The following is a 57,671-nucleotide window of genomic DNA, read 5'->3' on the forward strand; positions in this document are numbered from 1 at the left end:
CGCCCCGCCACTTTTTGCGGCCTGGGCAAGACGCCGCAGGCTCGGCAGAAAACGATCGTCCCAGGCAGCGAACTCGGCATCGAAACCGATGCCTTCAGGGCTGACATGGGAGCAGCCGGTGATGACCAGTCCGATGCCTTTCACACGGCGACGGTAGTACGCAAGCTCCTGCTCGGAAATGCTGGCGTCGGGATTGGCAGACCAGGTGGTCATCGGTGCCATGGCCAGTCGGTTGTCGATCGTCAGGCCGTTGGCGAAACGCAGAGGACGAAAAATTTCGGGGTAATTCGGTTTCATGATGCTTTCCAGACAAAGCCGACCCATGTGGTCAGCCCATGGCAATGTGTGTGATTCAGTTCAGACGCAAGCGGCGGATGTCACGTTGAGGTGGCTGACCAAACAGGCGGGCGTATTCACGGCTGAACTGCGAGGCGCTTTCATAGCCGACCCGAGACGCCGTCACGCTTGCATCCAGGTTCCGCGTCAGCATCAACTGACGGGCCTCCTGCAGACGCAGTTGCTTTTGGTACTGCAGGGGGCTCAAGCCGGTGATCGAGCGAAAGTGCTGGCGGAACGTGGAAGGACTCATATGAAAGCCGGCAGCCAGCTGTTCAATTTTCAGCGGCTCGGCGAAATGGCGCTTGAGCCAGTTGATGGCGCCGGCGATCTGTTGGCTGGGTGCTCCCTGATTGATCAGATGGCACAACTGTGCACCGTGGGGGCCGGCGAGTAACCGGTAAGCGATCTCACGCTTCAGCAGCGGCGCAAGACAAGGCAACAGCACCGGATCGGCCAGCAACTGCACGAGACGCAGCACGGCATCCAGCAACCCCTCGGTCAAAGACTCAACGGCGATCGAGCAGAAATCACAATCGCGGGCAGGCACCGGCAGGCGCATTTCAGTGGCCAGTTGCAAGATGTCCTGAGGTGCCAGCTGCAACATCAGGCCCAGGAACGGCTCGGTGTGACTTCCCTCCATCACTGTGGAGACCACGGGCAGATCGACAGCGGTCAGCAACGACTGACCCGGACCGAAATTCAGGATCTGATCGCCCAGCACGACCTGCTTCCGGCCCTGGGCTGTGATCCCCAGTCCCAGACCGTAGATGCAGTGCATCGGCTGGGTCAGCGCCCGACGACGATGCAGAGTCAGACCGGGAATGGCCGTCTCGTAGTCACCGTCCGACGGAGCTATGCGGGCAATGGCAATGGCCAGGTCGCGGCTGTCGTTGGAGGACAGCCGCGACGATTCGGAATCAGGCTTCACTGCAGATGCTTGCGCAGGAACGGCACAGCTTGGGCCATGGCCAGTGCGACAGGCTCGGGCTTGTCGTACAGGTCGTAATGCGACCAGCCTTCTGCCACGTAAATCTGTTTGTCGGCCGACGCGGCCCGACCGTAGATTTCCCAGCCATCGCGGTACGCTCCGAAACCTCCGGGCTTGTCACCGATAACCACCAACAGGGGCTGGGTCAACAGCACTTCGGCGTGCAGAAACGCATCCCAGCCAAAGGCTGCGCTGTTGAACGAAAACAGGCCGCTGGTGGCGCCGTTGGGCTGCTGTCCGCGCGACGTCTTGTAGTACTCGGTCGCTTCGAGCACGTCGATATCGGTGATGCCTGCGCTGCGTCCCTCTTCCACCGATGCCGGCAGATAGTTGATGACATGCCGAGCACCGCCCTGGGCTTCTGCGGTGCGCTGGGCAGCCATGGCTTGCAGCGCCGTGACCGGATCGAAGTTGCTGAAGCCTTCACGGATCAGTCGCCCGAAATTGACCCCGGTGATCGAGACCAGCGCTTTGATCCTGTGGTCGGTACTGGCAGCGTGTACGGTGTATGCGCCCCCGCCACAGATACCGATGGCACCGATACGCGCCGCATCGACGTAGGGCAGCGTGAGCAGGTAATCGATGGCGAAGCGGATGTCCGAGACGCGGATCGACGGGTCTTCGATGAAGCGTGGCTCACCACCGCTCTCGCCCTGGAAACTGGCATCGAAGGCAATCACCACAAAACCCTCTTTGGCCAGACCTGCGCCGTAGACGTTGCCTGAGGTCTGTTCCTTGCAACTGCCGATCGGGTGGGTGCTGACAATCGCCGGGTATTTTCTGGAGGCATCGAAATTGGGTGGTAGATATAAATCCGCTGCGGTTTCCCAGCCCAGATTCTGATAGCGAACGTGCTTGATAGTGACAGTGCTCATGTGATTCTCCAGGAGTAAATCGGAAACGATAGAGAGCGGCGCTAGAACGGCGCCGCCCGCCGTACTCAGAGGCTGGTGCGGAAGAACGGCGCCAGGTGTTCCATGGCCGTGTTGACCCCGGGACCGTCGTACAGATCCATGTGAGCCAGACCGTCGAGCACCACCAGTTCCTTTTGCCCCAGCGCCTTGGCATGCAGCTCCTGGCTGTGCCACAGCGAACCGGCTTCGCTGCCGGCGATGATCAGTGCCGGCTGGGTCAGCAACTGGTCGATCAGGTCGAACGCATCAAACGCGACCCAGGCGCCGAGACAATTCATCAGCATCTTGTTCTGTGCGTTCGGGTGCTGGGCACGAGGCGTGAGGTAGTAGTCGGCCGCCTCCTGAAGATCACGGGGCGCACTGGTATCACCCAGTTGCGGTACGTAAGGGGCATACACGGGCTCGGCGCCCGCCGCTTCTGCTGAGCGCTGTCCAGCCAGGGCATCCAGAACCGGCAACAGATCGTTGATGGAACCCTTGCCTTCCCAGCCTTTACGAGTGGCAGTCCCTACGTTGACCGCACTGGCGGTGGCCAGGGCCTTGATCCGGCGGTCGACCGACGCCGCCTTGGCCGCGAAGCCGCCACCGGCGCAGATGCCCAGCACGCCGATGCGCTGAGCATCGACAAAACCGAGGGTGGTCAGGTAGTCGACTGCGCTGTACACGTCGGCCACGCGATTCATGGGTTCATCGAGAAAATGCGGCTCGCCGCCACTGGCACCTTGATAGGACGCATCGAACGCCAGGGTGACGAAACCCTGCTCGGCCAACAGTCGGGCGTAGGTGCCGGCCGTCTGCTCTTTCACGCCGCCCCCTGGATGAACGGTAATGATCGCCGGATATTGTTGGCCTTCAACGAATGTAGCGGGCAAGTAGAGGTGGCCAGCCATCTCGATGTTGCGGTTCTTGAACTGGACGTTTTGCATGGTGTTGCCTCCGATAGAGCAGCGCGCAGCGCCAGTTGGCGCGATTGCCGGGTTGCGGAGGGCAAGGTGTTTTCGCTTCGACTGAGTCGTGCAGGTTGCCTGCCCTTCGTTGGAGTCCAGTATAGGAAGGGCTCTGCGGGTGTTTTTGCCTATTCCGATTCCTTAATTGCACGTTTCAAGGAGAATGCGGATTCATCACGCTCTCCCGAAAACTCGCGAGAACCTTGTTTTTACGGGCGCGCAAGGCCACACGTCTGCTGCGGGCAGGGAAATCTGTGCCTTGCCCGATTGCCTGTTACGCAGACAGGTCAGCCTGGCTGGCGCATACGCCGGATGTCCCGTTGCGGCGGCGCGCCGAAGGCCCGGCTGTACTCGCGGCTGAACTGCGAGGCGCTTTCGTACCCCACCCTCCCCGCTGCCTGCCCCGCGTCCAGGTGCTGGTTGATCATCAACTGCCTGGCCTCCTGCAACCGCAATTGTTTGTGGAACTGCAGCGGGCTCACACCCGTCAGCGTGCGAAAGTGCTGACGAAAAGTGGAAGGACTCATGTGCACCCGTTCGGCCAGATGTTCGATGCGCATAGGCTCGGCCAGGTTCTGCTTCAGCCATGCGACTACACTGGCGATCTGTTGCATCGGCGAACCCGTGGCAATCAGGTGACGCAACGCCATGCCATGTTGACCCACCAACAACCGGACGATGATCTCTTGCTGGACAAGAGGCGCCAGATGATCGAAGAGTTCCGGTTCCTCCAGCAGACCCAGCAGACGCTCGAGGGCCCGGACCAGTCCGGGGTCCAGCTCGGCAATGACGATGGCCTGGTGGGTGCCGGCCTTCGGCGGAGGCGGCAGTTGCAGTTCGGAGGCGATGCGCATGATCTGGCTGACATCCAGCGTCAGCATCATCCCGAGAAAAGGCTTTGCCACCGACGCCTGGGCAACATGGGACACCACCGGTTGGTCGATGCTGGTCAGCATCCCCTGCCCCGCACGGAAATGCAGCACGGCTTCCTGCTGCAATACCTGTTTGCTGCCCTGGGCCACCACGCCAAGGCCCAGGCCGTAGATGCACGGCATGGGATCTGTCGGGGACGTGCGGCGGTGCAGACTCAACGCCGGTAACCGGGTGGGAAAATCCCCGGCATGGGTGGCCTGTCGCGCAATCAAGGATGCCAGGCCGGTCAAGTCCGCCTCGATCAGATCGTCGGGTTGAAGGTGAGTCATCGGTGGTTCCTTACGCGATTGCCGCCATACATAGGGACAAATCATAACGCTGAACCTGACCTTGTCGTCGGGCAGGACTGATCAGAAGCTGTGATTCAACTGCAGCCCAAGGCCATTGACTGTGTTCTGGTAGGTGGCGCTATAACCCGGACGCAGCCCACCCTGGAACGTGTCCTGTGAAACCTTCACCGGATCTTCGTGGATGTAGCCGTATCCCAGATCCAGAGAGGTCTGATCGGTCATCTGCCAGTTCAGGCCAACCGTGAAAATCTTCCGGTCTCCCGTTGGTGCACGGGTGGACGTGTACTGATTGGGCATCGGCGTCGGCTCATAGGCGATCCCGCCACGAACCTTCCATTGCTTGTTCAGGCGATAGGACATGCCGGTGGAGAACGACCAGGTATCACGCCACTTCAGGGTTTCGAGGATCGTATCGAAAGGGCCATAGGCCTGTGGCACACCGGAGTTCAGCACCCTCAATTCCTGCACGCGACTCCAGCGACTCCACAACGCACCGGCGGAGACATCCAGTCGATCATTGATGCGCCAGGTCGCCGAGGCATCGACCGTTTCCGGTGAAGTGAAATCCAGGCTCGCGTCATATTTGCCGTTGAGCCCCGGCAGCCCCAGCCCCGGGATCGGTGCCAGCAATCCATTGGCACCTGAGACCTTGGTCTTTCCGCTCAGCTTGTAATCGACTCTGGAGTGATAGGTTAGCCCCAGGGTCAGGTCGTCGAGCGGGTCGAACAGGATGCCCAGACTGAAGCCCATGGCCGTGTCATCGCCGGTGACTTTGACAGTCCCGTCGCCCTGCCCGCCCACCGCGCTGTTGGCGATCTTGCTTTCGAGCAGCCCGTCGATACGGTTGATCGTCGGCCCAAACCCCACAGACAGTCGATCATTGATCCGGTAACTGACCGTCGGCTGCAAGGTGACGACCTTCACCTGAGTCTGCGAGCTGCGGTAGCGTCCCTGGAAGTTGCTTTCGTAGTCCGTGCTCCCGCCAAAAGGGGCGTAAACCCCGAAACCCACGTGCCAGTCATCGTTGAGTTGCAGCGTGTAGAAGCCCGATGGCACGACGATCGGATCAGGCACCATATCGCCGTGTGAAGTGCCCGACACCGTGGCATTGACGTTGCTGATGCGCGAACTGACATCAATGAAGCTGAGACCGCCACTGACGTGTTCACCCGCCAGGCGGGACATGCCGGCGGGGTTGCCGTAAACGATCGAGGCGTCCTGCACATCAGAAGCCCGACCGGAATAAGCCTTGCCTCCCGAGCTGATGCTCTGTTCGTTGATTTGCAGGCCGTTGGCCAGGAGTTGAGTGGAGGTGAGGCAAAGCCCCAGCACACAAAGCTGATTTCTTATTGTCATGATTTGGCTCTTGTTATTTTTTTGGTGGGTGCGAACACCCAAGGCACGCGGATGGATCGTTGGATTCAATGATGAAATAGGTCGCCGGCCATCCATGGCGACGGGTGGGTTCAGCGTTTGCGCATCCGCTCGGCCAGCGCACCGATCGGTCGGGTCATGCTGCGTCGCAAGCGTTGAGAGAAGGATTCGCCCTCAAAGATCGGCGCCGGGGTAACCACTTCATTGGGCTGGCTGTACTGCGGAAACAGACTGAGTGCATGGGCACGGTTGATGCCATGCATGATCGCCGGCGACCACATCTCCAGGCTTTCCAGCGTCCGGCACTGCAACGCCGTGGCGGGAGCCGGGGCAAAGGGATAGTCACTGCCGAAAAGAATGTGTGACGGTTCCACCAGTTCCTTGAGCGCCGCCATGGAATAAGGTGATGGCGACAACGCCGTGTCGAAGTAAAAGCGACGGATGTAGGTCATGACGCCTTGCGGCGCGTGTTGCTGAAATTCCGGCAACATGTTGGCCAGCGAAACACGCCAGGCCACAAACGGCAGGAAGCCGCCGGAGTGGGACAGGATCCAGCGAATGCCGGGATAGCGCTCCATGGACCCGCTGAGGATCAGATTGACCGCCGCGCGCGTGGTATCGCAGAGAAACTCAATGAGAAATCCCGGGGTCTGTAGACCGATGCTTTCGCTGGTCTGGTGCATGTTGGGATGGATGAATACCACGGCTTTTCGGCGGTCGAGTTCGGCCATCAGTTCGTCGAAGCGCGGATCGCCCAGAAACACTCCGTCGGTGCTGCCCAGCAAGACAATGCCCTCGGCCTTGAGTACGTCCAGCGCATAGACGGCTTCACGGCAGGCGGCCTCGGTGAACGGCATCGGCAGCACCGCGAAGTTGCCGAAGCGGCTCGGGTAGCGTGTACGCATCTGTGCGGCGAACTCGTTGCAGCGTCGCGCCAGCTCGCTGGCTTGTTGGACCCCGTCACCGAAGTGGACGCCGGGCGCAGACAGCGAGGTGATTGCCCGTTCGATGCCGTTCGCATCCATCACCTCGATGGATTTTTCCGGGGTCCAGTCTGGCAGCGGCGCTCCCGCAACGGAGTGCAGCCCTCTGGCATTCATCGCTTCGACGAATGCGGGTGGAATGATGTGATGGTGGACATCGATACGGCCTTGCTTGATTGACATGCTGACTCTCTTGTTTGGGCTTCGACCGAGCGCCTGCGGCCACTGGGTAAAGAACCGTGCTCGGTGGGAGTACAACTTTAGAGATCAATATTGAACATTTGTGTTCAATTATGTCAATGATAGGCAAACGCTGATTTGCTTTATTTTGAACGCGCTTGTTCAATGTCAGGAATCTCTCCGTTGGAGCTCATTGCTTTGAAACTCAGTCCCGTGCAGAAGCGCATCCATGAAGCTGCGATCCGGCTGTTTGTCGAGAAACGTGTCGAAGAGGTCAATGTCAGCGAGCTGGCACAGATCGCCGGGGTAGCGCGCGGCACGATCTACAACAACCTCAACTCGGTTGAGACGCTGTTCGAAGATGTCGCCAGCCAGCTCAGTGCCGAAATGAACGACAGGGCCGCACGCAGTACAGATCCCCATGCGTCCCCTGCCGTCCGCCTGGCCACCGGTATCCGTCTGTATATCCGCCGCGCCCATGAAGAGCCGCACTGGGGGGCGTTCATCGTGCGCTACGGGGCCAGCAATGAGACGCTGCAACAGATGTGGAGCGGTCCGCCCATGCACGATGTGCTCAGCGGCCTGAGCAGCGAGCAATACAGCTTTCGACAGGAGCAGCTGCCTTCGGTGATGGCGATGATCGGTGGCGGCGTACTGGGGGCCACGATGCTGGTACTTCAGGGGCACAAGACCTGGCGCGACGCGGGTTCCGATATGGCCGAATTCGTTCTCAGGGCGCTCGGCGTACCAGCCGAGGAAGCGCGCAGCATCGCTACACAGGATCTGCCCCGTCTCGCAGCCTGATGTCCTCCGCTGATTTTCTTGAGCCAGATCCCTTGGGGAATCTGGCTTTTTTATTGCCCGCAAAAAGACAATTGAACACTGGTGTTCAATTCTAATCTTGAGTGTTAGAGTCTGTGGCAAGCACTGACCCACCGCCCGGGTCGGAGTGCCTTACGCCAGGAACTGACAATGAACAATAAAGAACCTCTTCCTGCCCTGACCTCACGAACGGTACAAGTGGGTCGGCGGCAGATTTTCATCAGCGAAACGGGCGTCGGCCATCCCCTGCTGATGCTTCACGGTGGCGGAGCGGGAGCCTCGGGGCTCTCCAACTACTCGCGCAATATCGAATCCCTTGCCCGGCAGTTCCGCGTCATTGTGGTCGACATGCCCGGTTACGGCCGATCCACCAAAGGTGTGGATCGCAAGGACCCTTTCGGCGATCTGGCGGGGGCGATGCTCGGCCTGCTCGACACCCTGAACATCAGCAGCGCCCACCTGGTGGGCAACTCGTTGGGTGGTGCCTGTGCCTTGCGCATGGCGCTGGATGCACCCGGCCGGGTGTCGGCTCTGGTGCTGATGGGCCCCGGTGGCGTCAATACCACTCGCAGTCTGCCGACACCGGGTCTCAAGCTGTTGCTCGACTACTACAACGGTGAAGGCCCGACGCTGGCCAAGATCACGCGTTTTATCCGCGACTACCTGGTGTATGACGGCAGCCAGGTCAGTGACGAGATGATCCGCGAGCGTTTTGAGGCGAGTATCGACCCGCAGGTCGTTGCAGCCCCTCCCCTGCGCCGGCCAACGGGCATTCTCCGGTTCTCGCGCTGGGACTTCACCCGCGATTCACGCCTCAAGCATTGCCAGGTTCCGACCCTCGTGCTCTGGGGCGCGGACGACAAGGTCAATCGTCCCAGCGGCGGCGAGGCGCTGCGTAGTCGCATGCCGGATTGCAACCTCTACCTGTTCAGCCGGACCGGTCATTGGGTGCAGTGGGAGCGTGCGGACGAATTCAACTCCGTGACCCTGGCGTTCCTCGCCAGTCGCACAAAGCGCTGAGTTGACGTCATGAACAATCAAGCAACGATCAGTCGAACAACGCCGGACATCTTCGGCGCCAGCAGCATGGGCTATGCGTTGATCGAGTCCCGCCACCTGGCGCGTTGGCGTGAGCTGCTCCAGCACGGCATCGGCCTGCACCTGGCCAGCTCGGACGAACAAACCCTGGCTTTTCGTATGGATCAGCACCAGCGGCGGATCATTATCCAGCGCGGTCCGCAGGAAGATTTTCTTGCCGTCGGCTGGCAATTACGCGACCAGGCCACCCTCGACGAAGTGCTCAAGCGCCTGCAACGCCTCGGTATCCAAGCGCAGCCCAGCCAACCGGAAGAAGCCGCACAACGCGGCGTGAAAAGGTTCTGGCGGGTGCTCGGTCCCAAACGCATGGCCGTCGAGCTGTTCTGGGAGCCGCTGCTGAGCGACAAGCCACTGAACATGCTTAGTGCAGGTTTCATCACCGGTCCCGCCGGGATGGGCCACCTGGCGATCACCTCGCGCAAACCCCAGCAGATGCAGCGTTTCTGGCAGGAAATATTTGATGCAAGAGCCAGCGACCACATCGTCGAGCGGATTGCCGGAGTGACCCTGGACATTGATTTCTTCCGGGTCAACGAACGTCACCACTCGATTGCCATCGCCCGATTGCGTGGCCTGCCGATGGATCCGATTCGTACCCGTGTGCAACACATGAACATGCTGACCACCTCGGTCAGCGAACTGACCAACGCCTATTTGCGTTGCCGGACCCTCGGTTTCGAAATGGCCCACGAAATCGGTGAGCACCCCAACGACCGTGAGCAATCGTTCTACGTGATGAGCCCCAGCGGTTTCGAGCTGGAACTGGGTTGCAACGCCAGGGTGGTCGATGAGGCTCTTTGGCGCACAACCTCCTATCAAGGCATCAGCCTTTGGGGGCATCGCCCGGAGAAAAGCGGTGCCTGGCACACGTTGACCACCAACCTGGGCAACTTCGCCCGCGGCACACGTTCGTTGCTCAAGCCCGAATATTCACCGCTGTAAGAGAGATATCGTCATGAATAACAAAAACGAGTCTGTAACGAGCGTCGACGTGATTATTTCCGGGCTTGGCCCGACGGGCGCCACGCTCGCGCATCTGCTCGGCAAGCGTGGTCTGTCGGTGCTGGTACTGGAACGCGAGCCACTGTTTTATGGCAACGCCCGGGCGGTCTATACGGACGACGAATGCATGCGCGTCATGCAGGCGGCCGGTGTTGCCGCCGAGCTTTCAGCCAACATGCAAGTCGATACCCCCGCTCAGTGGGTGCTGGCCAACGGCAAGATCCTCGGCCAGTACTGGCGCCTCGATCGCCCCTACGGCTGGCCGATCATCAACTTCCTTTACCAGCCCTGGCTGGAAACCACGCTGAGCGATCTGCTCGAGCGCTATCCCAATGTGCGGGTTGCCCGTGGTCGTGAACTCACGCAGTTCACACAGGATGAACATGGGGTGACCGTGACCCATCAGGCCACCAGCACCTTCCGCTTCAGTGATGCGACGGATGCCCGTCAGGCCTGCGAAATCGATCCGGACCCGCAAACCATTCGCGGGCGCTATCTGGTGGGGGCTGACGGCGGCCGCAGTACGGTCCGAGAGGCCTTGGGCATCGGTATGAGCGGCAAGAACTTTCCCGAACCCTGGCTGGTGGTCGATCTGGAGATGAAAGAAGGCGAGGATGCCTTGCGTCATCTGCCCTACTTCAGCTTCATCTGCGACCCTGAATGCCCGACGGTCTGCTGTCCTCAGCCCGGCCGGTTCCATCGTTTCGAATTCATGCTGATGCCCGGCCAGACTCGCGAACAGATGGAAGACCCGACAGTGGTGCGCAACCTGATCAGCCGTTACGTCGACCCGGACAAGTTCGAGGTCAAACGCAAGCTGGTCTATACCTTCAACGCCCTGGTGGCGAAGGATTGGCGCAAGGGTCGGGTATTGATTGCCGGCGATGCTGCCCACATGACGCCGCAGTTCATGGGCCAAGGCATGAGCTCCGGCGTGCGTGACGCCTACAACCTCGCCTGGAAAATCGACGCCGTGATCAAGGGGCAAGCCGGTGAGCGGCTGCTCGACACCTATGGCAGCGAACGCTTCCACCATGCCAAGGCGATGATTGATATTTCGGTGCAGATGAAGGACTTCGTCTCGATGTCCAGTCCGGTTTCCAGTCTGATGCGCAACCTGCTGGTCAAGACTGTCCTGGCGACGCCATTTCTCGGCCGCTATGTTCGCGAAGGCCGTTTCAAACCGGCCCCGACCTATGCCCCTGACAGCTATCTGGGCATGCCACGCCGTCATCGGCGCTCCCCGGAAGGCCGGATGATTCCGCAACCCGAAGTCCGCACCTTCAAGGGCCAGCGTGTATTGCTCGATGATCTGCTGGGCGACGGTTTTGCCTTGATAGGACTTGAGGTCGATCCACGGGCCCACCTGAGTCAGGCCTCCCGGAAACTGCTGGATATCCAGAACACGCGTTTCGCCACCCTCTTCCCGTTCGGCACGCGTCCACAGGGCGCCAATACCGATCGTTCCAATACCCAAGAGTTGGTCGAACTGGAAGATGTGCAGGGCGAGATGGTCGCCTGGTTCAAGCGCTCGGGGTTCTCCAGCGGAGCCGTCGCCGTGGTGCGCCCGGACAAATTCACCTTCGCCATGGTCGAGGCCGCGGATCTGGATCGGGCCATCAACGAACTCAAGTTCCAGCTGCAATGGAGCCCCGGTGCTGAAGTCGTCGCAGACGAGCCTCGACTGCTGAGGAAAATCGCATGAGCCAGTTCCCTCTGAAGCCTCTGCAAGACGCCGCCGCTGCCCTGGCCAGAGCACGGGAACAACGCGAACCCTGTGCGCGGATCTCGTCCACTTTCGGTATCGATTCGTTGACCGGCGCCTATGCCGTACAGGAGATCAACACCCAACGGGCCCTGGCCCAGGGACGGCGCTTGGTCGGCCGTAAAATCGGACTGACCTCGGCTGCCGTGCAACAGCAACTGGGCGTCGATCAACCGGATTTCGGCATGCTGTTCGCCGATATGGAAATCGCCGATGGCGGTGAGATCCAGATCAGTCAGTTGATCCAGCCCAAGGCCGAAGGCGAGATTGCGTTCGTGCTGGGCCGCGATCTTCCATATGAAGATACGACCCTCGCGGAACTGCTGCGGGCGGTGGAGTACGTGGTGCCTGCGCTGGAAATCGTCGACTCGGCCATCGAGAACTGGAACATATCGCTGGTGGACACGGTGGCGGACAACGCTTCATCCGGGCTGTATGTGCTGGGTAAACAGCCGACTCCACTCGCCTCGCTGGACCTTCGGCTGGAAGGCATGCTGCTGGAAAAAAATGCTGGCACGGCTTCGATCGGTGTCGGTGCCGCATGCCTTGGCAATCCGGTGGACGCCTGCCTGTGGCTGGCTCGCACCATGGCCCGGATGGGCCGGCCCTTGCAGGCCGGCGACGTGCTGCTCTCCGGTGCTCTGGGGCCGATGACGCCTGTCGTGGCCGGGGACAGTCTGCACTTGCACCTGACCCGACTTGGCCAGATCCGTTGCCGCTTCATCTGACCTGCCCGTCCTTCTGCGCCAGGCTGTCGTGGCTTGGCCAATTTGAGAGATTGCTCCCATGAGTCAAACCAAACTCAAGGTCGCCATCATCGGCTCCGGCAACATCGGCACCGACCTGATGATCAAGATTCTGCGCAACGCCAGACACCTGGAAATGGCGGTAATGGTCGGGATCGACCCTGCATCCGACGGTCTCGCCCGCGCCGAACGCATGGGCGTCGCGACCACCCACGAGGGGGTTGAAGGCCTGATCCGCATGGACGCGTTCAAGGACATCGATTTCGTCTTCGATGCCACCTCGGCTAGTGCCCATATCGAGAACGAAAAACGCCTGCGCTCGATCAAGCCGGGTATCCGCCTGATCGACCTCACTCCGGCGGCTATCGGCCCTTACTGCATTCCAGTGGTCAACCTGGAGCAAAATCTGGATCGACTCAACGTCAACATGGTCACCTGTGGTGGTCAGGCAACCATTCCAGTGGTCGCCGCCGTATCCCGTGTTGCCCGGGTTCACTACGCCGAAATCGTCGCCTCGATCGCCAGCAAATCAGCCGGCCCCGGAACCCGCGCCAACATCGACGAATTCACGGAAACCACCTCCAGGGCTATCGAAATGGTGGGTGGGGCCTCCAAAGGCAAGGCGATCATCATCATGAACCCCGCCGAACCGCCACTGATGATGCGTGACACAGTGTTCGTACTGTCCGAAACCGCCGATCAGGCGCAGATCGAGGCTTCCGTCGAGGAGATGGTCGCGGCAGTCCAGGCCTATGTGCCGGGCTATCGCCTGAAACAGAAGGTTCAGTTTGACGTCATTGCCGAATCGGCACCCTTGAACATTCCGGGGCTGGGACGCTTCAGCGGCCTGAAAACCTCGGTATTCCTTGAGGTCGAAGGCGCCGCCCATTACCTGCCAGCCTACGCCGGCAATCTCGATATCATGACCTCCGCTGCCTTGGCCACCGCCGAGCGCATGGCGCAGTCGATGCTCAACGCCTGAAGGGCCCGACATGACATTCAATCCCGGCAAGAAAATCTACATCTCCGACGTGACCCTGCGCGACGGCAGCCATGCCATCCGCCATCAGTACTCACTGCAGAATGTGCAGGACATTGCGCGCGCACTGGACAAGGCCAGGGTCGATTCGATCGAAATCGCCCACGGCGACGGCCTGCAGGGTTCGAGTTTCAACTATGGTTTCGCCGCCCATACCGACCTGGAATGGATCGAAGCGGCTGCCGATGTCATCGAGCACGCCAAAATCACCACCCTGCTGCTGCCGGGTATCGGCACAGTGCACGACCTCAAGGCCGCCTATGACGCCGGCGCACGTGTGGTGCGCATCGCCACCCATTGCACCGAGGCGGATGTCTCGAAACAGCACATCGAATACGCTCGCGAACTGGGTATGGACACCGTCGGCTTCCTGATGATGAGCCACATGATCGCCCCAGAGCACCTGGCGGCTCAGGCCCGGCTGATGGAAAGCTACGGCGCGACTTGCGTGTACATGGCCGACTCCGGTGGCGCGATGAACATGCAGGATGTTCGCGAGCGCTTCCGGGCTTTCAAAGCCGTGCTGAAACCGGAAACCGAAACCGGCATGCACGCCCACCACAACCTGTCGCTGGGCGTCGCCAACTCGATAACCGCCGTCGAGGAAGGCTGCGACCGGATCGATGCAAGTCTGGCCGGGATGGGGGCTGGTGCGGGCAATGCGCCGCTGGAAGTGTTCATCGCCGCCGCCGAACGTCTCGGCTGGAACCACGGCACCGACCTCTACACACTGCTCGACGCCGCCGACGACATCGTACGCCCGCTGCAGGATCGGCCAGTGCGGGTCGACCGTGAAACCCTGGCACTGGGTTATGCCGGCGTCTATTCAAGCTTCCTGCGCCACGCCGAAATTGCCGCCGCCAGGTACGGCCTCAAGACCCTGGACATACTGGTCGAACTGGGCAGGCGTCGCATGGTTGGCGGTCAGGAAGACATGATCGTCGACGTCGCGCTGGATCTGCTCAAGCGCTGAACCGAGCAACACTTCCGAAAGGAATGGCGCCTCTACTCGAGTATGGTCCGAGGCGCCGTCATGGGGAGCCTTTCAACTCGCCCAATTGAACTATTGAAAAGCCGTCTCGCCTCGACCAAATCCCGGGGCTGGTTGGCCAGGACGAAGCCATCTCGGTCCTGACTCGTCCGTCAGCGTTACACCTGATCAACGTTGCGCGCAGCGACGGCAACGGTGGTCGGTGAATCGGAAAGTTTGATGAAGCGGCGAGTGGCGCCATCCAGCGCATCGATGCAGCCTGCTTCGATGTCGTAGACCCAGCCATGCAGGTTCAAACGTCCCTGCTCGAGCGCCAGTGCCACCGATGGATGAGTGCGCAGATTCGCCAGCTGTGCGATCACGTTTTCACGCACGAGGCCGTCGAGCTTGTCACGCGGCGTATCGAATTCATGCGCGGCGTTGATCGCTTTCGCGGCGTCCGAATGGCGAAGCCAGTTGGCAACGGCCGGAAGATGATCCAGGCACGTGCAGCGTGAAATCGCGCCCATCGCCCCGCAATCCGAGTGGCCGCAGATCACGATGTCCTTTACGCCGAGCACGGCAACCGCGTATTCGACGGTGGCCGAAACACCACCCGGTTCAGGCCCGTACGACGGCACGATGTTGCCGGCGTTGCGAATCACGAACAGCTCGCCCGGTTCGCGCTGTGTGAGAAGTTCAGGTACTACACGACTGTCTGAACAGGTGACGAACAACGCCTTGGGGTTCTGTTCTGTCGCGAGCTGCTTGAAAAGCTCGACACGCTGCGGATAGACCTCGCGCTGGAAACGCAGAAAGCCATCAATGATGTCACGCATGGAATCCTCCAAATCAAAATGCCGGATACCGACACGAGCACTCGACATGCCCTCGCGCCGCAATGGTGGTCATTATTGCAGACCTCGCGCGCATTGGATGTATTCAATCGGTGGATTGAGTGCGGGCGTCGAGCATGAGTTCAAGTCACTAAGCCTTTGGCCACTGCTGCATGGAGTGCAAGTATGAACTGCAACCATCCCCACTAGTGCTTCCTATGCACGCCCTTAAACTCTCCCCACAATCAACTGAAGGGAGCGTTCAACATGATCACCACCGCTGTCATCAACCAAACCGGTGAACCTCAAGTCATTCAGTTTGAGCAAACCGGGTTGCAGGCGCCCGGCCCCGACGAGGTCTGGCTGGAGCAGTTCGCCATTGGCGTCAACCCGCTCGACTTGAGCCAGCGCTCCGGCGCCGTGCCGTTAGCGCTGCCTTCGGGTCTGGGGCTAGAAGGTGCCGGGCGGGTCGTGGAAACAGGGGCGGATGTGACGAATGTGCTGGTCGGCGACCGGGTCGCCTATGCCACTGGCCCCATCGGGGCTTATGCCAGCGCCCGCCTCTATCCGGCCAATCGGCTGGTGAAGATCCCCGACAGCCTGAGCTTCGAGGACGCTGCTGCCTCGTTGTTCAAGGGCATCACCGCCCAGTATTTGCTCAAGTCCACTTACCCCGTCGGGCCGGGTTCGACGGTGCTGATTTACGGCGCAGCCGGTGCATTGGGTCAGATCATGGTGCCGTGGGCCAGGCATTTGGGGGCATTTGTGATCGGTGTGGTGTCCAGCGCCGATAGTGTCGAGCGGGCCAGATTGGCGGGGTGTGACGAGGTACTGGTATTCGATGCCGCGACGCTGGCCCAGTCGGTGATCGACATCACGAGAGGCGGGAAAGTGGATGTGGTGTACGACCCGATTGGCCGGGTGTCTTTCGAGGCATCGTTGAACTGCCTGCGCCCGCGCGGGTTGCTGGTGTCGTTCGGCATGTCGTCGGGCGCGCCGATGCCGGTGGAGATCAGTACTCTGAATGCCAAGGGTTCGCTGTTCCTGACCCGACCCTCCCTCGCCGCCCACACCGCTACGCCGGAGGAATACCAGCAGCGCGCAAAAGACGTGTTGCAAGCCATTGACGCCGGTATTATCCGGCCCAACGTCGGGCGTCGTTATCCGCTGTCGGAGGCCGCCCAGGCCCACGCCGACTTGCACCGGGGCGGTCTATCGGGTGCAGTTGTGCTAGTGCCTTGAGTTTTTTACCGCGTCATTCACGAGGGTTGCCGCTGCATGGATCTGTTCGATAGCCGTCAGGCTGATGAGGTCGCCACCCTGCTGGCCCTGTCCGAGCACGGCTCGTTTGCAGCAGCGGGTCGAATGTTGCAGCGCCATCCCTCGGTGCTTTCGAAACGCCTTGGCGCTCTGGAGTCACGACTGGGGGTACGGCTGGTCGAGCGTACTACCCGGCAATTGCGCTTCACTGATGAAGGGCAACGTCTGGTGGCCCGGTTCGGGCATGCGGTCAGTCTGATCGCCGAAGCGGAGCAGGATGCCCGCGAGGGCGCCGCCGAAATTCGCGGGCGTTTGCGCATTGCCTTGCCGGCCGCCATGGGACGGCTGTGGTTGGGCGACATCGTTTCAGCCTTCGCCCTGGCACATTCAAATGTGGCGCTTGAAGTTGAATACGCCGAGCGCTTCGTCGATATCGTCGCTGAGGGCTTCGACGCAGCGATCCGTATCGGCGAGCTGGCAGACAATCGACTGGTGGCGAAAAAACTTTGCGATCACCGCCGAATCCTGTGTGCCGCGCCCTCCTACCTTCAACAGCACGGCGAACCGAAAACTCCGGCAGATCTCGCTGCCCATCATTGTCTGGGATTCACCGGTTTGCATTCGTACCCCGAGTGGAAACTGACACGTGCCGGGGAGAAAATCGCCATTCGGGTGCCGAGCCGTCTGGTGAGCAACGACAATGAAGCACAGCTGTGTGCCGCTCGCATGGGGGTGGGGATTCTGGCCGGTGGTGACTGGTTGATGACCAAAGACCTGCGCGAGGGACGTCTGGTGCGGGTGCTACCCGAATGGCAGTTGGATACCGACGCGGGGGTATATCTGGTGCGGCCGTCGGCGCGGTTCAACACGGCGACAACTACGGCGTTCAAGGACTGGATCGAGAGAGCATTTGCCGAAGGTGCACCCTGGCGGACATGACAAAGCCTGCGCCGAAATAGCGAGAACTCTACGAAAACTCAGGCAGGCCGCGGTTCCGGGGGAATTTCAACTGGTCGGGTACGGGGCTTTTCCTGCACAATCCCTCGCATTGAAATTCGCTCCGAGACCCACTGATGTCCCTGACTCCCCAAGACGAACGACTCATCAAGGCACTGGCCCTGGCCATCGTTGATCGTCCACGCGCGACGCTCAAGGAACTGGCTGAAGCCGCCGGCGTCAGCAAGGCGACGCTGCACCGTTTCTGCGGCACCCGTGACAATCTGGTGCAGATCATGGAAAGCCACGGTGAGACCGTTCTGAACCAGATCACCACTTCGACCGACCTGTTGAATGGTGATCCGGTGCAAGCCCTGCGCGGTCTGGTGAATGAGCATCTGGCACATCGTGAAATGCTGGTTTTCCTGCTCTTTCAGTATCGCCCCGACACATTCACCGACACCGATGAGGGCAAACGCTGGCAGTTTTACCTCGATGCCCTCGATGCCTTCTTTCTGCGCGGCCAGCAGTTGGGCGCTTTCCGTATCGATATCACGGCAGCAGTCTTCACCGAGCTGTTCCTGACCATGATTTTCGCCATGGTCGATGCCGAACGCCGTGGGCGTGCCGCCAGTGCCAACTCGGCCAACGTCGTGGAACAGATGTTCCTGCATGGCGCTGCCAATCCCGCCCGTCCTCAATAACGTTCCGCCAGGCAAAAAAAGCCCCGCGACCTCTCGGTTCAGGGGCTGAATGGCTGGACGTGCCAACCCAAAGGAGCTGTTGTCAGGACTTGTCCGGCGACCAGCCTCCGCCCAGCGAGCGGAACAGATCGACCAGGGCTATCTGCCGCTGGGTGCTGACCTCGATAAATGCCGTTTCGTTGACGAAACTGGTGCGCTGGGCATCGAGATAGCGCAGGTGACTGTCGATGCCGCCTTCATAGCGGGCCTTGGCCAGTTTCAGGGTTTCGCTGCTGGTGTTGGCCAACGCGCGTCGGGCCGCCTCTTCACGGCGCAAGGTGTCGGTGGCGGACAACGCATCGGCGACCTCGCGAAACGCCGTCTGAATCGTTCCCTCATAAGCCGCCACTGCCGAGTCCTTGCGCGCTTCCGCCAGGCTCAGGCCGGCACTGTTGCGCCCGGCGTCGAACAACGGCAGCGACAGGTTCGGCACAAAACTCCAGGACCGCGAGCCTCCGTCGAACAAACCGGACATTTGCGCGCTGGACGTGCCGAAGCTGCCGGTCAGGCTGATACGCGGAAAGAACGCCGCCCGAGCAGCGCCGATGTCGGCATTACGCGCCTGCAATCGATGCTCGGCGGCGAGTATGTCCGGGCGGCGCTCGATCAAGGTGGAGGTGGTGTCAGGCGCAATGTCCTGAACCAGCATCGGCTCCGTCGACAGCCGCTCAGGAATCGACTTCGCCGCATCCTTGGTGCCGAGCAACAACACCAGCGCGTTGAAGGCTTGCTGTTTCTGCCGCAGATTGCTTTCCTGTTCGGCGCGCGATTGCTCCACCAGCCCCAACGCTTCCTGATAATCCAGCGCGGTGGCCGTACCGTTCGAGCGGCGCTGGCTGATCAGCGCGAAGGAATACTCGCGGCTGATCAGGGTTTGTTGGGTCAGATCCAGACGACGCTGGGCGCCATCGTGAATCAGATAAGCCTGGCTGACTTCGGCGATCAGGGCGATCTGCGCGGCGCGGGCCGCCTCTTCGGTCGCCAGATACTCCTGCAATGCAGAGTCAGTGAGACTCTTCACCCGGCCAAACAGATCCAGCTCGTATTCAGGCAGCGACACGCCGACCTGATAACTGCTGGCAACTCCCGCCTGGCCATTGCTGGCCAGATCCGCCGGCAGGCGCTGACGATTGCCGGATGCGCCGGCATTCAAGCCCGGCACCCGGTCGGCCCGCTGAATGCGGTACTGCGCCCGGGCCTGCTCGATGTCCAGAAGCGTCTGGCGCAGCGAGCGGTTGTTGTCCAGGGCGATCACCACAAGACGACGCAGCTCGGGATCGACAATAAACGTCTGCCACGCCAGTTGATTGATCGGACTGCCCTGCTTCGGCGTCTCTGCCGCCCAGTGTTCCGCAACCGGCGCGACTGGACGCTCATAAGTCGGTGCCAGCGAGCAACCGCCCAGCAGCATGGCGATCACCAGCGTAGAGAATGTTGAAATACGCATGGAATCACTCCTGAGCCAAAGCGGGTTGTTCGACAGGCGCGGGTTTGCTGCGCAACCGCGACAGCACCCAGACAAAACAGATCGGTACGAACAGCACACCCAGCAGCGTCGCGCTGAGCATCCCGCCGATCACGCCGGTACCGATTGCACGCTGACTCGCCGCCCCTGCCCCGGTGGCCAATGCCAGTGGCACCACACCGAGGATGAAGGCCATGGAGGTCATGACAATCGGCCGGAAGCGCAGCCGTGCGGCCTCGATAGCGGCGTCACGCAGGCTGTAGCCCTTCTCCCACAGTTCCTTGGCGAACTCGACGATAAGGATCGCGTTCTTCGCCGCCAAACCGATGATGGTGATCAGACCGACCTTGAAGTACACGTCGTTAGGCATGCCGGCGACCATCACTGCAAGTACCGCACCGATGGCACCAATCGGCACGATCAGCATCACCGTCAACGGAATCGCCCAGCTCTCGTAGAGCGCCACCAGCAACAGGAACACCACCAGGATCGCCAGCGCGAACAGTTGGGTCGCCTGACCGCTGGAGACCTTTTCCTGATACGACAGCCCCGTCCATTCGTAGCTGAAACCTGCCGGCAACTGCGCGGCGATTCGCTCCATTTCCGCCATGGCTTCACCGGTGCTGTAGCCCGGCCCGGCGTCACCGACAATGCGGATCGACGGATAACCGTTGTAGCGCACCAGTTGTACCGGGCCTTCTTCCCAGTGGGTGGTGACGAAGGCGCTCAGCGGCACCAGATTGCCGGCGCTGTTGTGTACGTACAGTTTGAGCACGCTTTCCGGGGTCATCCGGTCGCCCTGCTCGGCCTGCACCACTACACGCTGCTGACGACCAGAGTTGGTGAAGTCGTTGATCACTTCGGAACCGAACGCGGCGGACAACGCACTGCTGATCGACTCGAAACTCACGCCCAGGGTGCGGGCCTTGTCACGGTCGATCACCACGCGCAATTGCGGCGATTCGGCCAGGCCTTCCATCATGGCGTAGAGGATTTTCGGGTTGCCGTTGGCCTGACCGAGCACCTGGTCACGGGCGGCGAGCAAGGCTTCGCGGCCCAGGCCGCCGCGATCCTGCAGGCGCAGCGCAAAACCGCCGGAGTTGCCCAGGCCATCAATCGGTGGCGGCGGCACCGCCATCACGGCGCCGTCGTTGGTCACGGCAAACTGCTCGTTCAGCGCCATGACCTCGGCCATCGCCGATTGATCTTCGCCACGCAGCGACCAGTCCTTGAACACCGGGAATGCCAGCGCCGCGTTGTCGCCCATCCCGGAGAAGCTGAAACCCGAGACCAGGAACATCGACTGCACCGCATCACGGGAGGCGAGATAGCGCTCAAGCTGTTCGCCGGTCGCTTCGGTACGGGTACGGGTCGCGCCCGGTGGCAACTGGACGTCAACGATCATGTAGCCCTGGTCTTCCACCGGCACAAACGACTCCGGCAAGCGCAGGTAGAAGTAACCGAGCATCGCGATAATGCCCACGTACACCAGCATCATCCGGCCGGCACGTGCGACCAGTCCGTTGTTGAGGATCGAGTAACGCTCGGTGAGCCGCGCAAAACCACGGTTGAAGGCGCCGAAGAAACCACGTTTTTCATGGTGCCCTTGAGGAATCGGCTTGAGCAGCGTGGCACACAAGGCCGGCGTGAACGTCAGCGCGAGGAAGCCCGAGAACAGGATCGACACCGCCAGCGACACCGAGAACTGCTGGTAGATCACCCCCACCGAACCGGACATGAACGCCAGCGGCATGAACACCGCCGACAGCACCAGGGTGATACCGATGATCGCACCGGATACCTGCCCCATGGCCTTGATCGTGGCATCGACCGGTGATAGCCCTTCCTCGGCCATGATCCGTTCGACGTTCTCCACCACCACGATGGCGTCGTCCACCAGAATGCCGATGGCGAGGACCATGCCGAACATGGTCATCATGTTCACCGAGAAGCCCAGCAGGTACATCATCACCAGCGTGCCGAGCAGGCACACCGGCACCACAATCGACGGAATCAGCGTGTAGCGGATGTTCTGCAGGAACAGGAACATCACCAGGAACACCAGCACCATTGCCTCGATCAGGGTGTGGATCACCTTCTCGATGGCGACGTCGACGAAACGCGAAGTGTCGTAGGGAACGGAGTATTCCACGTCGTCCGGGAAGTACGCCGACAGTTCGGCCAGGCGTTCCTTGACGGCGGTTGCGGTCTGGATCGCGTTGGCACCGGGGGACAACTGGATCGCTGCAGCCACGGCCGGTTTGCCGTTCAGGCGCGAGTTGAAGTTGTAGCTTTCCTGGCCGATTTCCACGCGGGCCACGTCGCCCAGTTTGACCGTCGAGCCGTCCTCGTTGGCGCGCAGGACGATGCGGGCAAATTCTTGCGGATTATCCAGCGTGCCTTTCACCGCAAGGGTCGCGGTCAGTTCCTGCTGGCTGCTGCTCGGCGTGCTGCCGAAGCTGCCGGCCGGCACCTGCACGTTTTGCCCGCGAATCGCGGTGCTCACGTCGTCGATGGACAGCCCGTAACCCACCAGTTTCTGCGGGTCGAGCCAGATGCGCATCGCAGCTTCGGATGAGAAAAATTGCAGCTTGCCGACGCCCGGCACCCGGCGCAGTTCGTTGTTGATGTTGCGCGCGGCGTAGTCGCCCAGCGCGGTCGTGTCGGTGTGCTGGGAGCCGTCTTTATAGTTGAGCGCATAGATCAGCAGGAAACCGGCGCTGGCCTGTTCCACCTCCAGACCTTGGGTCAACACGGCTTGCGGCATGCGCGATTCAGCCTTTTTCAGGCGGTTTTGCACGTCGACCTGAGCGAGCTGCGGATCAGTGCCTGGCTGGAACGTCACCGCAATCTCGGCGATGCCGTTGGAATTGTTGGTCGACTCGAAATACAGCAGGTTCTTGGCGCCGTTGAGCGACTCTTCGATCACGCTGGTGACCGAGTCCACCAGCACTTTCGCCGAGGCACCGGGATAGGTGGCCGTGACTTTGATCTGCGGCGGCGCAACGTCGGGATACTGCGCCACCGGCAGCATCGGGATGACCAGCAGGCCGGCCAGAGAGATGAACAACGCCACCACCCAGGCGAAGTTCGGGCGTTTGATGAAAAACTTGGACATCGGGAAATCCTCGCGGCGACGGCGCCCTTATTGTTTCGACTCGGACGACTGAGCCACGGCCTGAGACTGACCCGGTACGACCTTGGCCCCCGGTTGCAGTCCGGCAAGACCACCGACGATCACTTGATCGCCCGCCGTCAAGCCTTCACTGATCTGCCAGCGCGAACCCTGCATGGCGCCGATGACCACACTGCGCGCTTCGACCCGCTCGTCTGCGCCGATCACCATCACCTGGGCAGAACCATCGCTGCCCCGCTGCACCGAGCGTTGCGGCACGAGAATGGCCTGGCTGTCGGTGCCCTGTGGCGTACGCACGCGGACATACATGCCCGGCAACAGCACGCCGTCGGTATTGGCGAACTTGCCGCGCAACGACACCTGCCCGGTGCCGCGATCCACGGCGACATCGGTAAACATCAGCGCGCCCTGACGCTCGTAGTTGGTGCCGTCGACGCGAATCGACAGTGCCTTGTTGTCGTCGGCGGAGAGCTTTCCGTCCTTGAGCGATTCGCGCAGGCGCAGCGCGTCGGCAGCCGATTGAGTGAAGTCGACGTAGACCGGATCCAGTTGCTGAATCCGTGCCATCAATGTCGCGTCCCCCTGCCCGACCAAGGCGCCTTCGGTGACCAGCGCACGTCCGACGCGGCCGGAAATCGGTGCCGTCACCGAGGCGTAACCGAGGTTCAGCCGGGCGCTTTGCAGATCGGCCTGGGCCGAACGGGTGGCTGCCTGAGCGCTGCGCAGATCTGCCATGGCGCTGTCGAAATCCTGCTGGCTGACCGCTTCGATCTTCACCAACGGTTCATAGCGCTTCACTCGGGCCTGAGCCTCAAGCGCAACGGACTGGGCGCGGGCCAGTTCACCTTCGGCCCGTGACAACGCGGCTTTGAGCGGTGCCGGATCGATCTGGAACAACAGATCCCCGGCTTTCACATCCGCGCCTTCTTCAAAACGCTTCTGCATCACGATGCCCGGTACCCGTGCACGCACTTCCGCAACGCGCATCGGCTCCACCCTGCCCGGCAGCTCTGATGTCAGCGCCAAAGGCTCGGTCTTCACCGCCACCACTTCTACCGGGCGCGCCACTTCCGCCACCGCCGCCTGTTCACTTGCCGGCCCACACCCGGCCAACGCAATGGCGACTGCCAGCGAACCCGCCATTCCTACCGCACGCAAATTGCCCATAACTCACCCAAGGCTTGATCGAATTTGGCGCGAATGCTACGTATCAAATCCTAATGAGTCAATAATGTCTCATGTGAGTATTTTGTGAATCTTATATGAACACCGCTCAAGGCCTCTGATGAACTCGATTTCCCATGATGAACAGCTGCTCAAGTCGCTGACCCTGGCCGTGGCCAACCGGCCGAGGGCGACGATGAAGGAACTGGCACAACAGGCAGGCGTGAGCAAGGCCACCCTGCACCGCTACTGCGGAACACGGGAAAACCTGACGACCAAACTGGAGGAGTACGCCGAAGGCACGCTGAAGCTGATCATCGACAACGCCGGCCTGCAGCATCTGGAACCGCTGGAGGCGCTGCGCCGATTGATCCGGGAACACCTCGCCCACCGCGAGCTGCTGGCCTTTCTGATGGCGCAATACCGCCCCGACTTTCTCGATCTGGAACAGGGTGGCAGGCGCTGGCTGTTTTACCTGGAGGCGCTGGACGGGTTCTTTTTGCGAGGCCAGCAGGCAGGGTTGTTTCGCATCGACATCACCGCGGCGATCTTCACCGAGCTGTTCATATCGCTGGTCTACGGGCTGGTGGATGCCGAACTGCGGGGGCGTGCGGCCCATGCGGATTCGGCGCGGACGCTTGAGCAAATGTTTTTGAATGGGGTGCTGGCTGCTCGGCGTCTTTCTTGATCAGCCAAACAATTTACGGATCTCGGAAACTACCTGCATCGTTGCGTCTTCGATCGTGCCTTCATTTCGGCACAAAACCCAGCCGTGATCGGTAGCCGCTTGCTCGAACATGTCCGTACACGCGACATGTTCAGCGTGCTTCTGAATCACTGTACCGCCCAGTCCCCTGGACCGTGCCTTTGCCCTGGCCCATGAAATATCCGGCGCGGTGACGACGCCGACATGCAGGTCTGGCACCCGCACGTTTCGCTCAATGTTCAACTGGAGAATCTCTGTAAACGGGACGGTCTGGCGAAACGCGGCGTCCGACGGATACCAGCGATCGATCAGGATAATGCTGCCCGGCGGTTGTTCAGTCAGCACGTGCCGGGAGATCCAGCGACGGCTATCAGCAAAGCGCTGACACACAGCCCACTCCAGATCCCGGGAGTGATTTCTGGCGAGTTCGTTGACGAGGGCCATGGTGGCACCCCGGTGCGGATCGCTTTTACGCTCGCAAAGCCGGATGACTTTCTTGTTGTCGGCCCTCAGTACTGCCGTCACCGCTTCCAGTAATGTGGTTTTGCCGGTTCCTTTTGGCCCATCCAGAGAAACAAACAGCGGACGATTCATTTTTCACACAACGATTGAGGCATTGATGACCACTCTATCCTCATTTCTGCAATTCAATCAGCTCATCCCAGCCCTTTGCCTAAACTTGCTTCCCGATGATGTTCGCCAGACCTTTTGACTGCCAGGGAATCACATAAGGAGTCACCCCATGTCAAAGCTATACCCGAGTATCGATCCTGAGGGGTTGGTCGAGTACTCCGTGGTCTATACCGACCGCTCGCTCAACCACATGTCGCAGTCATTTCAAGCGGTGATGAAGAATATTTCCAGGACCCTGAAACAGGTCTACAACGCCGAGGCGGTGGCAGTGGTTCCGGGCAGCGGCACCTTCGGCATGGAAGCGGTGGCGCGACAGTTCGCCACCGGCCAGCAAAGTCTGGTGATACGCAACGGCTGGTTCAGTTATCGCTGGAGCCAGATTCTTGAGACGGGCAACATCCCGGCGGCCACTACGGTACTGAAAGCCCGACCGGTCGAAACGGGTCGCCAGGCGGCTTATGCCCCGCCGCCTCTGGACGAAGTCCTGGCAGCCATTTACAGGCACAAGCCGCAGATTGTCTTTGCGCCCCACGTTGAAACCTCATCAGGGATTATCCTGCCCGACGAGTACCTGCGGGCCGTCGGCGATGCCGTGCATGCGGTGGGTGGCCTGTTTGTGCTGGACTGCATCGCTTCCGGCACACTTTGGGTTGATATGCACAAATGTGCCGTCGACCTGCTGATCAGCGCACCGCAAAAAGGCTGGAGCGCCTCGCCTTGCTGCGCCCTGGTGATGTTCAGTGCCTTGGCCCTCGAGCGCATCGAGCACACGCAAAGCAGCAGCTTCGCCTGCGACTTGAAGAAGTGGCTGCAGATCATGCAGGCCTACGAACAGGGCGGACATGCCTACCATGCGACCATGCCCAGTGATTCTCTCGCACGGTTCAACGACGTAATGAACGAGACCCAAGCCTACGGTTTCGAAAAGGTCCGCGGCGAACAACAGGCTCTGGGTGACCGGGTGCGCGCATTGTTGACCGGCAAGGGCTTCAAAAGCGTGGCCGCCGTCGGCTTTCAGGCTCCAGGCGTCGTGGTGAGTTACACCGATGATGCCGATATCAAAAACGGCAAGAAGTTTGCCAGCCACGGCCTGCAGATCGCCGCCGGGGTGCCGCTGCAATGCGACGAACCGGCTGACTTTCAGACCTTCCGTATCGGTCTGTTCGGACTGGAAAAGCTGCATAACATCGAACGCACGGTCGGTACGCTTGAGCAGGCACTGGATGAGGTGATGGCTCACTAAGTCCACTCCTCGCCCATAGCCAATAGTGTTCCCGCCGATCCTGTTCGGCGGGAACAATCAAGCCGCGAACAACCTGTCATAAATTCCATATCTGCTGGCACATAAAAGACTTTCCCACCATTCCAATAGTCCCTGACGACCCGCGAGGACAAGGCCAGCGTCGATTCGTCGCACCATTGAGCGCAAAAAAACCTTTCATTCTGAATTAGTGATTTAACTAGGTAGTTACCTAACGATATACTGCCCGCCTCATTTCAACGGGACATTCAACGTGAAGCAGAGTCAACGCCTCTCGGGCATATCAACATTCATTCTGGTCGGGCTTGGGGTGATCATCGCCCTGCTCGGTCTGGCACTGGCGGCTGGCGGTGTGAAATTGGTCAGCCTGGGAGGCTCCTGGTACTTCCTGGTGGGTGGTCTGGTCATGGCCCTGTCCGGTCTGCTGATCGCTCGCCGCAAGCCTGCCGGCGCCTGGCTGTTCGCGGCGTTTCTGGTCGGGACTGCGATCTGGGCAGTGAGCGACGCGGGCCTGGTGTTCTGGCCGGTGTTCTCGCGTCTGTTCATGTTCAGCGCGGTGGGCTTGGTCGTTGCGCTGGTCTACCCGATGCTCAAACGCGCCAATGGCGGCGTTGCGGGTCGCGGTGCTTACGGCGTTGCCGCTGTTCTGGCAGTTGGCCTGGCCGTGGCTGCCGGCAATATGTTCGTGGCGCACCCGACCGTCGCCCCTACCGGCACCGGCCCGGGCCTGACGCCGGTCGAGCCGGAAAAGGCGCAGAAAGACTGGGCGCACTACGGCAATACCGAAGGTGGCAGCCGCTTCGCTGCGCTGGACCAGATCAACCGCACCAATGTCGACAAGTTGAAAGTCGCGTGGACCTACCACACCGGCGACGTCGCAGAGAGCGATGGCAATGGCGCCGAAGACCAGCTGACCCCGCTGCAGATCGGTAACAAGGTGTTCATCTGCACCCCGCACAACAATCTGATCGCGCTGGATGCCGACACCGGCAAGGAACTCTGGAAAAACGCGATCAACGCCAAGTCCAAAGTCTGGCAGCGTTGCCGTGGCATGGCCTATTTCGATGCCAGCGCAGCCGTCGCCAAACCGGCCAGCTCGCCAGTTACCGAAACCCCGGCCGCCCCTGCCGCCAACTGCACCCGCCGTCTGCTGACCAACACCATCGACGCCCGCCTTATCGCAGTCGATGCCGACACCGGCGAGTTCTGCCAGGGTTTCGGCAACAACGGCCAGGTTGATCTGAAGGCCGGTCTGGGTGATGTCCCGGACAGCTACTATCAACTGTCCTCCGCGCCGCTGATGGCCGGCACCACCGTGGTCGTTGGCGGTCGCGTGGCGGACAACGTACAGACCGACATGCCGGGCGGCGTGATCCGTGGTTTCGACGTGATGACAGGTGCAATGCGCTGGGCCTTCGACCCGGGCAACCCGCAGGATAAAAAAGCCCCGGCCGATGGCAAGACCTATGTCCGCAGCACGCCGAACAGCTGGGCGCCGATGTCTTACGACCCGGCAACCAACACGGTCTTCCTGCCGATGGGCAGTTCTTCCACTGACATCTACGGTGTAGAGCGCAACAAACTCGACCACACCTACGGCGCTTCGATCCTGGCGCTGGACGCCAACAGCGGCGAAGAAAAGTGGGTCTACCAGACCGTGCACAACGACCTCTGGGACTTCGACCTGCCGATGCAGCCGAGCCTGATCGACTTCACCAAGGACGGCAAAACCGTACCGGCGCTGGTGATCGGCACCAAGGCCGGGCAGATCTACGTGCTGGATCGTGCCACCGGCAAGCCACTGACTGAAGTCAAGGAAGTACCGGTCAAGGCTTCGAACATTCCGAACGAACCGTACTCGCCAACCCAGCCGAAATCCGTGGGCATGCCGCAGATCGGTGCCCAGCACCTGACCGAATCGGACATGTGGGGTGCCACGCCTTACGACCAGTTGCTGTGCCGGATCGATTTCAAGTCGATGCGCTACGACGGTCTGTACACCGCGCCGGGTACTGACAAATCCCTGAGTTTCCCGGGTTCGTTGGGCGGCATGAACTGGGGCAGCATCTCCACTGACCCGGTGCACGGTTTCATCTTCGTCAACGACATGCGTCTGGGTCTGTGGATTCAGATGATCCCGTCGCAGAACAAAGGCCAGGCAACTTCCGGTGGCGAAGCGTTGAACACCGGCATGGGCGCCGTTCCGCTGAAAGGCACGCCATACGCGGTGAACAAGAACCGCTTCCTGTCGGTGGCCGGCATTCCGTGCCAGGCACCGCCGTTCGGCACCCTGACCGCCATCGACATGAAGACCCAGAAAGTCGCCTGGCAGGTTCCGGTCGGCACCGTTGAAGACACCGGTCCACTGGGCATCCGCATGCACCTGCCGATCAAGATCGGCCTGCCGACCCTCGGCGGCACCCTGTCGACCCAGGGCGGCCTGATCTTCATCGCCGGCACCCAGGACTTCTACCTGCGCGCCTTCAACAGCGGCAACGGTGAAGAAATCTGGAAAGCCCGTTTGCCGGTCGGCAGCCAGGGCGGCCCGATGACGTACGTGTCGCCGAAAACCGGCAAGCAGTACGTGGTCATCACCGCCGGTGGCGCCCGTCAGTCGACCGATCGTGGCGACTACGTCATGGCGTACGCCCTGCCGTAAACCGCTGCGCCCTCCTTCATTTCACTGCGCGCGGCACCTTCGGGTGTCGCGCCGTTTCATGTCTTTGGCTCTGGATTTCAGCAATGTCATTCGTTGTTCGTTTTTCCCAAACGGGTGTTCTGCTCGCTCTCGCCTGCAGCACCGCCCTGCCCGCTTTCGCTGACACCGATTCGAATGTGTTCACCCGCGACACCCTGACCGGCGACTGGGGTGGCCTGCGCCACCAGCTCGACGAAGACGGCGTCAAGTTCACCGGCGACTACACCGGTGAAACCGCCTACAACGCCGAAGGCGGCCTGCACCGCTCGGCCCGTTACTCACAGAACATCAAGCTCGGCGCGCAATTTGATCTGAGCAAAATCTATGGCGTCGACAACGCCGGCAAGGTCCAGCTGACCATCAACGACCGGCGCGGCAACAGCGCCTCGGAAGATCTGGTCGGCAACCGTCTGCCGATCCAGGAAAACTACGGCGGGCTCTACACCCGTCTCACCGAACTGAGTTACGAGCGCACCCTGTTCACGCCGGCACTGAACGTCAAACTCGGCTACATGGCCATGGGCAACGACCTGGGCGGCCTCGACAGCGGCATTCTCTGCAACTTCATGAACGCCGGTTTCTGCGGTCACCCCTTGAACATGTCCGGCGGCAGCGGCTGGACCAACTACCCCAACGCGCACCTGGGCGTGCGGGTGAAATACGACCTTTCGCCGCAATGGCAACTGCGCGTGGCCGCGTTCAACGTCGACCCCGAAAGCAACGGCAACTCCAGCCGCGCCTGGCACCTGGGGCCGAAACACACCACCGGCACCGTGGTGCCTGTCGAACTGGTCTACAAACATGCGGGCACCCTGCCTGGCGAATACAAGCTCGGTTATTACTACGACAGCTCCGACGTGAAACGCATCGGCAGCGACAAGGAAGTGTCCGGTCGCGGCGGCCATTACCTGCTGATCGATCAGGCGGTGTGGAGCTCGCCAACGTCCGAAGGCCGCAGCCTGCACGCCTTCGGTCAATACTCGGCGGCCAGCGAAGCGGCTTCGCCGTTCAGCAAGTGGTATGGCGCCGGCGTGGTCCTGTACAAACCGTTCGAAGGCCGCCCGCGTGACACCGTCGCCCTGGGTTACGGCCGCGCCGTGCAGAACCCGCGCAGCCGCGACGTGCAGCAAGACGCCGCACTGGCCAACGGCACACCGCTTTCCAACCTCGATGGCGCCGAGCAACTGATCGAACTCGGTTACGGCTATCAGGCCACCCCATGGCTGACCTTGCGTCCGAATCTGCAGTACATCGTCGAGCCGGGCGCGTTTTCCGGTCAGGACATCGACAATGCACTGGTGGTGGGTCTGCAGGTAAAAGCCGCGCTGTAAGCGGACTTTTACGGGAGGGCGACGAGGGACTGCGCAGAAGATCTGAACGTCTTGCGCTCGCCGGTGTTCTAGAATGAATAGACACCGGATCAGGGACGAGCAAATGGACATTTCCAGCGATGCGACGCCTCTCGCCACCCTTCAGGGCGCAATCACCCGACGTCTGGCCCTGGCGGTCGGAGCCCTGTTCATTGCCGGTGTCGCCGCCGCCACGGCGGCACTGTTCAGTATCGCCACGCACCTGGATGAAGATGACGTCAATGACGTCCGCTTTTATTCGGCCCGTGCGCTGGAAAACCGCATCACGGCGTCGAAAAACTACATCACCAGCTACGCCTACTGGACCTCGGCCTATGAGCATTTAAACGACCGGGTCGACACGAACTGGGCGTATGTCGAGCAGAACATGGGCAAAACCCTGTTCACCAGCGATGGTTATGACGGTGTATTCGTGCTGGACCGTGAGCGAACCAAATACGCGGTTGTGCGCGGACAGTTGCTCGACGCACAGATCACCGGTTTTCTTCAGGTGCCGGCAAAAAACCTGATCGATCAGGTACAGAATCAGCCGGACCTGACCAAACCCGTCAGCACCTACTCATTGTTCGAAGACTGGCCCGCGCTGGTCACCGCTGCCGCGATCATTCCCAACGACGAACGTCCCATCGGCGACCCGCAAAAGACTTCGGTGCTGGTGTTCGTCGACAAGCTCACGCCCACCAAACTGCGCAAGATCGGCAGTGGCTACGGCCTCAACAACCTGACCCTGGCCCCCGACGAAACCATTGATCCGGCGCAGCCCCGGGTTTCGCTGGACAGCACCGGTTACAGCCTGATCGCCGACCTTGACCGACCGGGCCAGCATCTTCTGTGGTCGTTGCTGCCGACGCTTGGCCCCGCCTTGCTGGTACTGATGGCGCTGACGGCCTGGTTTTTTCGCCACGCCATGCGCTCTTCCCAACACGTCGACAAGAGTGTCGCAGCAATGCTGGCTTCAAAGCGGGCACTGGAGGCCAGCGAAGAACGGTTCCGGGCGGTGGCCGAGGCGGCTTCCGACTGGATCTGGGAGGTCGACCGGAATCTGTCCATCACTTATCTCTCGAACCGTTTCAGCGAAGTGACGGGTCATTCTCAGGCGCAGTGGATAGGACAAGACATCGGCCATTTGCTGGTCTGCGATACCACGCCGCTGGCACTGTGGCTGAGAAAACTCGACGAGGGCGGCAACGCCAGCGACCTGCGCTGTACCTATCGTGATCACGCCGGGCAGTTGCGCCACTGTCGCCTTTCAGCCAGACCGTACCTGGAAAACGGCAGCGTCATCGGCTATCGGGGTACGGCCAGTGACATTACCGATGAAGTGGCGGCCCATGCGCAGATCCAGCATTTGTCCTTGCACGACGCGCTGACCGGTCTGCCCAACCGCAACAAACTGGCCCGCTACCTGGACGACGCCTTGTTGCTCAAGGAACACGCTGCGCCGCTGTCGCTGTTGATGATCGACCTGGACAACTTCAAGCCGATCAACGACTCGCTGGGACATCCCGCCGGGGACGCCGTGTTACAGGAAGTCGCGAGCCGTCTGCGCGAATGCACCCGCGATCAGGATATCGTCGCGCGGCTGGGCGGCGACGAGTTCGTGGTGGTCCTCAACGGTATGGACACCCGTCAGGAAATCGACAAGTTCTGCACTCGCCTGATCGGCAGCCTGCATCAACCGATCATCTTCGAACAGCATCCCTTGCACATCGGTGCCAGCATCGGGATTGCCCTGAGCCGGCGCCATGGCTTCGTGGCCAGCGAGCTGATCCGTTGCGCGGATATCGCCTTGTATCGGGCCAAATCCGATGGCAAGAACACCTGGTGCTATTTCGAAGCGCATATGAGCGATCAGATCCAGACACGGCGGCAGATGGAGGATGACCTGCGACGCGCGCTGAGCAACCAGGAGCTGGTGCTGCATTACCAGCCGCGCTATACGGTCGATGGCAAGGACATCGTTTCGGTCGAAGCGCTGGTACGCTGGAATCACCCGACCCGTGGATTGCTCGGGCCGGATGTGTTCATTCCGTTGGCAGAACAGACCGATCTGATTGTGCCGCTCGGCCGCTGGGTCCTGCGCGAGGCCTGCGAAACCGCGCTGACCTGGCCTGCCGATATTCTCCTGTCAGTCAATCTGTCCCCTGCCCAGTTCGCGATCAGCGATGTGGTCGAGGATGTCCGCGAAGTACTGGTCGGTACCCGTTTCCCGGCCAGTCGCCTGGAACTGGAAATCACCGAGAACGTCATGCTCAACGATACCGACGGCGCCCTGACCACCATGAACGCGCTCAAGGAACTGGGCGTGAGGCTGAACATGGATGACTTCGGCACCGGCTATTCGTCGCTCGGCTATCTGCGGGCCTACCCCTTCGACGGCATCAAGATCGATAAACGCTTCATCGCTTCCATCAGCAGTGGCGCCAATGACCGGGCGGTGGTGCAAGCGATCATCGGGCTGGGCAAGGCCATGGGCCTGACCGTCACCGCCGAGGGCGTCGAAACCGAGGAACAACTGGACATTCTCGGAAAAGACCAATGCAATGAGGTGCAGGGTTATTACATGAGCCGGCCCATAGACAAGGAGGCCTTCGCCCGCCTGTTGCAGACATCCAGAGACGCCCACGTCGGACGTCAGGCGTCTCGCAAGAAGCGTGTCACCTGAGCTTTCGCGCAGTGACGCAGGTCTGGCTCAGATCGCTGGCCCAACCGTCGAGCACGCCTTTGACGTTCTCGGCGGTCATCACCTGTTTGTCGTTTTCCAATGGCACGCCCGTGCCCTTGCGCACGACTTTCGCCACCACCTCGCCGGTCGATCCGTCCTCGATCGACACTTCCGTGGCGATCTCACTGTCCTGATCACGAATGCCGGCAGCGGTGCTCACGCCAGCCGCGACAAGTGTGATCGGCAGCCATTCGTAGTACCGCAGGCCCTGGGTGCTGGTGGCGACTTGCGTAATGGCAGGTCGCACAACCAGCGTGTTCGGGCCGGGCCCGGAGGCCAGCGGCAGCGTTTTACCCAGTGCCTGCCGGAGGGCTGCGTCGTAGTAGCGGGTCACACCGGACAACGTGCTCTGCGGAATCCGCCCCGTGGGCTGAACCTGCGGATAAAACTGGCTCGGCGCCAGATACACCCGGGTGTAACGCCCAGTCGCCAACGCCGGGCTGACCCAGCTCAGAACCGTCTGCCCCGACGGCGTCTGCTGCTCTTTCAACATGCTGTAGTCGTTGAGAAACCCGGAATACATGTCCGGTTCGACTTTCTTGCTGCTGCAGGCCGACAGGCTCAAAGTCGCTGCCAACAACAGCACCAGCGAATGACGGTTTCTCATCAATGCGCTTCCCCTGCGGTCTGAATCTGGCCGAACGGGGTGTTTTCAGAACACTCGATGCGCAACTGGCCGTGGGTCATGATCCAGTGGATGAATTCCGCCGTGGGAATCGAGTGGATGTATTCCACCCAGTGGCTATCGGCCGGGCTGAAACGCTCGAAGTACCGACGCATGACGAGTTGGCTCTGATCCTGAGCAATCCCCAGACAGGTCTCCTGGAAAAGGATCGGTGCGTTGAGAACGCCGGTCGTGGTGCGCTGGGTCAGGATCAATGGGCGCACGGCGCCATGTCCCTGAGTGGAATAAGCGCTTTTCATATCCTTCATATGAACCCCCTTGGATGGAATGCCGGCAGAGTGCCCGAGGTTTTTTGCCCGAGGATGTCCGGCTGATGTCCGTCCGGAAGGAATGTTGCTGGATTGAAATAAATGACCCCGCGATCGAAATGGTTTTAGATGCCCTCTTTTGATTCATGGATCCTGCAAACGTGAGCAGACTGCTGATCGTCGATGACGACGTGGAAATTCTGTCCCTGCTGAAGAAGTTCTTCGTTCAGCACGCCTATGAAGTCGAAGTGGTAACGGATGGCCAGGCCATGTGGGCGGCCATTGACCGGGCGCGACCGGACACGATCATTCTCGACCTGATGCTGCCGGGTGAAGGCGGTTTGAGCCTGTGCCAGAAAATCCGCGCGCAGATGGGGATCCCGATCATCATGCTGACCGCCATGGCCGAACTGAGTGACCGGATTGTCGGTCTGGAACTGGGAGCCGACGATTACCTGACCAAACCTTTCGCGCCCCAGGAATTGCTGGCCCGGGTGCGTGCGCTGCAACGCCGCGCCGGCGAACACGGCCACCGCACCAGCGAGCCCGCACGCCCGGTCATTACCTTCGCCGGTTGGCACCTGGACATTACCTGTCGCGAGCTGCGCTCACCCGAGGGCGTGATGATCCCGATGTCCGGCGGAGAATTCGATCTGCTGCTGGTCTTTCTCGAACATCCGCAACGGATCCTGACCCGTGAGCAACTGATCGACCTGACCCACGGCCAGGGCCACGACGCCTTTGATCGCAGCATCGACGTGCAGGTCAGCCGCTTGCGGCGCAAGATCGAACCGGACAGCAAACGCCCCGACCTGATCCGCACCGTGCGCAATGGCGGCTATATGTTCACCGCCAAGGTCAGCCGCTCATGATCGGTCGAATCCTGCCGCGCGACACCCTCAGTCGCCGCATTGCCCTGACGATTGTCGCGGCCATGCTTGCCTCGCTGGCTTTCAATGCCCTGTTCGTGCAGGTTGCAGGCATCTGGGCCCGCCCGCCCATCGAACGCACCGGATTGCTGGAACGGATTGCAGCGAGTGCCCGGTTGATCGAGGCCGCGCCCGCTCAATTGCGCCCGCAACTGGCGAGTGCCGCGAGCAGCCCTTCGCTTGAAGTGGTGTGGAACGCGCAGCGCAGCGAATTCAAACTGCCCGGCGACGGCGCCGCGGTCGAGACCTCGAAAATTCCGGCGCTGGAACAATTGCTGGGCAGCCACCGGGAAATCGAAGTGTTCAACCCCGATGACTGGCCGCCAGGCAGTGCTCAGGCTCACTATGTCGCCCTCATTCCCTTGACCGATGGCAGCTGGCTGTCCTTCACGCCGCCGGAACGCAGCTGGGGCCTGACCCTGAATGCCCGGATCGCGGTGATTGCCTCTCTCGGCCTGATCGCCACCTTGCTGGTTGCCTGGATCGCCACCCGCCAACTGGCCAATCCGCTGCAACGCTTTGCCGGGGCTGCCAGGCGGTTTGGCGTCGACCTGAACGCACCGCCCATCGAGATCGAAGGGCCCCACGAAATCCGCCAGGCCATCATCGCCTTCAACGCGATGCAGGCGCAGATCCAGCATTTCATCGGTGAGCGCACGCATATGCTCGCGTCCATCTCCCATGATTTGCGCGCGCCGTTGACCCGGATGCGCCTGCGCAGCGAATTCATGGAAGACCTGGATCATCAGCAGAAACTGATTCGCGACATCGAAGAAATGCAATCGATGATCAACGCTGCCCTGGCGTTTTTCCGCGAAGGTACACAGCTTGAACAACCCACCGCGTTCGATCTGTCCGAACTGCTGCAAACCATCCTCGACGACTACCGTGACCAGCACATCCTCATCGACTTCAACGGCCCGGCCCATCTGGTCTACGACGGCCGGCCGCTGAGCCTGAAGCGGGTGATCGTCAACCTGCTGGAAAACGCCGTGAAATACGGCGAACGCCCACGCATCGCACTCAGCCGCAACGCGCACTCGATCTGCGTCGAAGTCAGCGACGAAGGCCCGGGCATTCCCGAAGGGGCGCTGCAACGGGTGTTCGACCCGTTCTTCCGCCTCGAAACCTCGCGCAACCGCGAAACCGGCGGCGTCGGGCTCGGCCTCTCGGCAGCCCGGGCAATCGTGCGGGAACAGGGAGGAGAACTGACCTTGAGCAATCGCAAGGGCTCGGGACTGGTGGCGAGGATCGATTTGCCGGTTGTCGATTGACTCAGCACATCCGCTCAATCATTCAGAGGTAGCCCGCACGACAATCCGGCGACATTCCATTTACGCCGGTCACTGACACATGAAAGGTTTCTCGCCATCGGGTATCACGCTGGCCTTGCTGCTGGGCGGCGCCGCCAACACAGCATGGGCCAGCGGTTTTCTGGATGACGCCAAGGGCGAAGTGCTCAGCCGCAACTTCTTCCTGAGCAACGATTACCGCTCGCCCTCGTCCAGCGGGAAAAACTACAAACAAGAATGGGCTCAGGGTTTTATCGGTACTTTCGCATCCGGTTTCACCGACGGGACGGTCGGTTTCGGCCTCGATGCGCATGCCTTTTACGGGCTGAAACTGGACGGCGGCCGGGGACATTCGGGCACCGGTCTGTTGCCGGTGGACAGTGACGGTCGCAGCGAGAGCGACTACTCCAGCGCCGGCGGCGCCCTGAAGCTGAAAGCCTCGCGCACCACCCTCGCCTTCGGCGAAATGACCGTCGAGACCCCAGTCTTCGACACCTCGGACAAACGCCTGCAACCGGAATACGCCACCGGGTTCCTGCTCAACAGCCGGGAAATCGACAACGTCAATCTGGTGGCCGGGCATTTCACCGCGTTCAAGAATCAGGACAGCTCATCCGGCCAAGGCGACTTCCAGGGCTACGGCGCCAATACCAAGGCCGGCGGAATCAGCTTCATCGGCGCGGACCTGTTCAGTGACAGCCCGATCGGTGGAGCGCTGTACGCCTCCGACTTGAGCGAAACCTGGCACCAGTACTACGCCAACCTGCATTTCAAACAGTCCGGCGTGCTGCTCGACGCCAACGTCTACCACACTCGTGACACCGGAAAGGCACTCGCCGGGGATATCGATAACACCGCGTTCAGTCTCTCGGGCAAATACGCCTTCGGCCCACACGCGGTGATGCTCGGCTGGCAACGCATCAACGGTGATACACCGTTCGATTTCGTCGGCGGCGATTCGATCTATCTGGCCAACTCGATCAAATACGCCGACTTCAACGGCGCCCACGAGCGCTCGTGGCAGGCCCGCTACGACCTCGATCTCGGCGCGTTCGGCATTCCGGGACTCAACTTCATGACCCGCTACGTTTCCGGCAGCCACATCGACGGCACCCACGCGCCCAAGGGCGGCGCCTACAACCCGTTCGACCCGGACAGCGGCCAATACCAGCCACAGCAAGGAGACGGCGGCAAGCACTGGGAGCGCGACATCGATCTGCGCTACATCGTCCAGTCCGGCGCGGCCAAGGATCTTTCGGTGCAGCTGTCCCACGTCTCGCACCGCGCCAACAGTGCCCAGGCGGGGGATGACATTGACCGGATCTATGTGGTGATTCAGTACCCGTTGGGCATTTGAATCAGCGTATCGGCGATGGCCCCTCGTTACGGCTTGCGATACGCGATTTCAATTGATTGATCAACGCGGGGTCCCGCAACTCGACACTTGTTTCCCGACGTAACGCCAGCGGAGTGCCCGTGGAGATTTCGCAGTAGCGGTAATAACTGTGTGATAGCCAGTTCCAGCTTCCAACCATCGCAAGTTGATCATCCACCATCAGGATTTTCTCGTGCGTACCTTCGGGAAGGCGGATAACGTTCTCGGCGCCAAGCTTGTTTCGATAGGCTTTGATCAAGCCGATTTCACCGTCATCGGCATTGGGATGCTCGATATGGTCATGTCCGTAGTAGACCTTCACGTCAACACCACGCTGCTGCGCCGCTTGAAGCAGTTTGAGCGGTGGGTGGTTGGGACTGATGCCCTGGCGAATCCACGGCACCACCGCAACGAAAGAGCGCTGACTGGACGTTATAAGCGATTCGAATGCCTGGATGTGCTCGCAATCGAAATAATGCCGGATGCCACCCGGCGCGACGCCGGTAAACGACGGGCTCTGATGCTCCATGCTGACGAAAAACGAGGCAGAACAGGCTCGCGCCATTTTCTCCAGTGATTTGCCGGCGTTTAACAAACGGTGCTGATTACCGACAACGATAAATTGTTGCTTGGCCCGCGATACGGCGACGTTCAACAGGTTGGGCTTGCCATTCTGGAACTGATCGCGATCGGTTCGTTGAAAAATCACCGGTGAGTAAATGATTACCTCGAAACCCACCCCCTGAAACTGGTGGACCGAGCCGATTTTCAGCGCCTTGCGCTGGGCGAGTCGCTCGCCATAGGTCTTGATCAACAGGTTTTTCTGATTCGAGTACGGAGTGATGATGCCAACGTCTCGGGCAAGGTCGTAGCCTGCGCCCTCCAGTTTGTCCAGCAACAGCCCGATTGCCTCGACTTCATCCTGATTGGTATTGGGCAGCGGCCCCTTACGGCCTTCGACGCCATAGAACATCAGATTGAAACCGCCCATCTTGTCGCAGGCCGCCTGGATTCGCGGTTCAGCGGGCTGGGTACATACCTGGACTCCGTGATAGCCGGCGATTTGCATGAACAGTTCGGCGATGGCCGGTCGGCAACGCCGATGCTCGTCGAGAACAATGCCATCGCCCATATCGTCCACTGCGCCGGAAAAGGTCCCGGCGGCGCGATGGTAGGCGGTCACGAGCATCGGTGACACCGCTTCATACAGGGTGTTGTCGGCGAAGTGTCGATCCTTGAGCTTGCCGGCCATGGCCGAGCCCAGCGTACGGATCGGCTCGATCTGCAGCGGGTCGCCTACGACAATGCTTCTCTCGCTTCGTGCCAGTAAAGGAACTAGCGATTCCGCTGAAACCATCCCCGCCTCATCCACCAGACTCAGTGCGTAGGGAGTGAACCCATTGAGGTCGGCGAGTTTGTATCCAGGCAGTTTCTGCACCGATGCCAGCGTCGAGGCCATGACCGGATAAGCAAGGCTGATCAACCGATAGAACTCTTGCAGCTTGTCCTTCCATTTGTAAAAGCCGCTGTCAGTCTGGCCGTCGAGCATATTGCACCAGAGCGATAACGCCTGCCCCAGCACATCTTTCTGCCGGAGCAACTCCTGCCAGAGATAGTCAATAGCGTGTTCGAACAGCGAGCGCTGTTGTGCGATGAAACGCAGCCGCAACACTTCTATCCAGTCGCCTTCCGGGAACTCGGCGTTAAAGCTGTCACGGGCCGCCTCGTAGCGATGCCACTCGCTGGAGCGTTGTATGACCTCGGCAATGGCCTTGACCAGCAGCTTGAGCGACGCCTCCCTCGCGGGTTCGGGCGGTCCCTGCCTCAAGGTTTGAAATACGTGCTCGGCATTGCCGGCACTGAAGACGTCACCTCGATTGCGCGCCAGTTCTGCCAGGTGGGCATGATCAAGGCTATCGAGCCCATAGGCCGTCATGTCATCCGGGCAATTTTTTTTCAGGTGATCACGCGCACGGGCATATTTGCGGCGAGACATCCACGCACGCAGCGATCCCATGAAGCCTCTTGGGTAGTCGGAAAAATGGTAGTGGAGTGTTTCACTGAGTTTGCTCTCGAGCCACGGCTGATAGGCCATCTCCTCAAATGGGGCATCAATGAGTTTCGCGTAACTGCGGGACAAGTGGTCTTTGGCTTGCGTGTATCTGACTTTATCGACTGCAAGCGCCTCCAGTGCGCCGTTGCAGTGGCTGGTTAAAACACGGTAATCCAGCGACGGCTCCTGATGGGCGATCATGCCCAACGCTTCGCTGCTTTCGCGCACGTCGCGTATCAATGCGTCCAGTCGCTCGCGAAAGCTTTCGGGCGAAAGTGCCGAAAAGGCTGAGCGGGCATCCTCGAAAGCTGCAAGCAATCGCAGGAACTTGACGTGAACACCATCAATCGTTTGCTTGATCGCGACGACCCGGTCCGCCAGGGCTTCCTGCTTTTCCTTGTCGTAGGATTGCTCGTCGAGCTTGCGTAGAAGCGCGTGCACCCGATCGATTTCAGAGGTGACCTGTGCCTTGTCCCCACACAGGAAATAGAACCACTTGAAATCATTCAGGCAAGGGTCGTCACGCAAATCGTCAATGACGTTCTCCACCGCTTTTTTGGCTGTCGAAGTCACGACCACACCGAGGTTTCGGTCTTCCCCGGCGATACATGCCAAGGCCCTTTCGACGATCCGGCTGGCGATCAATGATTTGAACAAAGTCGTTTTACCTGTGCCAGGCGCCCCTTGTACTGCCACCAACGGTACGCCGCTGGCAACCTGGGTCAACGTTTGCATCTGCCCCCTGCCCAGCGGGTATTTGCGCTCGAACAGGCCGTACGGAAAACGTGAATACTGATGGCGCGACGCAGGGTTGCCGAGCGAACGTTGCAATATGTAGCGCTGCAAGAGCGGTGAGGTTTTCAGGTCAGGCCGTTCAAGCAGAACCTTGTAGTCCTTGAGTTGCTCACGAGAGTTGAAGTCGCTGATCACTGGCGGGCAGATCAGCCCGGTAATGGCTTTTTCCAGGTGCACATCGGCAACATCGTTACGGATGGTCTTCAACCCGGCAAGGCGATGATTGATCCAGGCCAGAAACGTGCGGAACACCGCGACGAAGGTTTCTCCCTGTTTTCCTGTGCAGGCAGCTGCCAGGCTCATCATGTGACGCTCGGCGCCCAACTCCTGAATATCTATGTCGAGATAGGCCCGAAACGCGTCAATATCGGGCACCACTTCAATCCCTTGCTTGACCGGGACACACAGACTGAATTCAGGTTGGGCATGCCAGTCATCAGGCAATGAGTAACGGAAAAGCGGAACAAAGAACGCCTGTTTTCCCTCGATCACACGCAGCAGCGGAAAGCCGAGTTGCAGTGCTTCAGACTGAGTCGTGCCCTCCTCGCTTTCTTTGACATAGCGCTCTGCGAGCACTCGTGTCTGCTCGGCGGACAGTGAAAACCGGAATCCCTTGGAGTCTTCTTCGACATTGTCTGCCGAGAGCCTGACGTGTTGTTCCTGATAGACATCGGTTTCTTTCACCCGACTCTTGGCCAGGCCTGTCGCTTCGACAAAAGCACACCAACCGCGAAGTACGTCCATGTCTTGCTGATTGCCTTGCATTGATCCATCCGAACCTGAAGCGAAAAGAAGGGTGATTCTACGGCAGTGGCTTATTGATGGCACCCTCAAGCTTGATTCGAACAGATAATTGGCGGAAGGCAGCCGGAGTCGAACCTGCCCGGGAACGGATGCCGTCCCCAACCGGGTTTGAAGCCCGGCCGCGCCACCGGGCGCGATTGCCTTCCTTGAACTCAGTCGGCGCCGGGGTTGGCCAGCGCGTTGTCGGAGCGGATCTGCCGACCCTCGCCGAGACGCCGGGTCAGGCCGAGGCGGTCGAAGTATTCGAGGATCTGGATACTGCGTTTGCGTCCCAAGCCTAGCGCATCGCGGAACGCCGTGACTTGAATCGGCGGATTTTCTTTACCCAGACGCAGCAACACGGCTGTCATCTGCCGCAAGGTGATGTCGGTGAAGAACAAGTCCCGCACTACCTGATGCACCACGCCCAGCCGCGCCAGTTTGCGCAGCAACAGCCGGACAGTGGCGTCCTCCTGGTTCACGGCTTTGGCCACGTCGCGCACCCACGGCGGATCGAAACCGGCCTGTTCGAACAGCGGCTGCAACGCCTGCCAGAGGGTTTCGTCGTCGGCATTCAGGCGCACCTGATGATCCGGCAAATGCAGCCACGGGCCGCTGGCGGTGAGCGAACCGGCACTGCGCAGTTCTTCAAGCAGACTGATGAAGGTCGAATGCTCGATGTTCAGTCCGCTGAAGCGTCGCAGCCGATCACGGTCCGGGCCCATCTGGTCGGGCTCCAGTTCATGGAAACGCGCCAGTTGCTCCAGCAAGGTGAACTTGAGAATGCCCCAGCGCTGAGCGTTGAACAGGACCTGGCCCTGACGGGTTTCAATAAGACGGACGTTGTCGGGTAGCGACCAGCTTTCACGCGGACGGTTGAACTGACGCTCCAGACGCTGGGAACCAATGCCGCTTTCGCTGTATTCCAGCAGCGTTGGCAGCGCTTGCTCCAGACTGGAGCTGATCGCCAGCGCCCGCAATTGCGCCAGACGCCCGGGGCTGCGCCGTTGCCGGGCCGGGGCGAACGGATCAAGCAACTGGCCGCCGCCGAGCGTGCGCTGGGCACTGGGGTCCCGCAGGATCAATCGATCGCCCTTCACGCCGTGTACCGGGACATTGGTCAACAGTTGCGCGAGCATGCGCTCGCCCGGAAGCAGTCGGGGTCCTTCGAGCAGCGCCACACGGGCGATCACGTCTTGCGTGCCGAGGTGCAGATGCACGGGCTGAAAGTGTTCGAAGGTGCGCGTCTCATCGGGCAGCAGCTGGAAGTCGATGTCCAGACGTTGAGTCGGCGAGAACAGTGTTTCGGCGAGCAACCATTGGCCACGATGGATGTGCCCGAGCTCCAGGCGATCAGCGCTGATGTTCAGGGCAACCCGTTGACCGGCAAACGCCAGTTCTGCGGGTTGATTCTGCGCGTGCAGTCCCCTCACCCGCACCGTTTTGCCCGACGGCCCGAGGATCAGTTTGTCGCCCACCGCGACCATTCCCGACAGCGCCGTGCCCGTCACCACAATCCCGGCACCGGCGACGCTGAATGCCCGGTCGATGGCCAGACGAAACCCACCCTCGCGCCCCCGCTTCAACACTTCACCTTGCGCCTGCAGCAACGCTTGCCGCAGCGCATCGACGCCTTCACCCGTCACGCTTGAAACCGCGAGCATCGGCGCACCTGCAAACGGACCGGGCGCCAACAGATGTTCGATTTGCCGGCGAACCTCCACCCCCCTGCCCGCCTCGACACGATCAGCCTTGGTGATCGCCACCAGCGCCCGGGGAATGCCCAGCAACTCGACTATCGCCAGGTGCTCGCGGGTCTGTGGCATTACGCCGTCATCCGCCGCCACCACCAGCAACACCAGATCGATGCCCTGGGCGCCGGCCAGCATGTTGTGAGTAAATTTCTCGTGCCCCGGCACGTCGATGAAACCGGTCAGCCCTGCCTCGGGCGCCAGTTCGGCATAGAGATAACCGAGGTCGATGGTCATGCCCCGCTCACGCTCCTGCGGGCGGCGGTCGCCGGTTTGTCCGGTCAGGGCCTGCAGCAGCGAAGTCTTGCCGTGGTCAATATGCCCGGCGGTGCCGACGATCATGTCTGCAACGGTCCCAGTTGCGCGAGCCACGCCGGTTCGTCGTCGAGTTGCCGCAGATCCAGCCACAACGCGTCATCGTCGAGGCGTCCGAGCACCGGGATCGGTAATTCGCGCAATGCGCTTTGCAGATTCAGCAGCGAGCGTCCGCGCAGGCGTTTCGAAACCTGCGGGCGGGCACACAATGCCGCGCTTGGCAGCCGCGCCACCGGTTGGCTGCCGCTGCCGATCATGCCCAGTGTTTTCTCCGCCGTAACCGTCCAAGATTCGCCGAGCACCTTGGCCAATGCCGGTTGCAGGCGTTCGGCCTGGGCGAGGATGTCATCTTGCGAGCGGGTCAGCAGGCGCAAGGTCGGCAAGCGCTCGGCCAGCCGATCCGGATCACGATAGAGCCCAAGCACCGCTTCCAGCGCTGCCAGCGTCATCTTGTCGACCCGCAAGGCGCGTTTTAGCGGGTTTTTCTTGATCTTCGCGATCAGATCCTTGCGCCCGACAATCACGCCCGCCTGCGGCCCGCCGAGCAGTTTGTCGCCGCTGAAGGTGACGATGTCGGCGCCATCGAGCAGTGCCTGACGCACCGTCGGTTCCGCCGGCAGGCCCCAGCGGGTCAGGTCCAGCAGGCTGCCGCTGCCGAGGTCTTCGAGCAGCGGCAAACCATGACGATGGGCCAGCTCCGCCAATTCAGCCGTCGGCACCCGGGCGGTAAAACCTTCGATGCTGTAATTGCTCGCATGCACACGCATGATCAAGCCGCTGCGCGGGCTGATCGCCGCTTCGTAATCCCGGGCATGGGTGCGATTGGTGGTGCCGACCTCATGCAGGCGCACGCCGGCCCGGGCCATGATGTCGGGGATGCGGAACGCGCCGCCGATCTCAATCAGTTCGCCGCGCGAGATGATGCCTTCCTTGCGCGCGCCGAGGCTGTTGAGGGTCAGCAGCACCGCGGCGGCATTGTTGTTGACCACGGTGACGGCTTCGGCGCCGGTCAGCTCGCGGATCAGGCCTTCGATCAGGTCATCGCGGTCCCCGCGCTTGCCGCTGGCCAGGTCGAATTCGAGGTTCAAGGGATAACGCGCCGCCAATTGCACGGCGTCGATGGCTTCTTCCGGCAACAGGGCGCGGCCCAGATTGGTGTGCAGCACCGTGCCGGTCAGGTTGAACACCCGCCGCACCTGACTGCGCTGTTGCAATGCCAGACGTTCGGCAATCCTGCCGGCCAGGGCTTCAGGGCTGATCTCGACGGCGGAGAGCTGCCCCGCCACGACCGAATCGCGCAAGTCGTCGAGCAACTGACGCAACATCGCCAGCAGCGCCTCGCGCCCGTGTCGCTCGGCCACGGGCTGGAAGGCGTTGTGACGCAACAGACTGTCGATGGAAGGCAAACGCTGGGCAACACTGGCAGGCATCAGACGCTCCGGATAAAAAGCCGTTGCGCCAGAGTGTAGACGCTCTGCTTATTCGTCTCCGGGTGCCAGCAACAGATTCGGTGCCAGCCGCTGATAGCCGTCCTGGGCCAGGCGCATGTCCAGCAGCAGACTGCTCAGGTCCGCCGACAAGGCTTCGGCCTCGGCATCGTTTTCCAGATACAGCAGTTTCAGATAGCTGTTGCATCCCGGGCAGACCTCGGCGCGCAGCGGCGCCTGATTGGCGGCGTGCCGATCGTCTTCCAGGCTCAGGTATTCCAGCCCTTTGCTCTGCTCGCAGTACACGCACTTGACCCGCACCACATGCCATTCGCAAGCGCACAGCGAGCACACCAGATACCGCAAGCCGTTGTGCTTGCCACGATGGCGGATCACCCCGGCCATCGCCGGCGAACCACAGGCCGGGCACTGGCCGAGGCTGTTGCCAGGGGCCAGTTGCAGATGCGGTGCGCTTAGCAGCCAGTGGCTCCAGGCCGTTTGCAGCGCCGCGCCGAGAAACGGCACCAATGCCGCCGGTACCAGCGAATACTGGCCGCTGACCAGCGCCACCGCCCAGGCCCGCAACTGCCCGGAACTGGCAACCCGCAATGACGTGACCGCATCGGCGACGGCAGGTTGTTCCGGTGCACCGTAGCGTTGCAGCAAGGCATCGAGATACGCCTGCCAGCCGTCCTCGCGGATCAGGGTGTCAGCGGCGAACGGCGGCATGCCGTGCTGCCGGCAGACTTCAAGGCGTTGCTCATCAATCGGGGCGTTTGAAGGCGGATCGTCGAGGACTTGCTGCTGCACGCGGCACAGTCCGGCGATCAGACGCAGGTAGTCGGCCAGCGGATGACCGATCGCCAGGTGTTCCAGACGCTCGGCGCGCAGCGTGAACAGATTGTGCGGCGGCAAGTGCAGAAACGGCGGCGCACTGGCCGCCGCTTCGATTTCCCCGGGTTCAAGAATGGTTGGCAAGTGTCAGCCCTTTTTGGTGACCGGTCGCTCTGGCGGATCCTGGGATTCCACTTCGCGATACCAGAGTGCGTGATGTTTTTTCGCCCAGGCGCGGCTGACCCAACCGTGCAGCATCGCGTCCACCGAGCCCTTGATCCAGATGCCGGCATAGATGTGCACGATGATGCTGAGGATCAGCACAAACCCGGCCAGTGCATGCAGCAACATCGCCCAGCGAATCGTGGTGATGCCGAAGTAATGACTGAAGTACGCGCGCCAGATCACCATCCCCGTAAACAACAGCCCGAGCATGCACAGCAGTAAAGTCCAGAACAGCAGCTTTTGCCCGGCGTTGTATTTGCCCACCGGCGGTACGGTCTCTTCGTCGTTGACCAGCACCCGGTCGATGCGCCGCAGCCACTTCCAGTCGTTGTCGATAAAGAAGTTCGAACGCCAGAAACGGAACACCAGGCCGAGAAAGAACACGAACATCAGCACGCCCATGAACGGGTGCAGGATCCGCGTCCACGGGCCGCCGCCGAACAGGTTGGTCAGCCAGAACATCGATGGATGAAACAGCGCCAGTCCCGAAAGCCCGGCCATGAAGAACAGAATCGCCACCAGCCAGTGATTGGTGCGCTGGTTGGCGGTGTAGCGCAGGATCGTCTTGTTGCTCATGGCCGGTCCTCCCCGCGTGGATCGAAGGTGTGCACCGCCGGGTCGACCACATGGACCGAGGTGTCGGGCGGTTCCGGATGGTCATCCTCTTCGGTGCGGTTCGGGCCGATCCGCACATAGTGGAAGAACCCGGCCAGCACCGCCGCGCCCATGGCCAGCAGGCCCAGGGGTTTGCTGATGCCTTTCCACAGGCCTACCAGCGGACTGATCGCCGGATTCTCCGGCAGGCCGGCGTAAATCTTCGGCGTGTCGGCGTGGTGCAACACGTACATGACGTGGGTGCCGCCGACGCCTTCCGGATCGTAGAGACCGGCGTTGTCGAAGCCACGGCTTTTGAGGTCAACGATGCGTTCGGCGGCGTGGGTTTTCATGTCCTCTTTGCTGCCGAAGACAATCGCCCCGGTCGGGCAGGTTTTCACGCAGGCCGGTTCCAGACCAACAGCCACGCGGTCCGAACACAAGGTGCATTTGTAGGCTTTGTGGTCCTTCTGCGAAATGCGCGGAATGTTGAACGGGCAACCGGTGATGCAATAACCGCAACCGATGCAGTGGTCCTGATCGAAATCGACGATGCCGTTGGCGTGCTTGATGATCGCCCCCGGGCTTGGGCACGCCGCCAGACAACCGGGCTCGGCGCAGTGCATGCAGCCGTCCTTGCGGATCAGCCATTCGAGATTGCCGGCGTCGGTTTCGTGCTCGGTGAAGCGCATCAGCGTCCACGACTCCGCACTCAGATCCTGCGGGTTGTCGTAGGTGCCATGGTTGTGGCCAACCTCGTCGCGCAGCTCGTTCCATTCCGAGCACGCGACCTGACAGGCCTTGCAGCCGATGCATTTGGTGGTGTCGATCAGCTTGGCGACTGCCTCCTGATTGCGCACCGAGGGTGCCGGGGTCGTGGTGGCCGAGCGGGCGATGATGTCTTGGCTGGCCATCTATATTTTCTCCACGTTGACCAGGAATGACTTGGATTCCGGGGTCTGTGTATTGCCATCGCCGAGGAACGGCACCAGGGTGTTGGTCAGGTAGCCGTGACGCGTCAGGCCGGTGAAGCCCCAGTGCAGTGGGATGCCGATCTGATGCACGACCTGGCCGTTGACCTGCAACGGCCGGATCCTTTTGGTCACCACTGCCACCGCTTCGATGAACCCGCGCTTGCAGCTGACCCGTACCCGGTCACCGGCGGCGATGCCCTTCTCTTTCGCCAGCACTTCGCCGATTTCCACGAACTGCTCCGGTTGGGCAATCGCGTTCAACCGGCAGTGTTTGCTCCAGAAGTGGAAATGCTCGGTCAGTCGATAGCTGGTGGCAGCGTACGGGTAATCCTTGGCCACGCCGAGGCTGTCCCACACCGAATCGAAGATCCGCGCCGCCGGGTTGCTGGTGGCTTTCTTGTTTTCGGGGTGCAGCGGGTTGATACCGATCGGCGTTTCGAACGGCTCGTAGTGCTCGGGGAATGGCCCTTCGTTCATCTTGTCGACGGCGAAGAACCGCGCCACGCCTTCGGGGTTCATGATGAACGGGTTCATCCCGGCTTCCGGTGGCACGTCGGCCTTGTAGTCCGGCACGTCGGTGCCGCCCCAGGCCTTGCCGTTCCACCACACCAGGCGTTTTTTCGGGTCCCAGGGTTTGCCCTGCATGTCCGCAGAGGCGCGGTTGTAGAGAATCCGCCGGTTGGCCGGCCAGGCCCACGCCCAGCCCTGATGCTGATGCATGCCGTACGGATCGGCGTTGTCGCGCCGGGCCATCTGGTTGCCGGCCTCAGTCCAGCTGCCGCAGAAAATCCAGCAACCGGAGGCGGTGCTGCCGTCATCCTTGAGCTGGGCGAAAGCCGCCAGTTGCGAATTGCCCTTGATCGCCGCGCCCGTGGCGTCGGTGAAGTCAGTGGTGGCGTAGCCGTTGACCTCTTTAGCGATTTCTTCCGGCGACGGCTCTTCCGGAATCTTGTACGGCCAGGAGAGTTTGAGGATCGGATCGGGATAGGCCCCGCCCTCGGTCTGATAACGCTGGCGCAGGCGCATGAACAGCTCGGTCATGATCCGCACGTCGGTGCGGGACTCGCCGGGGCCGTCAGCGCCTTTCCAGTGCCATTGCAGCCAGCGACTGCTGTTGACCAGCGAGCCGTCCTCTTCGGCAAAACAGGTGGTCGGCAGGCGAATGACTTCGGTCTGGATGTCGGCGCTTTTCACGTCGTTGTACGGCCCGACGTTTTCCCAGAACTGCGAGGTTTCAGTGGCCAGCGGATCCATCACCACCAGCCATTTCAGTTTGGCGAGCGCAGCCATCACCCGATTTTTGTCCGGCAGTGCGGCAATCGGGTTGAAGCCCTGGCACATGTAGCCGTTGACCTTGCCCTGGCCCATCAGGTCGAACACCTTGAGGATGTCGTAGTTAGGGATGTCGAGTTTCGGCAGGTAGTCGTAGGCCCACTGGTTTTCGGCGGTCGCGTTGGCGCCGTACCAGGCTTTCATCAGGCTGACGTGGAATTTGCTGTAGTTCTGCCAGTAGGACAGTTGCCCCGGCCGCAACGGCAATTGCGTGCGTTTCTTGATGTAGCCGTTGTAGTCCTGCTCGGCGTCGGTGGGCAGGGTCAGGTAACCCGGCAACGAGTTCGACAGCAACCCGAGGTCGGTCAGGCCCTGAATGTTCGAGTGCCCGCGCAAGGCATTGACTCCACCTCCCGGCATGCCGACGTTACCCAGCAACAGTTGCACCATCGCTGCGCTGCGGATGATCTGCGAGCCGATCGAGTGCTGGGTCCAGCCCAGCGCGTAGAGAATGGTCATGGTCTTGCCCGGTTGCGAGCAAGTGGCGATTTCCTCCCAGATTTTCTTCATCGCATCGACCGGCATGCCGCAGATCTGGCTTGCGAGGTCGATGTTGTAGCGGCTGTAATGCTGCTTCATCAGCTGATAGACGCAACGCGGGTCCTGCAGGGTCGGGTCGACCTTGGCAAAGCCGTCCTCGCCCAGTTCGTAACCCCAGCTGGATTTGTCGGTATAGGTGCGTTTGGCCGCATCGTAACCGGTGAACAGCCCGTCCTCGAAGCCGAACCCGGCTTTGACGATGAACGATACGTCGGTGTAGTTGCGCACGTACTCGTGCTGGATCTTGTCCTCGGTCAACAGGTAATTGATCAGCCCGCCCATGAACGCGATGTCGCTGCCGGTGCGGATCGGCGCGTAGTAATCGGCAACGGAGGCGGTCCGGGTGAATCTCGGGTCGACCACAATCAGCCGCGCGGCGTTGTGCGCCTTGGCTTCGGTCACCCATTTGAAGCCGCATGGATGCGCTTCAGCGGAGTTGCCGCCCATCACCAGGATCAGATTCGCGTTGGCGATATCGGTCCAGGTGTTGGTCATGGCTCCACGGCCGTACGTCGGGGCAAGACTTGCCACCGTCGGGCCGTGTCAGACACGCGCCTGGTTATCGAACCCCAGCATGCCGAGACTGCGCACCACCTTGTGGGTGATGTAGCCCGCTTCGTTGGACGCCGCCGACGCTGCGAGGAACCCGGTGGTCAGCCAGCGGTTCACCGTCTGCCCCTGGGCGTTCTTCTCGACGAAATTGGCGTCGCGGTCGGCCTTCATCAGGTCGGCGACGCGGTCGAGGGCTTCGTCCCAGGTGATCCGGGTCCATTCGCTGCTGCCGGGCTTGCGCACCTGCGGGTACTGCAGGCGGCCCGGGCTGTGAATGAAGTCCAGCAGGCCGGCGCCTTTCGGGCACAGGGTGCCGCGGTTGACCGGGTGGTCGGCGTCGCCCTCGATATGGATGATGTTTTGCGCAACATTCTTCGCGGCATCACCCTGGCTGTACATGATCAAGCCGCAACCGACCGAGCAATACGGGCAGGTGTTGCGGGTTTCATGGGTGTGGGCAAGCTTGAAGTGGCGCACCTGCTCGGCGAAGGCCAGCGTCGGGGCCATGCCCAACGCGCCCAGGCTAGAGCCTGCAAGGCCGATACCGGCGACCTTGAAGAACTGACGACGGCTGAGATCCATCGTGCACTCCTGATCAGGTGGAACCCGGTACTTGAGCCGGGTTTTTTCTGGACAATCACGGTGGCGGCAAGCGAGTGCCGACTTTTTCACTGTAGACAACGGCGCCGCCGTCTGTGTGAAAACCGACCGTCGGCTCCCCCTTGGTCATAAGTCAACCCAAACCTTGTGGGAGCGAGCCTGCTCGCGATGACGGTGGTACATCCACATTCGTAGCGCTTGGTCTGACGCTATCGCGAGCAGGCTCGCTCCCACGGGGGATGGAGGTTTATCATCGCCGGCACGACCCATCTCCGCCCTCAGAGACCGCGCATGACTTTCGATTTTGATCAGGTATTCGACCGCCACGACACCGGCAGCACCAAGTGGAGCCGCTATGCGGCCGATGTGTTGCCGATGTGGGTCGCTGACATGGATTTCGCGGCACCACCGGTGGTCATCGAAGCGCTGCAACAGCGTCTGCTGCACCCCTTGGTCGGCTACAGCGTCGCCCAGGACAATTTGCGCGAGGCCATCGTCGCCGACCTCTGGAACAAGTTCGCCTGGCGGGTCAAACCGCAGGAGCTGATCTTCCTGCCGGGCGTCGAGTCGGGTTTCAACATGGCGCTCAAGGCGCTGGTGCAACCGCAACAGAATGTCGTGGTGCAAACCCCGAACTACCCGCCGCTGCGCCATGCACCGGGTCATTGGGGCCTGAACAAGGTCGAGCTGGAGTTCAACGCCCAAGCCGACGGCACCTACGCCACGCCGCTGGACGCCTTGCGTGAATCCCTCACCGGTGGCGGCGCCCTGCTGCTGAGCAACCCGCACAACCCGATCGGCAAGGTCTTCGACCGTGAAGAACTGCAAGCGGTGGCCGACATCTGCATGGCGCAGGATGCGTGGATCATCTCCGACGAAATCCACGCCGAGCTGTGCTACGACGGTCGCGTGCACATTCCGACCGCGTCCCTGAGCCCGGAAATCGCCCAACGCACCATCACCCTGATGTCGGCGAGCAAGGCCTACAACATTGCCGGCCTCAAGACCTCGTTCATGATCATTCAGGACAGCGCCCTGCGCGAGCGCGTCAACCACGCCCGCTGTGGCATGGTCGACAGCGTCAACCCGCTGGGCATGGAAGCCACCCGCGTGGCTTACAGCGAGGCCGGGCCGTGGCTGAAAGAACTGAAACAGTACCTGCAAGCCAACCGTGACTGGCTGGTGGAAGCGGTTCGCAGCCGCCTGCCCGGCGTAACGATCAATGTGCCGCAGGGCACTTATCTGGCGTGGCTCGATTGCTCGGCCCTGGGCCTGGACAATCCGCAGCAGTTCTTCCTCGAACAGGCCCGCGTCGGGCTCAGCCCGGGCATCGACTTCGGTGACCAGAGCCAGCAATTCGTGCGCCTGAACTTCGGTTGCCCGCGTTCGCTGCTGGAAGAAGGCATTGCGCGGATGGCGCGCAGTCTGGCCGGACACCAGGCCTGAATCCTGTAAGGGTCATCGTCGATCCGATCGAACTCATGACAAAAGTGCCGAGTCAACCGGCCACACCTGCCATGAACCCGGAGATTGACGATGACCGATTATCCCGTTCCACCGTTTCCGCAACAGGCGCAAGCCGTACCCGGTTCCCAGCGCAAAATGGAACCGTATCCCGATTGCGGTGAGCAACATTACTCCGGCTCCGGCCGGCTCGCCGGCAAGATCGCCCTGATCACCGGCGCCGATAGTGGCATCGGCCGCGCCGTGGCCATTGCCTTCGCCCGTGAAGGCGCCGATGTGGCGGTCGCCTACCTCAACGAACACGAAGATGCCAAGGAAACCGCGCGCTGGGTCGAGCAGGCCGGGCGCCAGTGTCTGTTGCTGCCCGGCGACATTGCACAAAAAGCTCATTGCCAGGCCCTGGTGGATCAGACCGTCGAACGCTTCGGCCATATCGATGTGCTGGTCAATAACGCCGCGTTCCAGATGACCCACGAAACCTTCGAAGAGATTCCCGATGACGAATGGCTGATGACCTTCGACGTCAACATCACGGCGATTTTCCGTCTGTGCCAGGCGGCGCTCAAGCACATGGGCCGTGGCGCCTCGATCATCAACACCAGTTCAGTCAATTCGGACATGCCCAAACCCACCCTGCTCGCCTATGCCACCACCAAAGGCGCAATCGCCAACTTCACCGGCGGTCTGGCGCAAATGCTCGGCCCTCGTGGCATTCGCGTGAACTGCGTGGCGCCCGGGCCGATCTGGACCCCGCTGATTGTCTCGACCATGCCGGACGAGGAAGTCCAGCACTTTGGCGAGCAAACGCCGCTCGGCCGGCCGGGACAACCGGTGGAAGTCGCGCCGATCTACGTGCTGCTCGCTTCGGATGAGGCCAGCTATATCACCGGGCAACGCTATGGGGTCACAGGCGGCAAACCGATGCTCTGACGGTCACGGCGGGCCATGAACCATGAGCTTCATTATCTGGGTCACCGTGCTGGGTGCGGTCCTGCTGATCCTTGCGCTGACGTCGTCCTACCTGCGCTGGCTGCCGGTCACGACGTCGGCTGTGTGTCTGCTGCTCGGCATCGGTATCGGACCAGGCGGTCTCGACCTGTTGAAGCTGCCGCTGGAGCAGGCTTCATCGTGGATGGAGCATCTGACCGAAGTCGCGGTGCTGTTTTCGCTGTTCGTCTGCGGTTTGAAGCTGCGTCTGCCGCTGCGCGACAAACGCTGGCGGATCGCCTTCGGCCTGGCCGGGCCGGTGATGGTGCTGACGATCATCGGTGTCAGCCTGCTGCTGCGTTACGGTCTGGACTTGGGCTGGGGGCCGTCGTTGTTGATCGGCGCGATTCTGGCGCCCACCGACCCGGTACTGGCTTCTCTGGTGCAGGTCAGTGACGCGCGAGACATCGACAGTGTGCGCTTCGGGCTGTCGGGTGAGGCCGGGCTCAATGACGGGATTGCCTTTCCGTTCGTGATCCTCGGGTTGTTGTGGCTGAAGGGCGATGGCCTGGCGGCCGAGTGGAGCCACTGGATAACGCATGACGTGCTGTGGGCGGTTCCCGCCGGATTGCTCACTGGCTACTGGCTGGGTCGCGGAATCGGACGAATCACCCTCGCCTTGCAGATCCGCCATGAAGACAGCACCGTGAGCCCCAACGACTATCTGACCCTGGCCCTGATTGCACTGGCCTATGTGGGGGCCGACGCCATTGGCGGCTACGGTTTTCTGTCGGTGTTTGCCGCGGGGTTGGGCTTGCGTCAGGAGGAAGTGAAATCCACCGGTGCCAGTGAGCCGCCGGCCGAGCATCTGGTTCAACCGGTAGTGGGCCATCAGCACGTCGAACCGCAACACGCCGTGCATGGCGATACCGAGCGGCTGGAAGACAGTCAGGTGGCCGCCGGGATCATGATGGGCGACATGCTCGCCTTCGGCAGTCTGGTCGAGCGGGCGATGGAAGTGTTTCTGGTCACCCTGCTCGGCGTGGTGCTGGCCACTCACTGGGACTGGCGAGCGCTGTGGGTGGGCGGCGTTCTGTTCCTCGTCATCCGCCCGTTCTGTGTAGCGCTGATGCCGTGGGGAACGCTGCTGGAGTGGCGTCAGCGGAGGCTGATCGGATGGTTCGGCATTCGTGGCATCGGCAGTCTGTTCTACCTGTTCTATGCCCTGAATCATGGGCTGAGCGACACCGTGGCGAGCCAGTGCACCGACCTGACGTTATCCGTCGTGGCGCTGAGTATTTTGCTGCACGGCATCAGCACTCAGCCGGTCCTCACCCGCTACGAGCAGCTGAAGCAACAGGAAACATGATGAGTGTGCGGTACTTGCCTGCACGGAAACATCAAGAATCCTTCTCTAAATAAATGGATCCCTCGCTGTTTGCCCGCAGTCACAACCTTAACGCCTCGTTGATTTCGATCGGCGAGGTTCGACAGGCTCGATTCTCCTCTGCGGCAATGAATGCCCGGCACGGGGAATCTCGAAAAAAAAGGCCAAAGGTCATGAAAGAAGGCTCATCAACATCCGCGCAAATCAAGGCTTGCAGAACCCTCGCGCTGGAACGCAACAGGGCTCTGTTCGAAGAAGCCCGGGCGCTCAATCGCACGGCCAACCAATTACTGGAAGGCGAGAGTCTGGATATCGAGCAATTCGAACGCTATCGGGCCGTGCGCCGCAAAGCCGATCGGCAGTTCGAAGACGCCATCGATCATCTGAGCGTTTTGAACGAAGATTTCCCGCCTATTGAGGCATCGTTGCACAATGCCCGTGATCCGCGCCGCGAGCTTGAAGCCCGGTTCTGAAACTCCCCGAAAGCCTGGCCTCATGGCCGGGCTTTTCATTGGCGGACGCGATCTGCCTTCACTTCATCGCTGACGCAATGATTTCGACAAGACCTTGCTGATTGAACGGCTTGGACAAACGTGGCAGTTCAGCTGCAAAACCTTCGATGCGTTCGGCATAGCCGGTGGCCAGGATGATGGGCAAGTCCGGTTTGAGCAGCCGTACGGCGTGCGCCAGTTGTGCACCATTCATGAGGGGCATGGCCATGTCGGTGATCATCAGATCGACGATTTCCCCTTGATCGAAAATCTCCATCGCCCGAGCGCCGGAAGTCGCACTGATGACCCGATGCCCCAGGTCTTCGAGCAGTAAACCGGTGCTGGTCAATACCAAGGCGTCATCGTCCACCACCAGCACGCTCAGTCGTGGTACCGGCGCCATGGACGGCCTAGGGCTGACAGGCTTGGCCGCCATCCCGTCGACGGCGACCGGCAGCCAGAGCTCGGCGCATGTCCCTTGCCCCTTCACGCTTTTGAGAATGAAGCGGCCGCCCAACTGCTCGATGAATCCATGCACCATCGACAACCCCAGCCCGGTGCCCTTGCCCAGGCCTTTTGTGGTGAAGAACGGATCGGTCGCCGAGGCCAGCGTCGTGTCGTCCATGCCTTCACCGGTATCAGTCACGCTCAGGCAGACATAGCGTCCCGCTGCGAGTGTTGACTGGCTCTGCTGCAAAACCACTCGCGGCTCGGCGCCGATGACCACGCTGCCACCCTCGGGCATCGCATCGCGGGCGTTAGTGGCCAGGTTGAGGACCGCCAGTTCGAGCTGGTTGGTGTCGGCGAGCACCGCTTCAAGATCGTCGGGAAACTGCGTTTCGATGCGAATCCCCGGCCCCAGTGAGCTGCGCAACAGACCGGTGATGCCTTGCACCAGTTTCGGGATGTTCACCGGTTCGGTCTTGAGTTCCTGGCGCCGGGCAAAGGCCAGCATGCGCTGGGTCAGTGACACGCCTCGCAGCGCGCCCTGGGTGGCGTTTTCCAGCAGACGGCTGACTTTCGGGTCGTCGCCGACGCGCTTACGCACGATCTCCAGATTGCCGAGGATCACCGTCAGCAGATTGTTGAAGTCATGGGCGATACCGCCGCCGAGCTGACCGATGGCCTGCATCTTCTGCGCCTGGAACAGCGCTTCGCGGGTCTGCTCCAGTGCCAGTTGCGCCTGGTGGGCTTCGGTCACGTCACGGGTGATTTTGGCAAAGCCGAGCAACGCGCCGGTTTCGCCGCGAATCGCATCGACCACCACATGGGCCAGGAACCGCGTGCCGTCCTTGCGCAGACGCCAGCTCTTGTTCTCGAAGCGGCCCTCCCGCACGGCGGTTTCCAGCGCCCGTTGCGGCTCCCCGATCTCGCGGTCCTCCGGGGTGTAGAACATCGAGAAATGCTTGCCGATGACTTCGTTGGGCGCGTAGCCCTTGATCCGCTGCGCGCCGGGGTTCCAGTTGGTCACGCGGCCTTCCGGGCTGAGCATGTAGATCGCGTAGTCCGTGACGCCCTGCACCAGCAGGCGGAACTGCTGTTCGCTTTGCTTGAGGGTTTCTTCGGCCATCTTGCGGTCGGTGAGGTCACGGGTGATCTTGGCGAACCCGAGCAATTGCCCGTCCGGGCTGTAGATCGGATCAATCACCACGTGACACCAGAAATGCGTGCCGTCCTTGCGTACCCGCCAGCCTTCGCCTTCGAACCGGCCTTCGCGGATCGCCGTGTCCAGCGCGCGCTGCGGCATGCCGACAGCACGGTCTTCATCGGTGTAAAACCGCGAAAAGTGTTCGCCGAGGATCTCGGCTTCCTCATACCCCTTGAAGCGTTTGGCCCCGGAGTTCCAGCTGGTGATGATGCCGCCGGGGTCGATCATGTAGATCGCGTAATCGACCACGGCATCGATCAGCAGGCGAAAGCGCATGTCTTCGATCGCAGCGGACTTCTTGTTCTCGCTCATCAGGCTTGGCTCAAAACAGATTTTCAATAACAGGAGTATGCGTCAAACCGGCGGATTGGAAAGCCGCATCTGCATGATCGAGCTGCCACCAGCGCGGCAACAGCTGCTGGATGCGGCTCTCGGCGAAGCGGTCGTCGATCAGCATGACCACGCCGCGATCCTGCTGGGTGCGGATTACTCGCCCGGCGGCCTGCACCACCTTCTGCATGCCGGGAAACAGGTAGGTGTAGTCGTAGCCGGCGCCGAAAATCGCTGCCATGCGACGCTTCATCTGTTCGTTGACCGGGTTGAGCTGTGCCAGACCCAGCGTGGCGACAAAGGCACCGATCAACCGGGCTCCGGGCAAATCGATGCCTTCGCCGAATGCACCGCCGAGGACCGCGAACCCGACGCCTTGGCTGTGGGTCGTGAACTGATCGAGAAACGCCTGCCGCTGCCCTTCGGCCATGCCCCGTGATTGCTGCCAGATTGAAATGTGCGGATGCCGTTCCGCGAGCAACTGCGCGACCTGTTGCAAATAATCGAAGCTGCTGAAGAACGCCAGATAGTTGCCTGGACGCTCGACGAACTGGCGGGCGATCAGTTCGACAATCGGCTCCAGTGAGGCCTGACGATGGGTGAACCGGGTGGAAATCTGGCTGACGATCCGCACCTGCAATTGTTCGGCGCTGAACGGCGACTCAACGTCGATCCACACCGTGTCGGCCGGAGTGCCGAGCAGGTCGGCGTAATAATGACGAGGGCTGAGGGTGGCGGAAAACAGCACGCAACTGCGGGCCGCTTTCAGGCGCGGGCCGAGCAGCGCCGCTGGCACT

The 57,671-nt window shown here is 61.1% G+C and carries 44 protein-coding genes, 1 tRNA gene and 1 pseudogene (1 of these 46 running past the window's edge); 22 read left to right on the forward strand and 24 right to left on the reverse strand.

The window, feature by feature from the left end; all coding sequences use genetic code 11:
• From DXT77_RS01185 to DXT77_RS01215, 7 genes and pseudogenes are all read right to left on the reverse strand, one after another.
• Positions 1-297, reverse strand: a pseudogene (locus DXT77_RS01185) (hypothetical protein); the annotation flags it as partial.
• A gap of 55 nt (positions 298-352) precedes the next feature.
• Positions 353-1,267: an AraC family transcriptional regulator gene (locus DXT77_RS01190; RefSeq protein ID WP_119426296.1), complete on the reverse strand. Its 915-nt coding sequence runs from the start codon at positions 1,265-1,267 to the stop codon at positions 353-355.
• Positions 1,264-2,202, reverse strand: a complete 939-nt coding sequence (locus DXT77_RS01195; protein ID WP_119426297.1) for an alpha/beta hydrolase — start codon at positions 2,200-2,202, stop codon at positions 1,264-1,266. Before DXT77_RS01195 ends, DXT77_RS01190 begins: the two co-directional genes overlap by 4 nt.
• Before the next feature lie 65 nt (positions 2,203-2,267).
• On the reverse strand, positions 2,268-3,167 hold the full coding sequence (locus tag DXT77_RS01200; protein WP_119426298.1) for an alpha/beta hydrolase: 900 nt from the start codon (positions 3,165-3,167) through the stop codon (positions 2,268-2,270).
• A 308-nt stretch (positions 3,168-3,475) separates the two neighbouring features.
• A complete protein-coding gene (locus DXT77_RS01205) occupies positions 3,476-4,390 on the reverse strand; it encodes an AraC family transcriptional regulator (RefSeq protein WP_119426299.1) in 915 nt (304 codons plus the stop codon).
• Positions 4,391-4,471: 81 nt separating this feature from the next.
• Positions 4,472-5,767, reverse strand: a complete 1,296-nt coding sequence (locus DXT77_RS01210) for an OmpP1/FadL family transporter (RefSeq protein WP_119426300.1) — start codon at positions 5,765-5,767, stop codon at positions 4,472-4,474.
• A gap of 110 nt (positions 5,768-5,877) precedes the next feature.
• A complete protein-coding gene (locus DXT77_RS01215) occupies positions 5,878-6,951 on the reverse strand; it encodes an amidohydrolase family protein (RefSeq protein WP_119426301.1) in 1,074 nt (357 codons plus the stop codon).
• A 195-nt stretch (positions 6,952-7,146) separates the two neighbouring features.
• Here DXT77_RS01215 and DXT77_RS01220 point away from each other — a divergent pair, with 195 nt between their 5' ends.
• The 7 genes from DXT77_RS01220 to dmpG all read left to right on the forward strand — a co-directional run bounded on the left by DXT77_RS01220 (position 7,147) and on the right by dmpG (position 14,393).
• Positions 7,147-7,752 (forward strand): TetR/AcrR family transcriptional regulator, encoded by a 606-nt coding sequence (locus DXT77_RS01220; RefSeq protein ID WP_119426402.1) that lies wholly within the window; start codon positions 7,147-7,149, stop codon positions 7,750-7,752.
• Positions 7,753-7,920: 168 nt separating this feature from the next.
• Positions 7,921-8,790: an alpha/beta fold hydrolase gene (locus DXT77_RS01225; RefSeq protein WP_119426302.1), complete on the forward strand. Its 870-nt coding sequence runs from the start codon at positions 7,921-7,923 to the stop codon at positions 8,788-8,790.
• Between the two features lie 9 nt (positions 8,791-8,799).
• Entirely contained in the window at positions 8,800-9,810 is a 1,011-nt protein-coding gene (locus DXT77_RS01230) for a VOC family protein (protein WP_119426303.1), read from the forward strand.
• A gap of 13 nt (positions 9,811-9,823) precedes the next feature.
• On the forward strand, positions 9,824-11,575 hold the full coding sequence (locus DXT77_RS01235; RefSeq protein WP_119426304.1) for a bifunctional 3-(3-hydroxy-phenyl)propionate/3-hydroxycinnamic acid hydroxylase: 1,752 nt from the start codon (positions 9,824-9,826) through the stop codon (positions 11,573-11,575).
• Positions 11,572-12,363, forward strand: a complete 792-nt coding sequence (locus DXT77_RS01240; protein ID WP_119426305.1) for a 2-keto-4-pentenoate hydratase — start codon at positions 11,572-11,574, stop codon at positions 12,361-12,363. Before DXT77_RS01235 ends, DXT77_RS01240 begins: the two co-directional genes overlap by 4 nt.
• Positions 12,364-12,421: 58 nt before the next feature.
• On the forward strand, positions 12,422-13,363 hold the full coding sequence (locus DXT77_RS01245) for an acetaldehyde dehydrogenase (acetylating) (protein WP_114883012.1): 942 nt from the start codon (positions 12,422-12,424) through the stop codon (positions 13,361-13,363).
• A 10-nt stretch (positions 13,364-13,373) separates the two neighbouring features.
• Positions 13,374-14,393: a 4-hydroxy-2-oxovalerate aldolase gene (gene dmpG, locus DXT77_RS01250; RefSeq protein WP_119426306.1), complete on the forward strand. Its 1,020-nt coding sequence runs from the start codon at positions 13,374-13,376 to the stop codon at positions 14,391-14,393.
• Between the two features lie 176 nt (positions 14,394-14,569).
• Here dmpG and DXT77_RS01255 read toward each other — a convergent pair whose 3' ends face one another.
• Positions 14,570-15,229, reverse strand: a complete 660-nt coding sequence (locus tag DXT77_RS01255) for a carbonic anhydrase (protein ID WP_085709845.1) — start codon at positions 15,227-15,229, stop codon at positions 14,570-14,572.
• A gap of 264 nt (positions 15,230-15,493) precedes the next feature.
• Between DXT77_RS01255 and DXT77_RS01260 the strand changes: the two genes are divergently transcribed.
• From DXT77_RS01260 to DXT77_RS01270, 3 genes are all read left to right on the forward strand, one after another.
• Positions 15,494-16,468, forward strand: a complete 975-nt coding sequence (locus tag DXT77_RS01260; protein WP_119426307.1) for a quinone oxidoreductase — start codon at positions 15,494-15,496, stop codon at positions 16,466-16,468.
• 36 nt (positions 16,469-16,504) lie between these two features.
• Complete coding sequence (locus DXT77_RS01265; protein WP_119426308.1) at positions 16,505-17,425, forward strand: LysR family transcriptional regulator; 921 nt, start codon at positions 16,505-16,507, stop codon at positions 17,423-17,425.
• Between the two features lie 134 nt (positions 17,426-17,559).
• Positions 17,560-18,126: a TetR/AcrR family transcriptional regulator gene (locus tag DXT77_RS01270; protein WP_119426309.1), complete on the forward strand. Its 567-nt coding sequence runs from the start codon at positions 17,560-17,562 to the stop codon at positions 18,124-18,126.
• Between the two features lie 82 nt (positions 18,127-18,208).
• Here DXT77_RS01270 and DXT77_RS01275 read toward each other — a convergent pair whose 3' ends face one another.
• From DXT77_RS01275 to DXT77_RS01285, 3 genes are read right to left on the reverse strand one after another with little or no spacing between them, the layout of a single operon-like run.
• Entirely contained in the window at positions 18,209-19,612 is a 1,404-nt protein-coding gene (locus DXT77_RS01275) for an efflux transporter outer membrane subunit (protein WP_119426310.1), read from the reverse strand.
• A 4-nt stretch (positions 19,613-19,616) separates the two neighbouring features.
• Positions 19,617-22,748, reverse strand: a complete 3,132-nt coding sequence (locus DXT77_RS01280) for an efflux RND transporter permease subunit (RefSeq protein WP_119426311.1) — start codon at positions 22,746-22,748, stop codon at positions 19,617-19,619.
• A 27-nt stretch (positions 22,749-22,775) separates the two neighbouring features.
• Complete coding sequence (locus DXT77_RS01285; RefSeq protein WP_119426312.1) at positions 22,776-23,933, reverse strand: MexC family multidrug efflux RND transporter periplasmic adaptor subunit; 1,158 nt, start codon at positions 23,931-23,933, stop codon at positions 22,776-22,778.
• A gap of 118 nt (positions 23,934-24,051) precedes the next feature.
• Between DXT77_RS01285 and DXT77_RS01290 the strand changes: the two genes are divergently transcribed.
• Entirely contained in the window at positions 24,052-24,618 is a 567-nt protein-coding gene (locus DXT77_RS01290; RefSeq protein WP_119426313.1) for a TetR/AcrR family transcriptional regulator, read from the forward strand.
• Here DXT77_RS01290 and DXT77_RS01295 read toward each other — a convergent pair whose 3' ends face one another.
• A complete protein-coding gene (locus DXT77_RS01295) occupies positions 24,619-25,230 on the reverse strand; it encodes a dTMP kinase (RefSeq protein ID WP_119426314.1) in 612 nt (203 codons plus the stop codon). It lies immediately after the preceding gene.
• 148 nt (positions 25,231-25,378) lie between these two features.
• Here DXT77_RS01295 and DXT77_RS01300 point away from each other — a divergent pair, with 148 nt between their 5' ends.
• The 4 genes from DXT77_RS01300 to DXT77_RS01315 all read left to right on the forward strand — a co-directional run bounded on the left by DXT77_RS01300 (position 25,379) and on the right by DXT77_RS01315 (position 33,263).
• Positions 25,379-26,512, forward strand: a complete 1,134-nt coding sequence (locus DXT77_RS01300; protein WP_119426315.1) for an aminotransferase class V-fold PLP-dependent enzyme — start codon at positions 25,379-25,381, stop codon at positions 26,510-26,512.
• A gap of 271 nt (positions 26,513-26,783) precedes the next feature.
• The gene (locus tag DXT77_RS01305) at positions 26,784-29,189 is read left to right on the forward strand and encodes a glucose/quinate/shikimate family membrane-bound PQQ-dependent dehydrogenase (protein ID WP_119426316.1); all 2,406 of its coding nucleotides are present in this window, start codon (positions 26,784-26,786) and stop codon (positions 29,187-29,189) included.
• A gap of 83 nt (positions 29,190-29,272) precedes the next feature.
• On the forward strand, positions 29,273-30,559 hold the full coding sequence (locus DXT77_RS01310; RefSeq protein ID WP_119426317.1) for a carbohydrate porin: 1,287 nt from the start codon (positions 29,273-29,275) through the stop codon (positions 30,557-30,559).
• A gap of 103 nt (positions 30,560-30,662) precedes the next feature.
• Positions 30,663-33,263, forward strand: a complete 2,601-nt coding sequence (locus DXT77_RS01315; protein WP_119426318.1) for an EAL domain-containing protein — start codon at positions 30,663-30,665, stop codon at positions 33,261-33,263.
• On the opposite strand, the gene DXT77_RS01320 is transcribed toward DXT77_RS01315, so the two are convergent.
• The gene (locus tag DXT77_RS01320) at positions 33,256-33,930 is read right to left on the reverse strand and encodes a DUF3313 domain-containing protein (RefSeq protein ID WP_119426319.1); all 675 of its coding nucleotides are present in this window, start codon (positions 33,928-33,930) and stop codon (positions 33,256-33,258) included. The genes DXT77_RS01315 and DXT77_RS01320 overlap by 8 nt on opposite strands.
• Complete coding sequence (locus DXT77_RS01325) at positions 33,930-34,256, reverse strand: hypothetical protein (RefSeq protein ID WP_119426320.1); 327 nt, start codon at positions 34,254-34,256, stop codon at positions 33,930-33,932. The genes DXT77_RS01320 and DXT77_RS01325 overlap by 1 nt, the downstream gene beginning before the upstream one ends.
• Positions 34,257-34,402: 146 nt before the next feature.
• Between DXT77_RS01325 and DXT77_RS01330 the strand changes: the two genes are divergently transcribed.
• The 3 genes from DXT77_RS01330 to DXT77_RS01340 all read left to right on the forward strand — a co-directional run bounded on the left by DXT77_RS01330 (position 34,403) and on the right by DXT77_RS01340 (position 37,834).
• Positions 34,403-35,128: a response regulator gene (locus tag DXT77_RS01330; protein ID WP_119426321.1), complete on the forward strand. Its 726-nt coding sequence runs from the start codon at positions 34,403-34,405 to the stop codon at positions 35,126-35,128.
• Entirely contained in the window at positions 35,125-36,459 is a 1,335-nt protein-coding gene (locus DXT77_RS01335; RefSeq protein WP_119426322.1) for an ATP-binding protein, read from the forward strand. The genes DXT77_RS01330 and DXT77_RS01335 overlap by 4 nt, the downstream gene beginning before the upstream one ends.
• 79 nt (positions 36,460-36,538) lie before the next feature.
• Positions 36,539-37,834 carry an OprD family porin gene (locus DXT77_RS01340; RefSeq protein ID WP_119426323.1) on the forward strand — a complete coding sequence of 432 codons (1,296 nt, stop codon included), beginning with the start codon at positions 36,539-36,541 and terminating at the stop codon, positions 37,832-37,834.
• 1 nt (position 37,835) lies between these two features.
• Here the strand turns inward: DXT77_RS01340 and DXT77_RS01345 are convergent, their stop codons facing one another.
• The 8 genes from DXT77_RS01345 to fdnG all read right to left on the reverse strand — a co-directional run bounded on the left by DXT77_RS01345 (position 37,836) and on the right by fdnG (position 50,609).
• Positions 37,836-41,465 carry an AAA domain-containing protein gene (locus tag DXT77_RS01345; protein ID WP_119426324.1) on the reverse strand — a complete coding sequence of 1,210 codons (3,630 nt, stop codon included), beginning with the start codon at positions 41,463-41,465 and terminating at the stop codon, positions 37,836-37,838.
• An 89-nt stretch (positions 41,466-41,554) separates the two neighbouring features.
• Positions 41,555-41,650 (reverse strand) — tRNA-Sec (locus DXT77_RS01350).
• 6 nt (positions 41,651-41,656) lie between these two features.
• On the reverse strand, positions 41,657-43,576 hold the full coding sequence (selB, locus tag DXT77_RS01355; protein WP_119426325.1) for a selenocysteine-specific translation elongation factor: 1,920 nt from the start codon (positions 43,574-43,576) through the stop codon (positions 41,657-41,659).
• Complete coding sequence (gene selA, locus DXT77_RS01360; RefSeq protein WP_119426326.1) at positions 43,573-44,979, reverse strand: L-seryl-tRNA(Sec) selenium transferase; 1,407 nt, start codon at positions 44,977-44,979, stop codon at positions 43,573-43,575. Before selA ends, selB begins: the two co-directional genes overlap by 4 nt.
• 48 nt (positions 44,980-45,027) lie before the next feature.
• Positions 45,028-45,954: a formate dehydrogenase accessory protein FdhE gene (fdhE, locus tag DXT77_RS01365; RefSeq protein WP_119426327.1), complete on the reverse strand. Its 927-nt coding sequence runs from the start codon at positions 45,952-45,954 to the stop codon at positions 45,028-45,030.
• 3 nt (positions 45,955-45,957) lie between these two features.
• The gene (locus tag DXT77_RS01370; RefSeq protein ID WP_119426328.1) at positions 45,958-46,611 is read right to left on the reverse strand and encodes a formate dehydrogenase subunit gamma; all 654 of its coding nucleotides are present in this window, start codon (positions 46,609-46,611) and stop codon (positions 45,958-45,960) included.
• Complete coding sequence (gene fdxH, locus DXT77_RS01375) at positions 46,608-47,543, reverse strand: formate dehydrogenase subunit beta (protein WP_119426329.1); 936 nt, start codon at positions 47,541-47,543, stop codon at positions 46,608-46,610. Before fdxH ends, DXT77_RS01370 begins: the two co-directional genes overlap by 4 nt.
• Entirely contained in the window at positions 47,544-50,609 is a 3,066-nt protein-coding gene (gene fdnG, locus DXT77_RS01380) for a formate dehydrogenase-N subunit alpha (protein WP_147406976.1), read from the reverse strand.
• A 309-nt stretch (positions 50,610-50,918) separates the two neighbouring features.
• On the opposite strand from fdnG, the gene DXT77_RS01390 reads away from it, so the two are divergent.
• The 4 genes from DXT77_RS01390 (at position 50,919) to DXT77_RS01405 (ending at position 54,878) form a co-directional block, all read left to right on the forward strand.
• Positions 50,919-52,073 carry a MalY/PatB family protein gene (locus tag DXT77_RS01390; RefSeq protein WP_119426331.1) on the forward strand — a complete coding sequence of 385 codons (1,155 nt, stop codon included), beginning with the start codon at positions 50,919-50,921 and terminating at the stop codon, positions 52,071-52,073.
• 90 nt (positions 52,074-52,163) lie between these two features.
• On the forward strand, positions 52,164-53,021 hold the full coding sequence (locus DXT77_RS01395; protein ID WP_119426332.1) for an SDR family oxidoreductase: 858 nt from the start codon (positions 52,164-52,166) through the stop codon (positions 53,019-53,021).
• Between the two features lie 22 nt (positions 53,022-53,043).
• On the forward strand, positions 53,044-54,387 hold the full coding sequence (locus DXT77_RS01400; protein WP_119426333.1) for a sodium:proton antiporter: 1,344 nt from the start codon (positions 53,044-53,046) through the stop codon (positions 54,385-54,387).
• Positions 54,388-54,440: 53 nt separating this feature from the next.
• Positions 54,441-54,878 (forward strand): hypothetical protein, encoded by a 438-nt coding sequence (locus tag DXT77_RS01405; protein WP_256662854.1) that lies wholly within the window; start codon positions 54,441-54,443, stop codon positions 54,876-54,878.
• 58 nt (positions 54,879-54,936) lie between these two features.
• Here the strand turns inward: DXT77_RS01405 and DXT77_RS01410 are convergent, their stop codons facing one another.
• Together DXT77_RS01410 and DXT77_RS01415 are read right to left on the reverse strand one after the other, a co-directional pair.
• Positions 54,937-56,856, reverse strand: coding sequence for a PAS domain-containing sensor histidine kinase (locus tag DXT77_RS01410; RefSeq protein WP_119426335.1), 1,920 nt, complete (start codon positions 56,854-56,856; stop codon positions 54,937-54,939).
• A 10-nt stretch (positions 56,857-56,866) separates the two neighbouring features.
• Positions 56,867-57,671, reverse strand: the 3' end of a protein-coding gene (locus tag DXT77_RS01415; protein ID WP_119426336.1) for an ATP-dependent DNA helicase. The gene runs 1,514 nt beyond the window's last position; the window shows 805 of its 2,319 coding nt (coding positions 1,515-2,319); the start codon falls outside the window, past its right edge; the stop codon is at positions 56,867-56,869.

Source organism: Pseudomonas sp. 91RF (assembly GCF_003576265.1).
Classification (GTDB): Bacteria; Pseudomonadota; Gammaproteobacteria; order Pseudomonadales; family Pseudomonadaceae; genus Aquipseudomonas; species Aquipseudomonas kribbensis.

What these genes read in the sequence shown, in the direction of transcription:
- DXT77_RS01270 (WP_119426309.1), top strand. Translation starts at nt 17,560, where the DNA reads ATGTCCCTGACTCCCCAAGACGAACGACTCATCAAGGCACTGGCCCTG.
- DXT77_RS01205 (WP_119426299.1), bottom strand. Translation starts at nt 4,390, where the DNA reads ATGACTCACCTTCAACCCGACGATCTGATCGAGGCGGACTTGACCGGC.
- selB (WP_119426325.1), bottom strand. Translation starts at nt 43,576, where the DNA reads ATGATCGTCGGCACCGCCGGGCATATTGACCACGGCAAGACTTCGCTG.
- DXT77_RS01210 (WP_119426300.1), bottom strand. Translation starts at nt 5,767, where the DNA reads ATGACAATAAGAAATCAGCTTTGTGTGCTGGGGCTTTGCCTCACCTCC.
- fdxH (WP_119426329.1), bottom strand. Translation starts at nt 47,543, where the DNA reads ATGGCCAGCCAAGACATCATCGCCCGCTCGGCCACCACGACCCCGGCA.
- DXT77_RS01370 (WP_119426328.1), bottom strand. Translation starts at nt 46,611, where the DNA reads ATGAGCAACAAGACGATCCTGCGCTACACCGCCAACCAGCGCACCAAT.
- DXT77_RS01345 (WP_119426324.1), bottom strand. Translation starts at nt 41,465, where the DNA reads ATGCAAGGCAATCAGCAAGACATGGACGTACTTCGCGGTTGGTGTGCT.
- DXT77_RS01240 (WP_119426305.1), top strand. Translation starts at nt 11,572, where the DNA reads ATGAGCCAGTTCCCTCTGAAGCCTCTGCAAGACGCCGCCGCTGCCCTG.
- DXT77_RS01300 (WP_119426315.1), top strand. Translation starts at nt 25,379, where the DNA reads ATGTCAAAGCTATACCCGAGTATCGATCCTGAGGGGTTGGTCGAGTAC.
- DXT77_RS01410 (WP_119426335.1), bottom strand. Translation starts at nt 56,856, where the DNA reads ATGAGCGAGAACAAGAAGTCCGCTGCGATCGAAGACATGCGCTTTCGC.
- DXT77_RS01245 (WP_114883012.1), top strand. Translation starts at nt 12,422, where the DNA reads ATGAGTCAAACCAAACTCAAGGTCGCCATCATCGGCTCCGGCAACATC.
- DXT77_RS01200 (WP_119426298.1), bottom strand. Translation starts at nt 3,167, where the DNA reads ATGCAAAACGTCCAGTTCAAGAACCGCAACATCGAGATGGCTGGCCAC.
- DXT77_RS01310 (WP_119426317.1), top strand. Translation starts at nt 29,273, where the DNA reads ATGTCATTCGTTGTTCGTTTTTCCCAAACGGGTGTTCTGCTCGCTCTC.
- DXT77_RS01195 (WP_119426297.1), bottom strand. Translation starts at nt 2,202, where the DNA reads ATGAGCACTGTCACTATCAAGCACGTTCGCTATCAGAATCTGGGCTGG.
- DXT77_RS01335 (WP_119426322.1), top strand. Translation starts at nt 35,125, where the DNA reads ATGATCGGTCGAATCCTGCCGCGCGACACCCTCAGTCGCCGCATTGCC.
- DXT77_RS01285 (WP_119426312.1), bottom strand. Translation starts at nt 23,933, where the DNA reads ATGGGCAATTTGCGTGCGGTAGGAATGGCGGGTTCGCTGGCAGTCGCC.
- DXT77_RS01265 (WP_119426308.1), top strand. Translation starts at nt 16,505, where the DNA reads ATGGATCTGTTCGATAGCCGTCAGGCTGATGAGGTCGCCACCCTGCTG.
- DXT77_RS01400 (WP_119426333.1), top strand. Translation starts at nt 53,044, where the DNA reads ATGAGCTTCATTATCTGGGTCACCGTGCTGGGTGCGGTCCTGCTGATC.
- DXT77_RS01295 (WP_119426314.1), bottom strand. Translation starts at nt 25,230, where the DNA reads ATGAATCGTCCGCTGTTTGTTTCTCTGGATGGGCCAAAAGGAACCGGC.
- DXT77_RS01340 (WP_119426323.1), top strand. Translation starts at nt 36,539, where the DNA reads ATGAAAGGTTTCTCGCCATCGGGTATCACGCTGGCCTTGCTGCTGGGC.
- selA (WP_119426326.1), bottom strand. Translation starts at nt 44,979, where the DNA reads ATGCCTGCCAGTGTTGCCCAGCGTTTGCCTTCCATCGACAGTCTGTTG.
- DXT77_RS01325 (WP_119426320.1), bottom strand. Translation starts at nt 34,256, where the DNA reads ATGAAGGATATGAAAAGCGCTTATTCCACTCAGGGACATGGCGCCGTG.
- DXT77_RS01280 (WP_119426311.1), bottom strand. Translation starts at nt 22,748, where the DNA reads ATGTCCAAGTTTTTCATCAAACGCCCGAACTTCGCCTGGGTGGTGGCG.
- DXT77_RS01230 (WP_119426303.1), top strand. Translation starts at nt 8,800, where the DNA reads ATGAACAATCAAGCAACGATCAGTCGAACAACGCCGGACATCTTCGGC.
- DXT77_RS01405 (WP_256662854.1), top strand. Translation starts at nt 54,441, where the DNA reads ATGGATCCCTCGCTGTTTGCCCGCAGTCACAACCTTAACGCCTCGTTG.
- DXT77_RS01315 (WP_119426318.1), top strand. Translation starts at nt 30,663, where the DNA reads ATGGACATTTCCAGCGATGCGACGCCTCTCGCCACCCTTCAGGGCGCA.
- DXT77_RS01395 (WP_119426332.1), top strand. Translation starts at nt 52,164, where the DNA reads ATGACCGATTATCCCGTTCCACCGTTTCCGCAACAGGCGCAAGCCGTA.
- DXT77_RS01275 (WP_119426310.1), bottom strand. Translation starts at nt 19,612, where the DNA reads ATGCGTATTTCAACATTCTCTACGCTGGTGATCGCCATGCTGCTGGGC.
- DXT77_RS01215 (WP_119426301.1), bottom strand. Translation starts at nt 6,951, where the DNA reads ATGTCAATCAAGCAAGGCCGTATCGATGTCCACCATCACATCATTCCA.
- DXT77_RS01290 (WP_119426313.1), top strand. Translation starts at nt 24,052, where the DNA reads ATGAACTCGATTTCCCATGATGAACAGCTGCTCAAGTCGCTGACCCTG.
- DXT77_RS01320 (WP_119426319.1), bottom strand. Translation starts at nt 33,930, where the DNA reads ATGAGAAACCGTCATTCGCTGGTGCTGTTGTTGGCAGCGACTTTGAGC.
- DXT77_RS01390 (WP_119426331.1), top strand. Translation starts at nt 50,919, where the DNA reads ATGACTTTCGATTTTGATCAGGTATTCGACCGCCACGACACCGGCAGC.
- DXT77_RS01260 (WP_119426307.1), top strand. Translation starts at nt 15,494, where the DNA reads ATGATCACCACCGCTGTCATCAACCAAACCGGTGAACCTCAAGTCATT.
- DXT77_RS01330 (WP_119426321.1), top strand. Translation starts at nt 34,403, where the DNA reads ATGGATCCTGCAAACGTGAGCAGACTGCTGATCGTCGATGACGACGTG.
- DXT77_RS01255 (WP_085709845.1), bottom strand. Translation starts at nt 15,229, where the DNA reads ATGCGTGACATCATTGATGGCTTTCTGCGTTTCCAGCGCGAGGTCTAT.
- DXT77_RS01225 (WP_119426302.1), top strand. Translation starts at nt 7,921, where the DNA reads ATGAACAATAAAGAACCTCTTCCTGCCCTGACCTCACGAACGGTACAA.
- dmpG (WP_119426306.1), top strand. Translation starts at nt 13,374, where the DNA reads ATGACATTCAATCCCGGCAAGAAAATCTACATCTCCGACGTGACCCTG.
- DXT77_RS01235 (WP_119426304.1), top strand. Translation starts at nt 9,824, where the DNA reads ATGAATAACAAAAACGAGTCTGTAACGAGCGTCGACGTGATTATTTCC.